Below are 57,671 nucleotides of genomic sequence, written 5' to 3' on the forward strand. Positions count from 1 at the left end.
TCTCCAATAAAGTTAGTTTGTCTAGCATCTAAAAATAAAAATTGACGTTTCACGTTGTTTGTTTCGTTTAGTTTTCAAAGTTCAACATCGCGTTTCAGCGACTTTTATAATATATCATAGTATATTATTTTCGTCAACAAGTTTTTCAAGATAATTTGTATCCCTCATTTGCTGACTCTGCCTATTATATAGAGTTTTCTATTGCTATGCAAGTATTATTATAAAAAAATAAGAGGGGGGAAAATCCCACCTCTTATTCTTCAGAAGAAACCTCTTCATTCGATTCCTCTTCTTCATCTTTTTGCGCTTTTGCTACCGTCGCTACCTCTTGCTCATCCTCTAAACGAATTAGACGAACACCTTGTGTATTACGTCCCATTTGAGAGATTTGATCAACCGGCATACGAATAATAACACCCGCTGCCGTAATTAACATGATGTCTTCTTCACCTGTTACAGATTTAACAGCTACTAACTTACCGTTTTTATCTGTAATATTACAAGTCTTCAGACCTTTACCACCACGGCTTTGTAGACGGTATTCATCGATTGGTGTACGTTTTCCATAACCATTTTTAGTTACAATTAGAACATTTACATCCTCTTCAACGATTTCCATGCCTACAACTTGATCTTCTTCACCTAATGTAATTGCTTTTACACCAGCCGCATTACGTCCCATAGAACGCACATCTTGCTCGTTAAAGCGAATTAGCATACCGTTGCTTGTTCCTACAATAATATCCTTATCACCAGATGTTAAACGTACAGATATTACTTCATCCTCTTCACGAAGAGATATTGCAATTAAACCATTCGTACGTATATTAGCAAATGATGAAAGTGGCGTTCTCTTAGAAATACCTTGTTTTGTTGTGAAGAATAAGAATTCATCGTCACCAAATTCACGAATTGGAATAATGGCGTTAATCCATTCACCCTTATCTACACCTAATAAGTTAATAATCGGTATACCTTTTGCTGTACGACTATACTCTGGAATTTCATATCCTTTCGTACGGTATACTTTCCCTTTATTAGTAAAGAATAAAATGTGATCATGCGTAGAAGTAGTTAATAGATGTTCTACGAAATCATCATCATTTGTTCCCATTCCTTGTACACCACGTCCACCACGGTTCTGTGTTTTGTACGTAGAAGCTGGCAACCTCTTAATATAACCATTATGAGTTAACGTAATAGCGATGTTTTGCTCTGGAATCAAATCTTCATCTTCAATAAATTCCATGCCGCCAATTGTAATTTCTGTTCGTCTCTTATCATTGAAGCGCTCTTTTACTTCTGTTAATTCTTCACGGATAATCTCAAGAACTTTCTCTTCATCTGCTAAAATTGCTTTTAATTCAGCGATTAACTTCATTAAGTCTTGATATTCTTGCTCGATTTTTTCACGTTCTAATCCTGTTAAACGTTGCAGACGCATATCTAAAATTGCTTGCGCTTGTTTCTCACTTAAACCGAAACGTTCCATTAAGCCTTGCTTTGCAATATCTGCTGTTTTCGAACTACGAATTAACGTAATAACTTCATCAAGATGATCTAGAGCGATTCGTAATCCTTCTAAAATATGAGCACGCGCCTCTGCTTTTTCTAATTCATAAGCAGTACGTCGACGAATTACTACCTTCTGATGCTCCAAGTAATGATATAAATTTTGTTTTAAATTCAATACTTGTGGCTCTCCATTTACAAGAGACAACATATTAATACCGAAACTTGTTTGAAGTGCTGTATGTTTATATAGATTATTTAATAGTACATTGGCATTAGCATCACGGCGTACTTCCATAACAATACGCATACCGTTTCGATCTGACTCATCACGTAAATCTGTAATACCTTCAATTTTCTTATCACGAACTAATTCTGCGATTTTTTCAATTAATCGTGCCTTATTAACTTGATAAGGTAGTTCAGTTACAAGAATAGATTGTTTACCATTTGACTTCTCTTCAATTTCAACTTTAGCTCGAAGCATAATAGAGCCTCTACCTGTTTCATACGCTCTTCGAATTCCACTTCGTCCCAGAATTAAACCTGCTGTTGGAAAATCAGGTCCTGGAATAAACTCCATTAATTCCGCAATCGTAATGTCAGGATTATGACTTAGTGCCAATACACCATCAATTACTTCACCAAGTTGATGCGGTGGAATATTTGTTGCCATACCAACCGCAATTCCCGTCGTACCATTCACTAATAAATTAGGAAAACGCGCTGGCAATACAATTGGCTCTCTTTCAGAACCATCATAGTTATCTTGATAATCAATCGTATTTTTTGAAATATCACGTATTAATTCCATAGAAATCTTAGACATTCTTGCTTCTGTATAACGCATTGCTGCTGCTGAATCGCCATCAACAGAACCAAAGTTACCATGCCCATCAACAAGCATATAACGCTGACTAAAATCTTGCGCCATACGTACCATCGTCTCGTAAACAGCTGAGTCACCGTGAGGGTGATACTTACCGATTACTTCACCGACAATACGCGCTGATTTCTTATACGCTTTATCAGCTGTAATTCCTAAATCATTCATCGCATATAAAACCCTACGATGCACAGGTTTTAATCCATCACGAACATCTGGTAATGCACGAGATACGATAACACTCATTGCGTAATCTAAAAACGAGGTACGCATTTCATGACTAATATTAATTTCTCGAATTCGTGCTTGTTGTTGATTGTCTGACATCAACGAGCACCTCCTCTTACATTTCCGTTACACATACATTGATTTATATGTAGAAGACAGGAATACTTAGATTCCTGTCATTATCCATTTAAATATCAAGGTTTTTCACGTATTTTGCATTTTCTTGGATAAAGTTACGACGCGGCTCTACTTTATCTCCCATTAAAATTTCAAATGTTTCATCCGCTTCAATTGCATCTTGAAGAGAAACTTGAAGTAATGAACGTACTTCTGGGTCCATTGTCGTCTCCCATAACTGGGTTGGATTCATTTCCCCCAGACCTTTATAACGCTGAATCCCTGGCTTAGGTTGAGCTGGTAATTCTGCTAATATTTTTTCAAGTTCCTTATCGTTGTAAGCATATTGAATTTTTTTACCTTGTTGTACTTTAAACAACGGCGGCTGCGCAATATAGATATAACCACACTCAATTATTTGACGCATATAACGATAGAAGAACGTTAATAATAGGGTACGAATATGCGCACCATCAACATCGGCATCGGTCATAATAATAACTTTATGATAGCGTGCTTTTTCAATATCGAAGTCTCCGCCGATATTTGTACCGATCGCTGTAATAATTGTACGAACTTCATCATTTGATAAAATCTTATCTAAGCGTGCCTTTTCAACGTTAATAATTTTACCCTTTAACGGTAAAATTGCTTGGAAATGACGATCGCGCCCTTGTTTCGCAGACCCACCCGCAGAGTCACCCTCTACGATATAAATTTCACTAATTGCTGGATCTTTAGAAGAACAATCTGCCAATTTCCCTGGTAAACTTGAAACTTCTAAAGCACTCTTTCGGCGAGTTAACTCACGAGCCTTTTTAGCTGCTACACGCGCACGCGCTGCCATCGTCCCTTTATCTATAATTTTACGTGCAACATTGGGATTTTCCAGTAAGAACTTTTCAAATGCCTCTGAGAATACTGACTCTGTAATTGTTCTTGCTTCACTATTTCCAAGCTTCGTCTTTGTTTGTCCTTCGAATTGCGGATTTGGATGTTTAATTGACACAATTGCTGTTAAACCTTCACGAACATCTTCACCAGTTAAATTACTATCAGCATCTTTTAAAATATTATTTTTACGACCATAATCGTTGATCACACGAGTTAAGGCTGTTTTAAATCCTACCTCATGTGTACCACCTTCATACGTATGAATATTATTTGTAAATGAGTAAATGTGATTTGTATATCCTTCGTTATATTGAAGCGCAACTTCAACCTGAATACCATCTTTTGACCCTTCTACATATACAGGCTCTTCATGAATTGGCTGTTTCGAACGATTTAAATGTTCAACATATGATTTAATTCCACCTTCATAATGGAATTCTTTCTTCTGTTTCTGTTCACGTTTATCTTCAATTGTTAATTTAATATTACGATTTAAAAATGCTAATTCACGCATACGAGTTGCTAGCGTATCAAATTCGTATACTATTGTTTCCTGAAAAATTTCTGGATCTGGTTTAAATCGAGTTATCGTTCCTGTTTGATCTGTGTCACCAATGACTTTTAAATCCGCAACCGGAATACCTCGTTCGTATTTTTGATAATGGATTTTCCCTTCACGATGTACAAATACCTCTAGTTCTGTTGATAGAGCATTTACTACAGATGCCCCAACACCATGCAAACCACCAGAAACTTTATAACCGCCACCGCCAAACTTACCACCAGCATGGAGAACAGTCATTATAACTTCTACAGCAGGACGTCCCATTTTTTCTTGTATACCAACTGGAATACCGCGTCCATTATCCGTTACACGAATACTGTTATCTTCTTCGATACTAACGTTAATTTCATCACAATATCCTGCAAGTGCTTCATCAATACTGTTATCGACGATTTCCCACACAAGATGGTGAAGTCCTTTTCCACTTGTAGATCCAATGTACATACCAGGGCGCTTTCGAACCGCTTCTAATCCTTCAAGTACCTGTATCTGACTTTCATCATATGAGTTTTCTTCCATTTGCTTTTGTTCCATTGACACAAAGATCACCTACTTTTCCATTTAAATAGGGATTACGCCCTATCTATTTCACAATCTACCGTGCCGTTCGTTACATGAATTGTTTTCGCTTCTTTTAATGTTTCGTGTTCAATTCCGTCGACACTCGTCGTTGTCACAAATGTTTGCACTTTTCCTTGAATTGTATTTAACAGATGCGATTGACGATAATCATCTAATTCTGATAATACATCATCCAATAAAAGAATTGGATATTCCTTAACTTCTGAGTAAATCAATTCAATTTCAGCTAATTTTAGGGACAGTGCGGTCGTTCGTTGTTGTCCTTGCGAACCAAAGACCTGAACATTTTTACTATTAACGAAGAATTGTAAATCATCACGATGAGGACCAATTAAAGTCGTACCACGGAAAATCTCACGTTGTTTCACAGATTGAAAATTTTCATAGTATACTTCTTTTATTTTCGACAAATCCATTGATTCTGATACATCTACACTTGGTTTATAGACAATTTCTAATTCTTCTAATCCACGGCTTATACCGCGATGAATTGGAGCTGCCCATTCTTGTAGTAAATGCAAAAATTCAAACCGTTTTTGCAATATTTTTGCACCATGCTCAATAAGTTGAAGTGTAAATACATCCAACATCGTTTCCTCATTCTTGCTACTCCCTTGCATCTTTTTCAGCAAGTGATTTCGTTGCGTGAGCACCTTTTGATATTGACTCAACTCATACAAATAGACTGGAGCTATTTGACCTAATTCCATATCTAAAAAGCGTCTTCTTACTTGAGGGCTTCCTTTTACAAGATTTAAATCTTCTGGGGCAAACATGACAACGTTCATCATGCCAATATATTGACTCAATTTTTGTTGTTCAAGTTGATTTAATTTTGCCTTTTTACCTTTTTTCGAAATATTTAATTCTAAAGACAAAGAACTATTTCTCTTTTGTAATTTCCCTTTAATTTGACCGAAATCTTCATCCCAACGGATAAGCTCGCGATCATTAGAGGTTCTATGAGATTTCGCCATCGCTAAAACGTAAATAGCTTCCATCAAATTCGTTTTCCCTTGCGCGTTTTCACCGATAATCACATTCACTTTATCTTCAAAGGAAAGCTCTAACTTTTCATAATTGCGATAGTTTTTTAACTGTATTTCTGAAATAAACAAAGGGCTCCCCCTTTATGCCTGAACTTGGAAACTTCCGCTTCCTGGAATTTCAATAATATCGTTCGCATATAATTTGCGACCTCTTCTATTTTCAAGTTCTTGATTCACGTACACTTCATATTCTTGTAAAAACCATTTTACAGCGCCACCTGTATCAATTACATCGGCTAACTTTAAAAATTGTCCTAGTGTAATATACTCTGTTGAAATTTTAATACGTTTCATAAAATCGCTCACTTTCTGAAAGTGTTCATTCTTTCATTGTACTAAATAAACTAACATTAGGAAAGTAATACCCAAAAATCAAATAAGGGCTACTAGTATCTGAAAACTAGCAACCCTTACTTCTTACTTAGTAAGTACGAACCGGTAAAATTAATTGAATAATGGACTCATCATTTACTGTGCGAATTAAGAATGGTCTCATTGCGCCAGTAAAGCTAATTTTAATTTCAGTACTATCTAAAGCTTTCAGTGCATCCATCATATATTTTGCACTAAAAGATATTTTTAACTCTTCCCCATCTACTTTTTCACATTGAACTTCTTCTACTACCTTCCCGATTTCTGGTGAATTCGAAGAAATCTCTAGCATTTCCTGCTCTAAAGTTGATAATTTTACAACATTATTACGACCATCCCTTGCTAATAGAGATGCACGATCAATTGCTTGTAAAAATTCTTTTGTATTTACAAAAATGTCTGTTTTACTTTCGGCTGGAATTAAGCGAGTTGTATCAGGATAATTCCCTTCTAACAATCTTGAGAAGAATAATAAATGCTTTGTACGGAATAATACTTGATACTCCGTAATAACGATATCTACCATTTCTTCAGACTCATCTAGAATTTTGCTTAATTCATTTAAGCTTTTACCTGGAATAACAACATTCGCTTGAAATTCATCTGCGATTCCTTCGATTTTTGCTTTTCGAAGAGCTAACCTGTGACTATCTGTAGCAATACAAGTTAGTTCGCTGTTATATACTTTCCAGTTTACACCTGTCAAGATCGGTCTTGTTTCAGAAGTGGAAACTGCAAATACCGTTTGTCTGATCATATGTTTCAGTAAATCTGTTGGAATCTTAAAAACATGATGTTCTTCAATTTGTGGTAACAATGGATATTCAGCAGAATCTAAACCATTTAAATTAAACTCTGATTTTCCAGAAGTTATTTTTGTCATAAAATGATTTTCCACAGAAATTTCGACAGTCTCTTTAGGTAATTTTTTTACAATCTCACTAAAATATTTTGCTTGTAAAATAATACTTCCTGATTGCGCTACTTCTACGATTTCTTTTCCATCGTCTTCAACTGGGATAAAGGATTCAATTGAAATATCAGCATCGCTTCCTGTTAACGTAACGCCTTCTTCCGTAGCGACAATTTTAATTCCTGTAAGGATCGGAATTGTTGTACGAGAAGAAACAGCCTTCATTACATCTTGTACACTTCTTACAAGATAGTCTTTTTGTATTGTAAAACGCATAAAGAAAAACCTCCGGTAAGTATAAGATTTTATTTAATTAATAAAGATAAAAAATAGTAGTAATAGTAATAGGGCTTGTGGATATGTGGATAACCCCGTTAAAGGATGTAAAAACAGTCTATCTACATGTGGATAGACTGTGCGTAAAACAAGGTAAGTTATTCACACTATTCAGCTACTACTTTAAAATATCGTTAATTTCTTCAACTTGCTTTTGTAATTGCGTATCCGTTTTAAGCAGCTTAGAAATTTTTTCATGTGCATGGATAACTGTTGTATGATCACGTCCACCAAATTCTTCACCTATTTTAGGTAAGGAGGAGTCTGTAAGTTCGCGTGATAAATACATTGCAATTTGGCGAGGGAAAGCAACTGATTTTGTTCGCTTTTTCGCCTTGAAATCTTCCAATTTTATTTGATAAACATCCCCAACAGCCTTTTGAATATCATAAATGGAGATAATTTTTGGTTTAGAATTTGGAATAATATCTTTAAGTGCTTCAGCTGCTAAATCAGCATTAATATCTTTGTTAATTAAAGATGAATAGGCTACAACTCGGATAAGTGCACCTTCTAGTTCACGAATATTTGAATCGATTTGATTTGCAATATAAAGCATAACCTCATTTGGTATATCGAGTCCTTCAGCTTTTGCTTTTTTACGTAAAATTGCAATTCGTGTTTCTAAATCTGGTGGCGTAATATCCGTAATGAGTCCCCATTCAAAGCGAGAACGAAGACGGTCTTCTAAAGTTGGAATTTCTTTTGGTGGCCGATCACTTGAAATTACAATTTGTTTACTTTCTTCGTGTAATGCATTGAATGTATGGAAAAACTCTTCTTGAGTTTGTTCTTTTCCTGCTAGAAATTGAATATCATCTATCAATAAAACATCTACATTACGGTATTTATTACGAAAATCGACCGCTTTATTATCACGAATAGAATTAATGAATTCATTTGTAAATTTTTCTGATGATAAATATACAACCTTCGCGTTTGGGTTATGTTCAATTACATAATGACCAATTGCATGCATTAAATGGGTCTTTCCGAGTCCAACTCCCCCGTAAATAAAGAGGGGATTATATGCTTTAGCTGGCGCTTCAGCTACGGCCAATGAAGCAGCGTGAGCAAAACGGTTACCAGAGCCAATAACAAATGTATCAAACGTATATTTTGGATTTAGCATGCTCTGTGGTAAATGATTAGAATCATCTTGTGCTGAATTTGGTTTAGAAGGAGGAAGATCAATCTCCTCTTCAGCTTGACTTTGGGGAATAATAAAGCGAATAGCTAATTTTGCCCCCGTTAAATCGTAAAGTGTTTCCGAAATTAGCTCTGAATAATGAGATTCTAACCAATCACGAGCGAATTCATTTGGAGCCGTAATTGTTAATACGTCTTTCTTTAAATTATGCGCGGTTGTTGACTTTAACCATGTTTCATAACTTGGCTTACTGACCTTTTTTTCTAGTTCTTTTAAGGCACTGTTCCATAAATCAGAGATGTTTTCCAAAGGTGTCCCTCCTTTACTAAGATGGTAAAAGAATAAGGTTGCGCAACAAATGTACAACCTAAATAAATATAAAATGTATATTTATACGAAACGTATTTTAAAACCTAAAAACGTCGTTTGTATATGAGATAGGGTTTTCGACAAAAAAAGCAAATGTGGATAATTATTTACCCACATGTGATTAAAACTGTCCACATGTTATACACAAATTGTGGATAAGATAAAGATGTGGAAAACTTATTCAAAGTGAAAACACAACTATAATATCAAAAAAAAGTAGCTATAGCAATGAATTTCAGAAAGTTATCCACAAAATCAATACCTTGTGGAATAAACTTGTCCACAACACGATATACTGTGTAAAAGTGCGAAAAAGGTTTGTGGATATAAAAAACAAGAAAAAACATTTATCCACAAGGAAATATAGGGTCTGTGAAAAAGTATGTGAATAGGTTCAAAATGAATATTTGATGAAAATTTCGAGAACCATTGACATTTTCCTAGTTGATTAACTATAATTTATAGGACTGTCTTTAACAGATATTCCTCAGGGAGGTGTCATATAATGAAAAGAACTTACCAACCAAATAAACGTAAGCGCAGCAAAGTACATGGTTTCCGCAGCCGTATGAGCACAGCGAACGGACGTAAAGTGCTAGCAGCTCGTCGTCGTAAAGGAAGAAAAGTATTATCTGCGTAGACCACTGATCGTTCAGTGGTCTTTTTTTCTAATAATAGTGAATTTCCACTGATGAACTACAGGAGTGTCAATTGATATGAAGAAAACACATCGTATAAAAAAGAATGATGAATTCCAGACGGTTTTTCAAAAAGGAAAATCGAATGCGAATCGTCAGCTTGTTGTCTATCAACTAGATAAGGCAGAGCAGCCAAATTTTCGTATTGGTCTTTCTGTCAGCAAAAAAATAGGGAATGCAGTAGTGCGTAACCGAATTAAACGTATGATTCGCCAGTCAATCACAGAATTAAAAGATGAGATAGATTCTGGAAAAGATTTTGTTATAATAGCAAGGAAGCCTTGTGCAGAGATGACATATGAAGAATTAAAGAAAAGCTTAATTCATGTCTTTAAACGCTCTGGTATGAAAAGAATAAAAAAGTAGCGTAAGGAAATGAATTACACTATATACATACCGAAACAAGGAGGAGCAGGCTTTGAAAAAGAAAATAGGTTTACTAGCCATGGTTATTGCATTAATGGCAATTGCTACTGGCTGTAGTGAAGTGAATCAGCCGATTACGCCGAAAAGTACTGGAATTTGGAATGAATATTTCGTATATCCGCTTTCTCAGTTAATTACGTATTTTGCCAACTTATTTGGTAGTAATTACGGTTTAGCAATCGTCGTTACAACGCTTATCATTCGTTTTGCATTATTACCATTAATGATTAAACAAACGAAGAGTACGAAAGCAATGCAGGCGTTACAACCAGAAATGGTGAAGTTAAAAGAGAAATATAGTTCTAAAGATCAAGCAACACAGCAAAAACTACAACAAGAAATGATGCAGTTATATCAAAAAAATGGTGTAAATCCATTAGCAGGATGTTTACCAATCTTTGTTCAGATGCCTATTTTATTCGCGTTTTACCATGCGATTATGAGAACAGCAGAAATTAGTAAGCATACATTCTTATGGTTCGACTTAGGGCAGGCAGATCCGTTCTATATCTTACCGGTTGTTGCGGCAATTACGACATTTATTCAGCAAAAACTTGCAATGGCAGGAACAGCTGGTCAAAATCCGCAAATGGCAATGATGATTTGGCTTATGCCAATTATGATTTTAGTCTTTGCAATTAACTTCCCAGCTGCATTATCACTTTACTGGGTTGTTGGTAATATCTTTGGTATCGCTCAAATGTACTTGATCAAGGGGCCAGAAATTAAGGCTAGTAAGGCAGGAGGATCAAGCAAGTGAGTGTAATTACTGCTAAAGGACAAACAGTCGAGCTGGCAGTACAAGATGCTTTAAGACAATTAAATGTTTCAAAAGACCGAGTAGATATAAATATTATCGATGAAGGTAAAAGAGGGTTCCTAGGTTTATTTGGGAATCGACCTGCAGTAGTAGAAGTTGTATTGAAGAAAGATCCGATTCAAGAATGTGAAGAATATTTAAAAAATGTGATTCACGATATGGGTGTGGAAGCTGAGATTAGTAAAATTGTAAAAGGACGCGAAGTTGAATTTACAATTTCTGGCGAAAATATAGGTGTTTTGATTGGAAAAAGAGGAAATACCTTGAATTCTTTGCAGTATTTAACAAAACTTGTGGCGAATCGTAATACGAAGCAGTATATTGGCATCACACTAGATGCCGAAAATTATCGTAGTAAAAGAAAAGGTACATTAGAAGCCCTTTCTTATCGATTAGCAAAACAAGTAGTAAGTACGAAAAAAAGGGTTGTGTTGGAGCCTATGCCATCTTTTGAACGAAAGATTATCCATCAAGCATTATCTAATCATCAAAATATCATTACAACTTCTGAAGGAAAAGAACCACATCGACATGTTGTAATATCTTCCAAGTGACCGGTTACTCAATTGAGTGCCGGTTTTTTTGAGGGGAAAATAGGTGTGGATAACTAAAAAACACTAAACTTATCCACTGTGAATAAGTTTAGTGTTTTTTACATGAGGACATAATAAAATGAGTTATTATTCTTTTGTAGATAGGTTCGTTATGGTATTCTAATAATTTAGTGAAGAAAATAATCATGTTGAAATAGAGATAAATAAGCAAGTGAGGTGAAAGGACATGGAATTTGATACAATTGCCGCGATTTCCACAGCGCTTGGAGAGGGTGCAATTGCCATTGTTCGAGTAAGTGGGGATGATGCGGTTGAAAAAGTTAATCGTATTTTTAAAGGGAAGGATTTAACAGAGGTTCCTTCTCACACAATTCATTATGGTCATATTGTTGATTTAGATACAAATCAAGTTATTGAAGAAGTAATGGTGTCTATTCTACGTGCGCCAAGGACTTTTACACGTGAAAATATAGTAGAAATTAACTGTCACGGTGGACTTGTTTCGGTAAACAAAGTGTTGCAGCTTATTTTAGCGCAAGGAGTACGATTAGCGGAGCCTGGTGAATTTACGAAACGTGCTTTTTTAAATGGCCGTATTGATTTATCACAAGCAGAAGCTGTTATGGACTTAATCCGTGCAAAAACAGATCGTGCAATGAATGTAGCAATTAATCAAATGGAAGGACGATTATCTAAATTGATCGGCCGTCTGCGTCAGGACATATTAGAAACGTTAGCTCATGTTGAGGTAAACATAGATTACCCGGAATATGATGATGTGGAAGAAATGACACATAATATTTTAATTGAGAAAGCTACACATGTTCGTGCCGAAATTGCAAAGATATTAGAAACATCGAAGCAAGGAAAAATTTTACGTGAAGGTATTGCTACTGCGATCATCGGTAGACCTAACGTTGGGAAGTCATCGCTATTAAATAGTCTCGTTCAGGAGAAAAAGGCAATTGTAACGGATATTGCAGGAACAACTCGTGATGTTATTGAAGAGTACGTTAATGTGCGTGGTGTACCACTTAAACTTATAGATACAGCCGGAATTCGTGAAACAGAAGATGTTGTTGAAAGAATTGGTGTAGAGCGTTCAAAAGAAATGATGAGCCAAGCTGATTTAGTGTTAGTTGTCGTGAATTATAGCGAGGCCTTAACGAATGAGGATGAAGATCTATTCCGTGCCGTACAAGGAAAAGATTTCATTGTTATTGTAAATAAGACTGATTTACCGCAAACAATTGATATGGAACGTGTTACAGAATTGTCAGCTGGAAATCGTGTTATTACAACATCGTTAATTGAGGAACAAGGAATAGATGAGCTTGAAAAGGCAATAGCTGATTTATTCTTTGAAGGAGCAATCGATTCTGCAGATGTGACATATGTTTCTAATGCAAGACATATTGGATTATTAACACAAGCAGGAAAAACAATTGGGGATGCGATTGAGGCGATAGAAAATGGTGTTCCAATTGATATGGTGCAAATTGATTTAACAAGAACGTGGGAAATACTTGGTGAAATTACTGGTGATACCGTCCATGAAAGCCTAATTGACCAGCTGTTCTCTCAATTTTGTTTAGGAAAATAATATAGTGACGTTTTAGAAAGATAGAGATTATTAGGAGGAATAAACAATGGGATACAATGCCGGTTCATACGATGTCATAGTAATCGGTGCAGGTCATGCAGGATGTGAAGCTGGTCTTGCGGCAGCACGAATGGGCTCCAACACATTAATGTTAACAATTAATTTAGATATGGTAGCGTTTATGCCATGTAACCCTTCTGTTGGTGGACCAGCAAAAGGGATTGTTGTTCGTGAAATTGATGCATTAGGCGGAGAAATGGGACGCAACATTGATAAAACACATATTCAAATGCGTATGTTAAATACGGGTAAAGGACCAGCTGTACGTGCACTTCGAGCACAAGCAGATAAGTTCTCTTACCAGCATGAATTAAAGAAAACAATTGAAGAAACACCAAATCTAACGTTGTTCCAAGGAATGGTAGAGCGTTTAATCGTTGAAGATGGCGAATGTAAAGGGGTAATTACGCAATCTGGTGCTGAATATACAGCAAAGACAGTAGTAATTACGACTGGAACATTTTTACGTGGTGAGATTATTATGGGGGATTTAAAATATTCGAGCGGTCCGAATAATCAACAACCATCTATTACTTTATCTGAACATTTAGAGGAGCTTGGATTTGATCTTGTTAGATTTAAAACAGGTACACCTCCGCGTGTAAATAGTAATACAATTGATTACAGTAAAACAGAAATTCAGCCAGGTGATGATAAACCAAGAGCTTTCTCTTTTGAAACGACAAAATTTATCATGGATCAAATTCCATGTTGGTTAACGTATACAAGTACGGAAACACATCGTTTAATAGATGAAAACCTACATCGCTCAGCTATGTATTCTGGTATGATTAAGGGAACAGGACCTAGATATTGTCCTTCAATTGAAGACAAGGTAGTAAGGTTTAATGATAAACCACGTCATCAAATTTTCTTAGAGCCAGAGGGACGTAATACACAAGAAGTATATGTACAAGGTTTATCTACAAGCTTACCAGAAGATGTGCAGCGTGATATGCTTAGAACAATCCCTGGTCTAGAAAACGTTGAAATGATGCGTACAGGTTATGCGATTGAATATGATGCGATGGTGCCAACACAACTATGGCCAACACTTGAAACGAAAAAAATTAAAAATTTATATACAGCAGGACAGATTAACGGAACTTCTGGTTATGAAGAGGCAGCGGGACAAGGGCTTATGGCTGGAATTAACGCAGCATGTCGTTCTTTAGGAAAAAAAGAAGTTATTTTAGGTCGCGAGGATGCTTATATTGGTGTCTTAATTGATGATCTTGTAACGAAAGGTACAAATGAACCATATCGTTTATTAACGTCTCGTGCAGAATATCGCCTATTATTACGCCATGATAATGCTGATCTTCGTTTAACTGAAGTTGGTCGTGAAATTGGATTAATTAAAGAAGAGCGCTATGAGCGATTTACAAATAAAAAATTACAAATTGAACAGGAAAAGGAACGTTTAAGCAGCATCATTATTAAGCCACGTCCTGAAGTTCAAGAATTAATTCGTAGCATTGGCGGAAGTGAATTGAAAGATGGAATACGTGCAAGTGACTTATTACGTCGTCCAGAGATGACTTATGAGCACATTCATCTTTTAGTACCAAGTGAAGTAGAATTAAGTGATGAAGTGACAGAACAAGTTGAAATTCAGATTAAGTACGAAGGATATATTGAAAAATCTTTACAGCAAGTAGAGCGTATGAAGAAAATGGAAAACAAAAAAATCCCTGTGGATATCGATTATGATGCGATTTCTAGCATTGCCTCAGAAGCTAGACAGAAATTGAAAGATGTTCGTCCACTTTCAATGGGGCAGGCTTCACGTATTTCTGGCGTAAACCCAGCGGATGTTTCCATTTTACTTGTGTATATTGAACAAGGAAAAATTGCGCGAGTATCGAACCAATAAATAGTAAGGAGATATTGCTAGATGAACATAGAACAATTTCAATCTATGCTAGAAGAGAAGGGGATCACCCTCTCTTCTAGACAGTTAGAGCAGTTCGAAATCTACTTCGAAACATTAGTAGAGTGGAATGAAAAAATGAATTTAACGGCGATTACGGAGAAAGAAGAAGTATATTTAAAACACTTTTTTGATTCCGTTACAGCTGCTTTTTATTATGATTTTTCAAAACCATTCTCAATTTGTGATGTTGGCGCAGGAGCTGGATTCCCAAGTATTCCTTTAAAAATCTGTTTCCCGCACTTAAAAGTGACAATTGTAGACTCATTGCAAAAGCGCATTAATTTCTTAAATCATTTAGCGCAAAAGTTGGAATTAAGTGACGTTGCGTTTTGTCATGATCGTGCTGAAACATTTGGGAAAAAAGAAGGTGTACGTGAATCGTACGATATTGTAATGGCACGTGCAGTTGCACGTCTTTCGGTATTAAGCGAGCTATGTTTACCACTTGTAAAAGTTGGAGGAACATTCATTGCAATGAAAGGTGCTGCAGCAAACGAAGAAATTGAAAATGGCAAGTATGCTTTAGAGGTGCTAGGCGGGGATCTAAAAGAAATGTCTACGTTCCAATTACCGTTTGAAGAAAGTGAACGTAATATTTTATTAATCGAGAAAAAGCGCAAGACACCAAAGAAATATCCACGCAAACCGGGAACACCCAATAAATTACCTATTGAAAAATAAATCTTATTAGACGTAAGATTAAATTATATAAATGAAAACGTAAATGTTTCATAGGAAACATTTTATGGAGAATAGTCAATAGGCCTAAAAGGTGGTGGAATATGTATGAAAAATACGTTTTCTCGTTTATTTGGCTTTGGAGATAAAGAGAGCGAATTCGAATTACAAGACGAAAGCCATGAAGAAATAGATAAAAAGGTATATGAAGAAATACAAGAAATTCCGATAGTAAATATTACCCCTAACCGTTATCAACCACGAACAGTTTTTGATGATGCGCGTATTGAGGAGCTAGCATTAACGATTCGTACACATGGACTTATTCAGCCAATTGTTGTGAGGCAATATGAGGATGATAAGTACGAGATTATTGCTGGGGAAAGACGTTTCCGTGCGGCAACAAAGTTAGGGTGGGAAAAGGTTCCTGCAATTATAAAAAACTTAAATGATACAGAGACAGCTTCTGTAGCTTTAATTGAAAACTTGCAACGTGAGGAACTAACGGCAATCGAGGAAGCTGTGGCATATCAAAAGCTAATTGAGTTACATAATTTAACACAAGAAGCATTGGCACAACGACTTGGAAAAGGACAATCCACAATCGCAAATAAGTTGCGATTGTTAAAGTTGCCTGAAGAAATAAAAAGTGCGTTATTAGAAAAAAGCATTACAGAAAGACATGCTCGCGCGCTCATTCCTTTAAAAAATGAGGAATTACAACTGAAGGTTTTACAGGAAATTGTGGAGAAACAGCTGAATGTAAAGCAAACAGAGGAACGAATTGCGAAATTACTAGAGGAAGCAAAACCGAAGCGTAAGGCAAAGCAAAAAGCAGTAAGTCGAGATACGAGAATTGCCATGAATACAATTAGGCAGTCATTACAAATGGTTGCTGACAGTGGTTTAAATGTTAATTCTGAGGAAGAAGAATTTGATGAGTACTATCAAATTACAATTCAAATTCCGAAGAAAAAATAATAATGGCGTGTAAGAGACCTTATCCTATTGGATAGGTCTCTTTTACTATATTTTCTTGTTAGATGAAGAAGGAGTTTACAAATAAATTTTGAAGTTTAATAAGGACGTAAAAGAAAAACTTTTATTTCATGTTACAATAAACGTAATTGTTACTAGAATAAGATAGAAAGGTTGAAAGTAGGTGACATCATGGGAAAAATCATTGCTATTGCCAATCAAAAAGGTGGCGTTGGGAAAACAACCACATCTGTTAATTTAGGGGCTGGATTGGCACAAGTAGGTAAAAAGGTCCTTCTTGTAGATATTGACGCTCAAGGAAATGCAACGACTGGTGTGGGAATTGAAAAATCCGAATTAGATCAATGTATTTACAATGTTCTTGTGGAAGATGCAGATGTTCAAGGGGTTATACGTAAAACCGCAACTGAAAACTTAGATGTTCTACCCGCTACAATTCAATTGGCAGGTGCTGAAATTGAATTGGTACCGACTATTTCCCGGGAAGTACGTTTACAAAGGGCATTACAGCCAGTTCGTGATGAATATGACTATATTATTATCGACTGTCCCCCGTCCTTAGGGTTATTAACGATTAATGCATTAACCGCAGCAGATTCTGTTATTATTCCTGTTCAATGCGAGTATTACGCACTAGAAGGATTAAGTCAGCTATTAAATACAGTTCGACTTGTGCAAAAGCACTTAAATAAAAATCTAGCAATTCAAGGTGTATTGCTAACAATGTTGGATGCCCGTACGAATTTAGGGATTCAGGTTATAGATGAAGTGAAAAAATACTTTAGGGATAAAGTATACCGCTCGATTATTCCTCGTAATGTTCGTTTAAGTGAGGCACCAAGTCATGGGAAACCAATTATGCAGTATGACGCTAAATCAAGAGGGGCAGAAGTATATATAGATTTAGCAGAGGAAGTGATTGCAGGTGGCTAAAGGATTAGGAAGAGGAATCAATGTGTTTTTTCCTGATTTAGATGTGAAAGAAGAAGAAACAATTCAGGAGATTGCGATAACTGAATTAAGACCGAATCCATATCAACCACGTAAACACTTTAATAAAGAGGCGATTCAAGAATTGTCGGCTTCTATTAAAGAGCATGGCATACTGCAACCATTAATTGCTAGGAAGAGTATTAAAGGATATGAAATCGTTGCAGGTGAAAGAAGATATCGTGCTGCCAAAGAGGCGGGGCTCGAAAAGGTACCTGCTGTTGTAAGACAATTAAATGAGCAGCAAATGATGGAGTTTGCATTGCTTGAAAACTTACAACGAGAAGATTTAAATCCAATGGAAGAAGCAATGGCATATCAAATGTTAATGAATGAGCTAAATATAACGCAAGAACAATTAGCAAAACGTCTTGGCAAGAGCAGACCTTACATTGCAAACTATACACGGTTATTAAGCCTCCCTTCTTTTGTGCAAGATATGATTGCAAATGGGCAACTTTCAATGGCTCATGGGAGAACTTTGCTTACGATAAAAGATGAAGAACAATTAAAATCTTTATTAAAACGAATCGAAAAAGAAGGATTAAATGTTCGTCAATTAGAGAAAATTGTTCAGGAGATTAATCAACGCGTTTCACGTGAAACAAAACAAGTGAAAAAAGAGAGAAATATATTTTTTGTAGAGCGCGAAACGTTCTTAAGAGAAAAGTTTGGCACAGATGTGAAGATTAAAGAAACGAAAAAAGAAAAAGGTAAAATCGAAATTGAATTTTTTAATAAAGAAGATTTAAATCGTATTTTAGAATTATTAGCAAAGAAAAACTAAAAAGCAAACCATCTTATTATTTATAGATGGTTTGCTTTTTTTAATACAGATAATTTTTGGTCTGTTTCTTTTATACTTTGTGCAATTACATCAGCCATTTTCATGACTAAACTTAATCTTGTATTTTGCAGGACGAAAAACTCCATAAAACCATTTAGATTTACGATGCCATGAATATGTAAATCACCAACTGCAGGTAACTTTTTGTTCATCGCAGCTCCAGGTTTACTAGGCCCCATTCCGGTAGTGATGGAACCGATACTTTGAGACTTTCCTAAACAGGCATCAACCGCAATTATAAACGAAGTAGGATTATTTTTCTGTATATTCTGAATTTTTTCTTCTAAATTTAGCGCATGTACCGGCTCATCTAGTGTGCCAAACACTTGGAGGTTTTTAATTCCTACTTGTTCTAGTTTCGTACCGACTAACGGACCAAGTGCATCGCCTGTAGAACGATCTGTTCCAATACAAACGAGAATAATCGGTATATTTGTTTTAATAGGGATATGGGAAAGTAAGAAGTTACTAATGGTCTCGGAGGCTTCTACGTCTTGGTGCATAACATTTTGAGTTTCTTTTTCGAAAAAGGGTAAGCGAAAACTTCCAATATTCATGAAGCATCCATCCTTTTAATAAATTTTCAAAATATGTTATATGGTGAGTAAAATGGAAAACTATAAGTGCGTACTTCTTGTAAAACTTGAGTGAAAACGGAAATAATAGTACTAGTATATATATATTCGTTCCATTTTATACCTGTATGGAAGTTAACAAATATAATTAAAGTCATAAAATTTTTTCAGCAATTAGGAGACTTCTGATACAATAAGAAGGATAACTAAAAAGAAATTTTGGCTGGAGAGGTAGAGGTACATGGATTTATTAACAAAGTGGTTTAATGCCACGAAACAGTATTTATTAAATGCTGATCGTTGGGCTGATATTGGAACAGCGACATTGAAAATATGTATTATTTTAATAATTGGTGCGGTTGTTGTACGAGTTGCGCGTGCAATTGTGCGAAATGCGTTTCGTATGGGAAGCCGTTCGCCAATTCAAATTTCAGAACGTCGTACCGTTACAGTAGCGAAGTTACTTGAAAATATTGTGGCATACGTTGTTATGTTCATTATGTTAATTGCAATTTTAGGTGTGTTTAATATTAATGCATCTGGTCTATTGGCGGGTGCTGGGGTAATTGGTTTAGCGGTCGGATTTGGTGCTCAAAGTTTAGTGAAAGATGTCATTACGGGGTTATTTATCTTGCTAGAAGATCAATTTTCGGTAGGTGACTATGTGAAGATTGGTCAGTTTGAAGGTGTCGTTCTAGAAATTGGACTTCGTACAACAAAAGTAAAGAGTTGGACAGGCGAAATTCATACTTTACCAAACGGAAGTATCATTCAAGTTACGAACTATTCAGTTAGTAATAGTGTAGCATTTGTTGATGTATCCATTTCGTATGAGGCTGACATAGCGAAAGCGGAGCAAGTCATTGAAGATTTATTAGAAGAATTACCTGCACAGTATACGCAAATGGTAGCAAGGCCTCAGTTATTAGGTGTGCAAACATTGGCTGCATCAGAAGTTATATTACGTGTTATTGCGGAAGTAGAGCCGATGCAACATGCGGTTGTTGCAAGAGCCCTTCGTAAAGAAATTAAAAATCGTCTAGATTTACATGGAATTGAAATTCCATATCCACGTATGGTTTTATATAATCGTGAAGAATTGGTGAGTGGAAAAGCAATTTAGTATGGAGAGGGGTTTGGAGAATGGAGCAAAAGCAGTATAACTTGTACGATGTTGTGGAAATGAAGAAAGCCCACCCATGTGGTGAGAATCGCTGGAAGATTATTCGTATGGGAATGGATATCCGCATTAAGTGCGAGGGATGTGACCATTCAGTAATGATTCCTCGAAGAGAATTTGATCGTAAGGTGAAAAAAATACTTGTGAAGCATGAAGAATAGAGAGTAAGTAACAGTTGCAGTGGGTAGCTGTTACTTTTTTCGTTTGGAGGAAACTTGTCATTTTTTTCGTTACTATCTATAATGATGAAAGATTAAGACATAGGAGTGAAAAATATGGGATTAACGGCTGGGATTGTTGGATTACCTAACGTAGGGAAGTCCACTTTATTTAATGCAATTACACAAGCAGGAGCAGAATCTGCAAACTATCCATTCTGTACAATTGATCCAAACGTAGGAATTGTAGAAGTACCAGATGAGCGTTTAAATAAATTAACGGAATTAGTAGAACCGAAAAAAACTGTTCCGACTGTATTTGAGTTTACTGATATCGCGGGTATCGTAAAAGGTGCTAGTAAAGGTGAAGGTTTAGGAAATAAATTCTTATCTCACATTCGCCAAGTAGATGCAATTTGCCAAGTTGTTCGTTGTTTTGAAGACGAAAATATTACACACGTTTCAGGGAAAGTAGATCCGATCGATGACATTGAAACAATCAACTTAGAGCTAATCTTAGCTGATCTAGAATCTGTTGATAAACGTATCGAACGTGTTGCGAAATTAGCAAGACAAAAAGATAAAGAAGCAGTATATGAGCATGAAATTTTAGTTCGCTTAAAAGAAGCTTTTGAAGAGGGCAAACCAGCTCGTACTGTTGAATTCACTGAAGAGCAAATGAAGATTGTTAAAGGCCTTCATTTACTTACAACGAAAGAAATGCTATATGTAGCAAACGTAAGTGAAGATGATATTATCGATCCTTCTGAAAACAAATACGTACAAATGGTAAAAGAATTTGCTGCAAATGAAAATTCTCAAGTAATCGTTGTATGTGCAAAAATCGAAGAAGAAATCGCTGAGCTAGACGAGGAAGAGAAAAAAGTATTCCTTGAAGAACTAGGTATTGAAGAATCTGGTTTAGATCAATTAATTCGTGCTGCGTATGATTTATTAGGACTTGCTACGTACTTTACAGCAGGTGTGCAAGAAGTACGTGCATGGACGTTTAAACAAGGTATGAAAGCACCACAATGTGCTGGCGTAATTCATACAGACTTTGAGCGTGGATTTATTCGTGCGGAAACAGTTTCTTACGAAGATTTAATGACAAACGGTTCTATGACAGCTGCAAAAGAAGCTGGTAAAGTTCGTTTAGAAGGAAAAGAGTATATCGTAAAAGACGGAGACGTTATGCACTTCCGCTTCAACGTTTAATTTAATATTTCCTAGGAAAAATAAAGATATGAGCTTGGCAAATATATTATGTGTTTGCCAAGTTTTTTATGCATGGGTGAGTTGATTCATCTAACTTACTATGATATAATCTAAACTCGTGAGTAATTACTATAAATTAATTGCTCCTTGCCCATTATGGGCCGTTTAGACCAAAAGGAGGTGAAAGTGTAATGAGAAAGTACGAAATTATGTACATCATTCGTCCTGGCGTTGAAGAAGAAGCTCAAAAAGCTTTAGTTGAACGTTTTGCAGGTGTTTTAACAAACAATGGTGCAGAAATCATTAACACGAAAGAGTGGGGTAAGCGTCGTTTAGCTTACGAAATCAACGACTTACGTGAAGGTTTCTACATGATCTTAAACGTGAACTCTAACGCAGAAGCGATTAACGAATTCGACCGTTTAGCTAAGATCAACGAAGACATCCTTCGTCATATCGTTGTTAAAGAAGAAGAAAAATAATTGATATATAAGGGAGAGTGGTTCGATTGATGAATCGTGTTATCCTCGTTGGTCGTTTAACTAAGGACCCTGACTTACGTTACACGCCCAATGGTGTTGCAGTAGCTACTTTTACGTTAGCTGTGAATCGCGCATTTGCGAATCAACAAGGTGAGCGTGAAGCTGACTTTATTAATTGTGTAATATGGCGTAAACAAGCAGAAAACGTAGCAAATTATTTGAAAAAAGGTAGCTTAGCAGGCGTAGATGGGCGTCTTCAAACTCGTAATTACGATGGACAAGATGGCAAACGTGTATATGTAACAGAAGTTCTTGCGGAAAGCGTACAATTTTTAGAGCCGCGTAATGGCGGTGGGGAGCAACGTGGTTCATTTAATCAGCAACCATCAGGAGCTGGTTTCGGTAACCAAAGCTCTAACCCATTTGGTCAATCTAGTAATTCAGGTAACCAAGGTAACCAAGGAAACTCTGGATTTACGAAGAATGACGATCCATTTTCAAATGTAGGTCAACCGATCGACATTTCCGACGACGATTTACCGTTCTAATACAGTAAATTAGTTAGTTTTAACAAAGAATGGAGGGAATAGACATGGCAGGACGCAAAGGTGGACGTGCGAAACGTCGTAAGGTGTGTTTCTTCACATCTAACGGCATCACTCGCATTGACTATAAAGATGTTGATTTATTAAAACGTTTCGTTTCTGAGCGTGGTAAAATTTTACCTCGTCGTGTAACAGGAACAAGCGCAAAATACCAACGCAAACTTACAGTTGCAATTAAACGTGCTCGTCAAATGGCACTTTTACCATATGTTGGTGAATAATAGCGTATGAAATGCACAGTAGAGTCGGACTCTACTGTGCATTTTGCTATGCTTTTCTTTTTTGAAAGAGAGGTTAGATGATGAAAAATACCAAATTTATTACTGAGGGTGCAGCACTGTTAGCGATATATGCAATGTTATTGCTTGTATCTATATACGTCCCGATTTTAGGTACAGTTGTAACGTTTGTGTTGCCGTTGCCGTTTATATTGCTAATGATAAGATATACTTTACCTAATGCTTTTGTAATTTTTACAGCAGCATTTTTAATTGCTGTTATTGTAGGTCAGCCAATAGGTCTAGTAAAGACGGTCGTGTTTGGGTTGATGGGTATTGTTTTAGGATACATGTATAAAAAACAAAGCAAACCGTTGGAAATTTTGATAACAGGGTCACTTGCATACTTAATCGGTATTATGCTCATTTATGTTGCGAGTATAAAGTTTTTTAACATAGATTTAATGAAGCAAATGCAAAATATGTTTAATGAAAGTATGGCGCAAAGTGAAAAGATAGCAAGTGCTGCTGGTATGCCAGTTAGTAAAGAACAAAAAGAGTTACTTGCACAAATGAATGATATATTACAAATGATATTTCCGAGTATACTTGTAATGGTCTCGGTATGTTTTTCTTGGATTACAGTTATGATATCAGGTAGTGTTTTGAAAAAACTAAAGCATGATGTTATACCTTGGTCTAAATTTAAAGATATACAGTTACCAAAGAGCATTGTTTGGTATTACGTTATATTTATTTTGCTATCAACTTTTATAAAAGTAGAACCGACATCATATTTACATATGGTATTTTCTAACCTATATGTCATATTTGCTTTACTACTAGTACTGCAAGGTCTGACATTTATCGCTTTTCTAGCGCATAGAAAAGGTTTTACGAAAGGGATTCCTATTATTAGTTTTATTGTCTGCATGTTTATTCCGATGCTGTTTCCTCTTGTGACAATCTTAGGTATAATTGATTTAGGGATTTCATTGCGTTCTAAAATAGGAGGATAAAGTAATATTCCTTATACTATTTTAATCTGTTTAACTAACTGGAAGATGAGTTAGTTTTACTTTATAGGAGTTGTATACATGCCTGAATTTTATAAGAAACAGTGGTTTTTATATCCTGTTTATGTATTGGCATTTTTTGTGTTTGTGCTCATTTCGATCCTTTGTTATTTTCATTTAATGATGGGGATAGTCTCCTTTTTTATTTTTTGTATCGTCCTTTTTGTTGTTGTACGATTTGAACTTACCTTTCAAAAGAACTTTGAAAAACATACGACAGAGATGATTACAAGAGTAAAGAAAGTGAGTAATGAGGCATTTAACCAAATGCCGATTGGTATTTTGTTATACAATAAGGATTATGGGATTGATTGGGCGAATCCTTATTTATCTTCATGCCTAGGACAGCATGCATTAGCTGGATGGCACCTTTATGATGTATCAGAAACGTTACTTCTTTTTATTAAAGGAGAAACTTCCGATGATATAGTCTCTTTAAATAATCGAAAGTTTCGCGTTTTTGTAAGGAAAGAAGAAAAGTTAATCTATTTCTTTGATGTAACAGAACAAACTGAGATTGAAAAGATGTACGAGGATCAACGCACTGTTTTAGCTGTCATTTATTTAGATAATTATGATGAAGTTACACAAGGGTTAGATGATCAATTACGTACGAATATAACAAGTCTTGTAACGTCACGACTAAATGAATGGGCCGTTAAGTATGGGGCATATTTAAAACGTGCATCTTCAGAAAGATTCTTCGTTGTACTAAATGAGAGTATTTTAGCACAGATGGAGAAAGGGAAATTTAGCATTTTAGATCAGGTGCGTGAAGAAACATCCAAAAGGAATATACCACTCACCTTAAGTGTAGGTGTTGGATCAGGTGATTTACCTTTATCAGAGCTTGGAGCAATGGCTCAGTCCGGTTTAGACCTTGCACTCGGCCGTGGTGGAGATCAAGTAGCTATTAAACAAGCGACAGGTAAAGTTAAGTTTTATGGTGGTAAGACAAATCCGGTTGAAAAACGTACTCGTGTACGTGCCAGAGTTATTTCGCATGCATTAAAGGATTTAGTATTAGAAAGTAGTAATGTCATTATAATGGGGCACAGGGCTCCTGATATGGACGCAATTGGTGCTGCGATTGGTATTTTAAAGGTAGCGCAATTAAATGAGCGCAAAGGATATATTGTGTTAGATGAAAATGATTCTGATAAGGGAATTAAGCGTTTGATGGATAAAGTGAAACAAAACGAAGAGTTATGGTCTCACTTTATTACACCAGGACAAGCGATGGAATTTGCAAATGATGATTCTTTACTTGTTGTTGTTGATACGCATAAACCTTCAATGGTGATGGAAGAAAAGCTGTTACGCAAAATTGAAAATGTAGTTGTTATTGACCATCATCGCCGAGGAGAAGATTTTATTGAAGATCCATTGCTTGTTTACATGGAGCCATATGCTTCTTCCACGGCAGAACTTGTTACAGAATTACTTGAATACCAACCGAAAAATTTAAAAATGACAATGTTAGAAGCGACAGCATTGTTAGCGGGTATTATTGTTGATACGAAAAGTTTTACATTCCGGACAGGTGCTCGTACGTTTGATGCTGCTTCTTATTTACGCTCACATGGTGCAGATACTGTACTTGTACAAGAGCTTTTAAAAGAAGATATGGATCAGTACTTACGGGTTGCAAAAGCTATTAAAAATGCGTACATTTATACAAATGGAATTGCGATTGCAAAAGTGGATAGTGATGATTACTACGATCAAGTACTTATTGCGCAATCGGCGGACACATTATTAACAATGACAGGAATTATTGCATCATTTGTTATTGCAAAACGTGGCGAGAATTTCATTGGAATTAGCGGCAGGTCTTTAGGTGAAGTGAATGTGCAGCTAATTATGGAGAATTTAGGCGGTGGTGGGCATTTAACGAATGCAGCCACACAAATGAAAAATGTTACAGTAGATGAAGCTGAGGAGAAGCTTCGATTTGTTATTGATGACTATTTACAGGGAGGCACACAATCATGAAAGTAATTTTTCTAAAAGACGTAAAAGGTAAAGGGAAAAAAGGAGAAGTAAAAAACGTACCAGATGGCTATGCAAATAACTTCTTACTAAAACAAGGATTAGCTGCTGAGGCGACAAATAGCAGTATGAAAACTTTAGAAGCTCAAAAACGCAAAGAAGAAAAAGATGCAGAGGCAGAGCTTGAAAGTGCAAAAGAGTTAAAAGAAACGTTAGAGAAACTAACTGTAGAAGTAAAGGCTAAATCTGGAGAAGGTGGCCGTCTATTTGGTTCAATCACAAGTAAACAAATCGTAGATGCAATGCAAAAATCACACAAGATTAAACTTGATAAGCGTAAATTTGAAATGGATGATGCAATTCGTGCATTAGGCTATACAAACGTTACTGTGAAATTGCATCCGCAAGTAACAGCAACAGTAAAAGTTCATGTTAGTGAACAATAAAAATAAGTTAAGCAAGGAGGATTGCGTATGAGTGATGTAATGGCTGATCGTACCCCTCCGCATAATATAGAGGCTGAGCAGGCTGTTTTAGGGGCCATATTAATTGATCAAGATGCATTAACGGCAGCATCGGAATTATTGGTACCTGACTCATTTTATCGAACGAAACATCAAAAGATTTTTGAAGTCATGCTTGGGTTATCTGATAAGGGAGAACCGATTGACTTAGTAATAATGACATCAGCAATGGCTGATCAAGGGTTATTAGAAGAAGTTGGTGGGGTTTCTTACTTAGCAGAACTAGCAGAAGTCGTTCCAACTGCTGCTAACGTAGAATATTATGCACGAATCATCGCTGAAAAGGCGCTCTTACGTCGTTTGATTCGAACGGCGACTCATATCGTGTCTGATGGGTATGAGAGAGAAGATGATGTGGATGGCCTTTTAAATGAGGCTGAGAAAAAAATATTAGAAGTATCTCACCAAACGAATGCAAAAGCATTCCAAAACATTAAAGATGTTCTTGTAGATGCTTACGATAAAATTGAACTTTTGCATAATCAAAAAGGTGAAGTTACTGGGATACCAACTGGATTTACTGAATTAGATAAGATGACCGCAGGTTTCCAGCGAAATGATTTAATCATCGTAGCGGCACGTCCATCAGTAGGGAAAACTGCATTTTCATTAAATATCGCACAAAACGTAGCGACGAAAACGGATGAAAATGTAGCGATTTTTAGTCTTGAGATGGGTTCTGATCAGCTTGTTATGCGTATGCTTTGTGCAGAAGGAAATATCGATGCACAAAGACTTCGTACCGGTTCATTAACTTCTGATGATTGGGCGAAATTAACGATGGCGATGGGTAGTCTTTCTAATGCTGGTATCTATATTGATGATACACCAGGGATTAAAGTAAATGAGATTCGAGCGAAATGTCGTAGATTAAAACAAGAACAAGGTCTTGGGATGGTTTTGATTGACTATTTACAGCTTATTCAAGGAAGCGGGAAATCAGGAGAAAACCGTCAGCAGGAAGTATCTGAGATCTCTCGTACATTAAAAGGGATTGCGCGTGAATTGCAAGTGCCTGTTATTGCCTTGTCACAGTTATCTCGTGGTGTAGAATCTCGTCAAGATAAACGTCCGATGATGTCTGATATTCGTGAATCGGGAAGTATCGAGCAGGATGCTGATATTGTAGCCTTCTTATATCGTGAAGATTACTATGATCGAGAAACGGAAAATAAAAATACGATTGAAATTATTATTGCAAAGCAGCGTAACGGTCCTGTAGGCTCAGTAGAGCTTGCATTTGTTAAAGAGTTCAATAAGTTCGTTAACTTAGAACGTCGCTTCGAGGATGGACATGCGCCGCCTGCATAAAGATAGTATAAAAAAGAAACGCATTTCTTATAATAAGATGTGTTTCTTTTTTTTTATAGGAAAGATAAGGCTTTCATAATGTAAAAATATAATTCTTACGAACGAAAATGTTTTTTTATAAAAAAATGTTCGCTTTTTGGTTGACTTCTTTTTCGGTTTTGGTACAATTATATTGTTTGAATAGATCGTTTGAAAATCGCGGAGGTGCTTTAATAATGTCTTCAGTAGTAGTTGTAGGAACACAATGGGGCGACGAAGGAAAAGGTAAAATCACTGATTTTCTTTCTGAGCATGCGGAAGTAGTTGCAAGATATCAAGGTGGAAATAACGCGGGACATACAATTGTTTTCGGCGGAGTTAAATATAAATTACACTTAATTCCATCTGGTATTTTCTATAAAGAGAAAATTTGTGTAATCGGAAATGGCTTAGTAGTAGATCCAAAAGCATTACTTGAAGAGTTAAAATACTTACACGATCGTGGTGTAAGTACTGATAATTTACGTGTAAGTAACCGTGCACACGTTATTTTACCTTATCACTTAAAACAAGATGAGTTAGAAGAAGCAAGTAAAGGTGATAACAAAATCGGTACAACGAAAAAAGGTATCGGTCCTGCATATATGGATAAAGCTGCTCGTATTGGTATTCGTATGGCTGATCTTTTAGACCGTGAAGCATTTAAAGAAAAGCTTGAGCGCAATTTAGTAGAAAAAAATCGTTTATTTGAAAAAATGTACGATACAGAAGGTTTCAGTGTAGAAGAAATCTTCGAAGAGTACTTCGAGTACGGACAACAAATCGCGCAATATGTATGTGATACGTCTGTTGTATTAAATGATGCACTAGATAACAATCACCGTGTATTATTTGAAGGTGCACAAGGTGTTATGCTTGATATCGACCACGGTACGTACCCGTTCGTTACATCTTCTAACCCGATTGCTGGTGGTGTAACAGTTGGAACTGGAGTTGGTCCTGCAAAAGTTACTCGCGTTGTAGGTGTATGTAAAGCATATACAAGCCGCGTAGGTGATGGTCCATTCCCTACTGAGCTTAATGATGAAATTGGTCATCAAATTCGTGAAGTTGGTCGTGAGTATGGAACGACAACTGGTCGTCCACGCCGCGTAGGTTGGTTCGATAGCGTTGTTGTAAGACATGCACGTCGTGTTAGTGGTTTAACAGATCTATCATTAAATTCTATCGACGTTCTAACAGGTATTCCGACTCTTAAAATTTGTGTTGCTTACAAATACAATGGCGAAGTTATCGATGAAGTTCCAGCAAACTTAAACATTTTAGCGAAATGTGAGCCTGTATACGAAGAGCTTTCAGGTTGGACAGAAGATATTACTGGTGTAAAATCATTAGACGAGCTTCCTGAAAATGCACGAAAATACGTAGAACGTGTTTCTGAGTTAACAGGAATTCAATTATCTATGTTCTCAGTTGGACCAGATCGTAACCAAACAAATATCGTTCGTAACGTATACGAAGCTTAATTGATATTTTTGAGAAAAAACTCATGTCTGCATGAGTTTTTTCTTTTCTTTTATAAAAAAATGAAAAAAGGTATTGCAAAAAGCAAAGAGAACATGTTATGATACATCTTGTCGTCACGAAAATATGACGTTGGTGAGTATGAGCCATTAGCTCAGTTGGTAGAGCATCTGACTTTTAATCAGAGGGTCGAAGGTTCGAATCCTTCATGGCTCACCATTTTATTTTTCGTGGCCCGTTGGTCAAGTGGTTAAGACACCGCCCTTTCACGGCGGTAACACGGGTTCGAATCCCGTACGGGTCATGTTTTTTTATGTTTATTTTTGGTCCCGTGGTGTAGTGGTTAACATGCCTGCCTGTCACGCAGGAGATCGCCGGTTCGACCCCGGTCGGGACCGCCACTTTTGTTTATACCACCATTAGTGGTTTTATATATAGTTTTGGCTCGGTAGCTCAGTCGGTAGAGCAGAGGACTGAAAATCCTCGTGTCGGCGGTTCGATTCCGTCCCGAGCCACTCTCAGGATATTAAGTGGGCCCACTTAATATCCTTTTTATTTGTGTAATTTTACAAAATTGAGTAGTTATTTTAAAATAGAATGAGGAGCCTCTAGCAGTTGAAGCTAGAGGTTTTTCTATAGATCGTATAGGATTCCGTGTAAAAGTGGATCATACATGAGTCTGTGAGAATAAAGGAGAAAGTACTTAAGCAAAAGATGCGGTCATATAGGGACATACTATGTAGACATCAATGTGTTTAGGGATATTGACCATATTTTTACCCCGCTATTTAACGGGCAGTAAGCCCTCACCTTAAAATTCAACGAAAGCAAAGAAGTTAGGTGGGGGATCAACTGCCCGTAAAAGCCCGATTGGTGAGGGCTAATAATCAGTGGATGATGAAGAAAACACCCAATGATTAAAGTTTCACTTTATAAGGAGGAAATAGACGATGATGGGAAAGAAAATTTTAGTAGTTGATGATGAAAAGCCGATTGCGGATATTTTGAAGTTCAACCTAGAAAAAGAAGGTTTTGAAATTGTAATGGCGCATGATGGTGATGAAGCGATTGAAAAAGCGAATGAAGAGCAGCCAGATATGGTTTTATTAGATATTATGCTACCAGGTAAGGATGGCTTAGAGGTTTGTCGTGAAATACGTAAAAGCTCAGAAATGCCGATTATTATGCTTACAGCAAAGGACTCTGAAATTGATAAAGTATTAGGGCTTGAGCTTGGGGCAGATGATTATGTAACGAAGCCATTTAGTACGAGGGAATTACTTGCTCGTGTGAAGGCGAATTTACGTCGCCACCAACAAGGTGGTGCTGCAGAGAAAGAAGAAAACACGGAAATGGTTATTGGACCAATTGTTATCAATCCAAATGCGTATAGTGTAACGAAACGTGAGGAAAATATTGAACTTACACATCGTGAATTTGAGCTACTACATTATTTAGCAAAACATTTAGGACAAGTTATGACTCGTGAACATTTATTGCAAACGGTTTGGGGTTATGACTATTTTGGAGATGTACGTACAGTGGATGTAACAGTGCGTCGTTTACGTGAAAAAATTGAAGATAATCCAAGTCACCCCACTTTAATTGTAACTAGACGTGGAGTAGGGTATTACTTGCGTGACCCAGAGCAGGAATAGTATATGAAGAAAGTCGGTTTTTTTCAATCTATTCATTTAAAATTTGTACTCATATATATGCTATTAATATTAATAGCAATGCAAGTTATTGGAGTATATTTCGTAAGGGAGTTAGAAAAGAGTCTTGTACAAGGCTTTAGAGATTCTTTAACGCAGCAAACGAACTTATTAGCGTATAACTTGAAACAAGAGTTTAAAAAAAGTCATACAAAAGCAGAAACAGAATCAACAGATGAAACGATTAAAACTTCAATTCGAAAATTTGCCTCTGATCGAAAGAAAGATATCCAAGAGGTAAGTGTATTTGATTCGAATAGAAAGTTACTTGCTATTTCAGATGAGTCAAAGCAAAACAAGGTAAACAGAACATCAACTGATATTGCTGTTCAACGGGTATTGGTACAAAAAAAGCCAGAAGTGAAAATTGAGAAGGATGGTCGTACAGGCCATCGTGTACAAGTTATGATTACTCCTATTATAGATGATAACGGCAAGGATCCACTTGGTGTTATTTATATTGTTGCATCTATGGAAGATGTTTATAAACAGATGAAGGATATTAATCAAATTTTTGCGACTGGAACCGTTATTGCATTACTCGTAACAGCTGTACTTGGAATTTTGTTAGCACAAACGATTACGAGACCAATTTCAGATATGCGAAGACAAGCGATTGAAATGGCAAAAGGAAACTATTCAAGAAAAGTAAAAGTGCATAGCCATGATGAAATTGGACAATTAGCATTATCTTTCAATAATTTATCAAAAAAATTACAACAAGCTCGTTCTTCAACGGAAAGTGAAAGACGTAAATTATCATCCGTTTTATCACATATGACAGATGGAGTAATTGCTACTGATCGAAAAGGGGACATTATTTTATTAAATGATCCTGCGGAAAAGATGCTAAATGTTTCGCGTGAAACGGCGCTCGATCAATCTGTTTTAGAGGTATTAGGGATACAAGAAGAATTTACGCTCGATCATTTATACGAAGAGCCTGATTCTGTTTTATTAGATTTTAGTACGAGAAATGAGCCATATATTCTACGTGCTAGTTTCTCTGTTATTCAAAAAGAGACAGGGAAAGCAAATGGTTTAATAGCCGTATTATATGACGTAACTGAGCAGGAGCGTATAGAAAGGGAACGCCGTGAGTTTGTGGCAAACGTTTCCCATGAATTAAGAACGCCATTAACAACGATGCGCAGTTACTTAGAGGCGCTTACGGACGGCGCGTGGCAAGATCCGAATATTGCACCACAATTTTTAACAGTTACGCAAGAAGAAACAGAAAGAATGATTAGACTTGTAAATGCATTATTGCAACTTTCTAAACTCGATAGTACAGAACACCGTTTAATGAAAGAATGGGTCGACTTTACTGACTTCTTTAATAACGTTATTGATCGTTTTGAAATGTCTAAGGAGCAAAACGTAAGTTTCAAACGATCTTTCTCTAAGAAATCCCGATTTATTGATATGGATACGGATAAAATTACGCAAGTTTTGTATAACATTATTTCGAATGCATTAAAGTATTCACCAGAAGGTGGAACAGTAACATATCGCTTACGTGATCGCGGGGAATTGTTAGAGATTAGTGTAAGTGACCAAGGAATGGGTATTCCAAAAGAAAACGTCGATAAAATCTTTGAACGTTTTTATCGGGTAGATAAAGCACGTTCAAGACAAATGGGTGGTACAGGACTTGGATTAGCAATTGCGAAAGAAATGATTGAGGCACATGGTGGCTCGATTTGGGCGAAGAGTGAGGAAGGAAAAGGGACAACTATTTACTTCACATTGCCGATGGCAGCGGATGAAGAGGACGATTGGGAATGAGTATGGAAAATGTTAAAACGATAGTTTTAATTAATTTAGTTGTAATTAGCTTATTTCTTACTTTTAACTTATGGACGTATGTGCCAGATTCCACGTCTATGCAAAACGCAAAATTTGTGCAGGGAAATGAAGGAACTACTCAAACTAAAATCGCTGATGTTGTCCGTCCTACTTCTATCATCGTGCATAAAGATAAAAATCATTATGGGAGCAAAAGAGAGGGAGATATAGAATCAATTTATAAACCTTTGGAAGCAGGGGAATTATATGATTTCAAAGAGATATCGATTGCTAAAGCTGATTTCCTTTCTTATGTGCATGGTGAAGGAAAAATTGAACTTGTTTTTCCTACCAATATCCCATTTGATGCAGTTAAATCTATGTTTAATATGAAAGAAAAAAGTATAAATAAACCTAAACATTTTAATCGAATTATTCTTGACCCTTCTAGAAGTAGAGATCAAGAAATTAAAATTAATTTTGTTTCTGATGGTGATAACTCTAGAATATATGAAGCAAAATTAAGTGGTGTATATTTAAAAGATATTGTAAATGCACAAAATCAATTTATAGTATCGGCAAAACCTTATTTTGACTATCAAATTAATGATATGAAAAAGCTATTTTTACCAGATGGAACGACAGAATTAAGTAATATAACATATATTTCATCTAATTTAGCGGTTGATACATTTAAGAATGCTCTTTTTAGTGACCCACGTTATTTAAGCCCTATTACCGAGAAATCAAAAGAAACATTTACAGATGGTATTAGGTCCATGGAGATTGAAAACGATCAGCATATGTTAAAGTATAAAAATTCTTCTGTTTCAAGTGAGAAAACGACAGATAATTTAATGCTTTTACAAAAAAGTTTTGATTTTGTAAATGGTCACAGTGGGAGTCTGGATTCATATCGTTTGGACTATATGAATAAAGGACAGACGGTATTCCGTTTACACGAAGATGGATATTCCGTATTCAATACAGATGGATTAGCTGAATTGAGACAAGTATGGGGATCAGAAGACGTAATGGAATATGAAAGACCATTGTTGTCTTTAAATACGAAAGGCATAGAACAGAAGGTTACTCTTCCATCAGGTCACGTTGTAATAGCATCTTTAGAAAATAATGCCGCGGTAGATAAAAGATTCATTAAAGATGTTGGTATTGGATACAAATTATCACTAGATGGGCAAGTGGCTCGACTACAGCCGATTTGGTATGTAAAGTTTGTTGAAGATGAAGCTGGCAAACAAAAAATATATGAGTGGAGTGAGGGAGGACTAAATGGATTGGGATCGGATTAAAACCATATTTATTGTGACCTTTTTTGTTTTGGACCTCTTTCTCATTTTTCAATTCATTCAAAAGCAAGATAGTAATCAATTGGAGCTTATTGCAGAAACAAAGATAGATCAAGAATTAAAAGCAAACAAAATTACTATGGGTAATTTCCCTAAAGAACCGAAAAAAGAGTCATTTATTAGGGCAGAAAACAAGGCATTTAAAGAAGAAGATGTACAGTCTTTAAAAAATCAAACAGCGCATATACAAAATATGTACAAGATAGAAAGTAAGCTAAAAGAGCCCTTTTTGAATACAAAATCATTATCCAAAGATAAGTATAGTGATTTTTTGAAGAACTATGTATTGGATGGACAAAAGTATGAGTATGGGGCGATGAAAGACTCTAAAATTTACTTCTTCCAAAAGTATAAAGATAAGCCTATTTTCTATAACGATCAGGCAATGATTGTTGTGGAATTAAATGAAAAAAATGAACTTGTGTCGTACACACAGACGATGCTAACTGATTTAAAAGAAATGGGCGAAAGTGAAAAAACGAAACAGCAAGAAATTATTACTGCTCAAACGGCTTTAGAGAATCTGTATTTAAAAAATAAAGTTCATGGGAATACACATGTAAAAGAAGCGCAAATTGGTTATGCCAACCTTACCGCATCTACTTCTAATAACCAAGTACTTGCTCCAACATGGAATTTAAAAACGGAGCAGAAGCAGGACTTCTTTGTAAATGCAATTGAAGGACAAGTTATGGAATTAGGGGAAAGGGAAAATCAAGTGGTTGATGAACATACTGGAGTGAGAAAGAATGGGTTTGCATTTTAGCGTACTTGCAAGTGGAAGTACAGGGAATATGCTATATGTAGGAACAGGTGAAAAAAAATTACTCGTCGATGCAGGTTTAAGTGGTAAAGCAACAGAGGCTTTATTTAAACAGGCAGAATTAAATATAAATGATGTATCAGGTATTCTTGTAACACATGAACATAGTGACCATATTAAAGGGTTAGGCGTATTGGCACGTAAATATGATTTACCTGTTTATGCAAATGAGAAAACATGGAATGCAATGGAACATTTAATTGGAAATATCCCAACTGAGCAAAAGTTTATTTTCTCAGTTGGGGATGTGAAAACATTCGGTGATATTGAGGTCGAGTCATTTGGGGTTTCTCATGATGCGGCAGAGCCAATGTTCTATGCTTTTCATAACAATAATAGAAAGTTAGCCCTTATTACAGATACGGGATACGTGAGTGACCGTATGAAAGGTGTTATTAAGGGTGCTAATGCTTTTGTGTTTGAAAGTAATCATGACGTGGAAATGCTTCGTATGGGACGTTATCCATGGAGTATTAAGCGACGTATTTTAAGTGATGTGGGGCACGTTTGTAATGAGGATGCTGCATTAGCGATGGCGGATGTAATTACAGATGAGACAAAACATATTTATTTAGCCCATTTAAGTTTAGATAATAACATGAAAGAACTAGCACGTATGTCAGTATCACAAGTATTAGAGGAAAAGGGATTTGGAGTAGGAGAAGCTTTCGAAATTCATGATACAGATCCGAAAATGCCTACAAAAATTCAATACGTATAATTCTTCATTTTAGTAAACAATAAAGGTGAATATAGTTGTTTTCAGGAAGATAGGTGAACAAATATGTCCTTTATTGATGAAGAAAATTATCGTATGAAACGTGCAAGAAAAAAGAAGCATAAAGGTATTGTGATTTCTAGCATAGCAGGAACAATTGTAGGAGCTTCGTTATTTGCATTTGGAGCTCCTTTATTTGCAAATGATGCAGGTGCGCTTCCGCAAGCTGAAGCAAGTGGAAGTAATATGGCCGAAGCTCAAGGAATTAAACAGATTAGTTTTGTTGATGCTGTTGATCGTGCGTCTGAAGCTGTTGTTGGCGTTATTAATATTCAACGAGATAATTTTTCAGAGGCAGATTCAGAAGCTGGTACAGGATCGGGTGTAATTTATAAAAAAGCAGATGGCCAAGCTTATATTGTAACGAATAATCATGTTGTTGCTGGAGCAAATCGCATTGAAGTAAGTTTAAGTGATGGTAAGAAGGTTCCGGGAAAAGTATTAGGAACGGATGTAGTCACAGATTTAGCTGTACTAGAAATAGATGCAAAGCATGTGAAAAAAGTAATTGAGATTGGCGATTCTAATACTGTTCGTAGAGGAGAACCGGTCATTGCGATTGGAAACCCACTAGGGCTGCAATTTTCTGGAACCGTCACACAAGGCATTATTTCGGCTAAGGAACGTATTGTTCCTGTAGATTTGGATCAAGATGGACATTACGATTGGCAAGTAGAAGTATTGCAAACAGACGCAGCAATTAATCCAGGTAATAGTGGTGGTGCGCTTGTAAATGCGGCAGGCCAATTAATTGGCATTAACTCAATGAAAATTGCAGCAAAAGAAGTAGAAGGAATTGGACTAGCTATTCCAGTTACTAGAGCTGTTCCAATTATGAATGAATTAGAGAAGTACGGAAAAGTAAGGAGACCGTATGTTGGAATTGAACTTAGATCGTTAAATGAGATTCCAAATTACCATTGGTCAAAAACATTGCATTTACCAGGCAATGTAACAGAGGGAGTTTGCATTTTAGATGTGAAAAGTCCTTCGCCAGGTGTAGATGCTGGTTTACGAGAACACGATGTGATTGTAGCAGTAGATGGAAAACCGGTTCGCGATATTATCGGATTCCGTACGGCCTTATATGATAAAAAAATTAATGATAAAATGACTCTTACGTTTTATCGTGGTACAAAACGAGCAACAACAACGGTTAAACTAGGCGTTCAAAAGTATTAAAAACAGGAGGGCCTACCTCCTGTTTTCTATTGTAGAAAAGTGAGGTGAAGAATATGAATTTACCTTGTTGTTTAGAACATGTGGAATTAGCTTTAGATATTATTGTGGATGAGTGTGAAGTTGCACCGGTTATCAACAATGTGGATAACTCAAAAAAAGAGAAAAAAACATGTGAATTTTGTCAAAACGAGGCGACATATGTTGTATCGAACACAGATTCTCACACAATATGTGGGTAACATTTGTGGATATGTGGATAAGTTATGTGGATAACATGTTTGTAAGGTGGGGAATACGTGTGAATATCTCGATTATTTCAATTGGGAAATTAAAAGAAAAATATTTAAAACAAGGTATAGCAGAATACTTAAAACGATTATCTGCATACGCAAAAGTAGAAGTAATTGAATTGCCAGATGAAAAGGCACCAGAAAATTTAAGTGAAGCAGAAATGTTAATTGTAAAAGAAAAAGAAGGTATACGTATACTGGATAAAATTTCTGACGATACGCATGTCATTGCGTTAGCGATAGAAGGAAAGCAAAAATCATCAGAAGAATTTGCAGTAAGCTTAGATCGTCTTGCTACATATGGAAAGAGTAAGGTTGCCTTTGTAATTGGTGGATCACTTGGACTAAGTTCAGAAGTAATGAAGCGTTCAAATGAATCTCTTTCTTTTTCAAAGATGACATTACCACACCAATTAATGCGATTAGTATTGCTTGAGCAAGTGTATAGAGCGTTTCGTATTAATCGTGGGGAACCGTATCATAAGTAATTGAGGTTTTATTACTTAAATATCATAAACTATGTTTAGGTTATCATGCCAAAATGTGTTTGTATTTGGCATAATAAGATTAAATAAAAATATTCCAAGTATTAAGGGGGGAAATCAAAAGTTAGAGGGGATATGCATCTAAAACAGATAATATTTTAGGAAATAAAGTTGAGCGCGAAATTACATTTATAGGATGGAATACCTATCTAAAATATGCTGGAGAAGATACTGTAGCCATACTCTTAAAATGAATTAGTGGGATATAAAACCTCATTTAGATATAAAAAGCAAGAAATGTTGTATTAATAACAATTCTTGCTTCTAGGTTTTATTAGTGTATTGTCTAACTTGTAATGAGTCCTTTTTGATAATTTATTTTTCTCCAGTATTCTGCTCTTTTATGCTTTTCTATAAGAATTTTTTCGTTTTCCTTATATTTCCCTTTTGTATATCTAGGAGGGATCGTAGTTATTTTTGAATATAAATTGTCAAAATCCCTATCAAATGATGTTGGAGACATAGCAATTTTTTGAATCATCTCAATTATCACTTTTACAGTCTCTAATCTTTCTCTTGATTTAAAATAATTATTACTGTGAATTAATTGCTGAACATCTGGTTCTAAACGTGTTACCTTATTATCAAAAGTGAAGTGCCACTGACCATGAGCTATCTTATTTCTCATTCTTACTACTTGATTAATATCTTCATTAACAAAGTTTAAGATATCTTGATAGCGATGCTGCTGTGTTCTCTTTAGCAGCTTCTTAATATAGGTGGATTTAAAATTAGAATCATCTATTTCTATAGAAAAGGCTCTAGCAAAAGCAAGATTTAAAACATTTATCCATTTATTTTCTAAAGATGTATCCTTAGAATCCTCAGATGATTTAGTTTTGGTCCTCAATATAAAATTACGATCATTATCATCAAATTTTTGTTCATGAATGAGTTTATATAGACTTACTTCAATCCAAGCACCAATTAAAAAGGTATGAATGTTTGTATGTAAGATAATAGCTTGAGTATTTTGTGTTTTAATAGAATATTTTATCGTATCTTCTACTTCTTGAATCGAAGTATTAATTTTTTGTAAGTTTTTACAGTGTTCTTTATACATTAAACGAATCCCCCCTAAATAAAAAAGATTCCTGACCGCCAAAAGATATAAATTTTTATATCCTTTGGCGATCGGGAATCGAACCCGGACTAGAGATTTACACCTATCCTCTCTAGCAGATTATTAAGTTTTGAAAGGTGGTATACTTAATAACTGTGCTAACCATTTGCACTATTCGCCTCGTTATTATTATACTAACTTCTTTAAAAGTTGTAAATATTAAAATGATTTCATTTAATCTCATTTAGGATTGTCGCGGTGAACCGTATCACAAATAGTAATAGTACATTCAAACGGCTACAGATGTGGCCGTTTTCTATATTTCATAATATGTAATTAGGAGAACTGTATGAAGCCAAAACAACTACTAAGTTTATATATAGAAAATTTTTTGGTCGATAAACTACAAAGATTGGGCTTCCGTTATGCAAAGAGTGTACTTAAATTTTCTCGTAAATAAGGTGATTTTGAACTAACCTTTAGCTTTTCGCTCAGTACATGGAACTCTGAAAATTATTGTGAGTTTTGGACTATGTGGGGTGTTACGTCAAAAAAGTATTCAAAATGGTATAAAGACCAATGGGGGGATAAACCAGTCAATGATGCAATAGCCGGAGATGCAGAGTGGAATATTCCAGGATGGGAAAGAAAGGTGCAGCATTGGAAGCTTACGAATTCGGAATATGATAAGGCGGAATTTAGTGAGTTTGTAGGGGATGTAATGAATATTGGGATTCCCTATTATTCGCAAATTGATGATTGGAATACTGCGGCAGAGTATGCTACAAGAGGTCCGATTATTTTTTATGAAAAAGTATGTGATTTTTATATGATGTCAGGGCAAGAAGAGAAAGCAAAAGAAATCCTTGAGAGAGGTATTCAAGAGATTAAAGATAGAAAACATGATAGTTATATGCAACTTCCGGAAATTAAAAAGAGGTTAAAGAAGTATTTTATGTAGTAAACTTTTATTTCCTGAAATAAGTATGTTTCTATTTCTAAAAAAGTGTGATGTAATATGAAGAGGAAAAAAGTATAAGTAGTCATAGAAGTGAGGAATTAAAGGTGAAGAAGTTTAAAAAGTTTTACTTGGAGATTACGAGTGTATGTAATCTTGCGTGCAGCTTTTGTCCGCCGACGGAAAGGCAGAAGCAGTTCATTTCTGTGGAGGATTTTGCGAAAAGATTAGACCAAATTAAACCTCACACAGACTACATTTATTTGCACGTGAAGGGTGAGCCATTGCTCCATCCAAAAATAGATCAATTGTTAGATTTAAGCCATGAAAAAGGGTTTAAAGTTAATATTACAACGAATGGAACGTTAATTAATAAGAGAAGGCATAGACTGTTAAATAAACCTGCGTTAAGACAAATGAATTTTTCATTACACAGTTTTGATGGACACCCAGGTTCGCAAGATAAAGAAGGTTATGTAAGAAGTATACTTTCCTTTATTAGAGAAGCGACAAGTCAATCGGATTTAATTGTTTCACTACGATTATGGAATTTAACTCAGGATAATAAAACGAATGCTGAAATTCAGAAAAATAGAGATTTATTATCCATTATTGAAAATGAGTTTGGCCTATCTTATCAAATCGAAGAGAAGCTTACACCAGGAAAAGGTATAAAAATTGCGGAACGTGTCTTTATTAATCAAGACTATGAATTCCAGTGGCCGGCATTACATGAAGAAGAGGATGACGGAAAAGGATTCTGTCATGGACTTCGAAATCAAGCTGGTATTTTAGCGAACGGAACGGTTATTCCTTGTTGTTTAGATGGTGAGGGGATTATTAACCTTGGGAATATTAATACTGACTCATTTTCTAACATTATAGAAGGTGAAAGAGCAACAAACATTGTCGATGGATTTTCGAAAAGGATTGCAGTCGAAGAGCTATGCAGGAAATGTGGATACCGTAAAAGATTTGGAAAATAAATATGAAACAAGCCCTCATCAAGCGAGGGCTTATTTTTTATTCTTGATAAGAGCGTTCTAATTCATCAATTAAGGAGCCGACGTAAGAAACGGCTTTACGGATTGCGTCTGGTTTTGACATATCGACTCCGGCATGTTTCATTAATTCAAGTGGTTTCATCGTACCACCAGCGCGAAGTACATCTAACCAGCGATCAACGGCAGGTTGTCCTTCCTCTTTAATCATTTGAGCTACCGCAGTAGATGCAGTGAGGCCTGCAGAATACGTGTAAGAATATAAGCCCATATAATAATGAGGTTGACGCATCCAAGTTAAGCCAGCACCTTCGTCAATTTCTACAGAATTTCCCCAGAATGTCGAAAGTACATTTGTTTTTATTTCAGTTAAGGTTGTAGCTGTAAGTGCTCCTCCTTCTTCTGCTAGCGTGTATACTCTTCTTTGATATTCTCCCTCAAGTAAGTGAGTAACAAAGTTATGATAATATGTGCCGAGTAGTTGCAGAATCACCCATCTGCGCATTCTCTTATCTTCAGTCGTCGCTAATAAATGCTGGGCTAATAGTAATTCGTTCATCGTAGATGGTGCTTCGACAAAGTACATAGATGGACGTACATTCATAATACGCTGGTTTTTATTTGCTAAATAAAAATGACCAGCATGCCCAAATTCATGGGCTAATGTGAAGCATCCACGCATCGTATTTTGCCATGTAATTAAAATGTATGGATGAGAACCATAGGGACTTGAACAAAATGCCCCTGTTGATTTCCCTACATTATCTGCAAGATCGACCCATCTCTCTTTAAATCCTTTTTCGATAATGGAACCATATTCATCGCCCAATACTTGTAAAGAGTCTTGAATGAGTTTTCCAGCTTCTTCGTATGTGATGCTTGGATTAAATTCGGGATCTAAAGGTGCATGTAAGTCGCAGAACAGCATTTGATCGAGTCCTAGTACTTTCTTTTTTAAATCTGCAAAACGGCGCATATGAGGTGCTAATTCCTTGTATATAATATCAAGTTGATTGTCATACATTTCAAGTGGAACTTTCTGAGGTTCCAAAAGCATATGAGTAACAGATTCAAATTTGCGTAAACGAGAGAGTGTTACTTGTTTTTTTACTTCAGTCGCATATGTTGTTGCCACTGTATTTTTATATCGTTTCAAGGTGGAAACAAATGATGAGTACGCTTTTCTACGTATGTCTACGCTTGGAGAAAACTCATATTTACTTTCAAATAATGCAAATGATACAGGGAGTTCGTTTCCTTGTTCGTCTTGTATGGAGGTAAAATCCATATCGGCTAATTTAGTCATACCGTAAATTTTGTATGGAGAACTATGTACTTCGCCAAGTGCGGCAAGAGCTTCTTCTGTTTCAGGAGAGAGCGTGTGCGGCCTTTTTTGTAGGATGTCTAGTAATGATTTACGGAAAGGTTCAAGTTTTGTTTCTTCAGCTAAATATTTCTCAATTGTGCCTTCGTCGAATGAGAGGATTTCATTATGGATAAAGGATAATGCAGTATGTACTTTCGTCCATAAAGCAGCAATTTTGGAAGAGTTCGCTTGAACAACTGGATTTGTACGGTCAGTAGATTCTTTTAAATTTGCGTAGGAGTATAGTTTTGTTAACTTCATTAAAAGCTCTTCTTCTAAAAGTAGACCATGTAATAAGGTAGTGGAGCTAGTGTGTAATTGTCCTTTAAACGCATCAAGTTTTTTTATATCATCTGTTAATACACGTAATGCAGTTTCCCACTCTTTATCAGATTCGTATAAATCAGAGAGGTCCCATGTTAGTTCAGTAGGGACTTCCGCGCGAATATGGCGTTTCTCAATTATATTTTTCATTTATTGTATCCCCCTTATTATAAGTATCTAAAAACATGATACTAGAAAATTCAGTGAAATAAAAATATTTCGCATTTCTATATATATAAAAGAAGGACAAGCATAAAAATGCTTGTCCTTCGAGTTAAATTTAAAAATTAATATACTTTATCGCCGTTGAAAATAGAGTTTTTCACGACTACATAATCTACAGTACGAATTGAGTCTAATTTTGTTCCACCAGCGTAAGAGATAGAAGATTGAAGATCTTGTTCCATTTCGACTAAAGTGTCTTCTAAAGAACCTTTATGCTCAACGAACATTTTCTTACCTTCAACGTTTTTCTTCTCGCCTTTTTGGAATTCAGAAGCTGAACCGAAATACTCTTTATAAAGTTTGCCGTCTTTTTCGATTGTTTCCCCTGGAGACTCTTCATGACCAGCGAATAGAGAACCAACCATAACCATAGTCGCCCCAAATCGAATAGATTTAGCTACGTCGCCGTGTGTACGAATACCACCGTCAGCGATAATTGGCTTACTTGCAGCTTTTGCACACCAGCGAAGTGCAGCTAGTTGCCAACCGCCAGTTCCAAAGCCTGTTTTAATTTTAGTAATACAAACTTTACCAGGTCCAATACCAACTTTTGTTGCGTCAGCACCGGCATTTTCTAATTCTCTTACCGCTTCTGGAGTTCCAACGTTTCCAGCGATAACGAAGCTTTCTGGTAAATGCTTTTTAATATGTTGAATCATGTTGATTACAGCATTAGAATGTCCGTGTGCGATATCAATCGTGATGTATTCAGGTGTAAGTTGTTCAGCAGCTAATTGCTGTACGAATTCATACTCGTCCTCTTTTACACCAACGCTAATAGAAGCGATTAATCCACGTGATTGCATATCTCTAATAAATGAGATACGTTTCTCTGGCTGGAAACGATGCATGATATAGAAGTAATTGTTTTCAGCTAAATAAGTTGCGATTCTTTCATCAATAATCGTTTGCATATTAGCAGGTACGACAGGTAATTTAAATTTATGTTTACCTAAAGTGACAGTTGTATCACATTCAGAGCGGCTGTTCACAATACATTTTGCAGGAATTAATTGAATATCTTCATAGTCGAATACGTTTTCCATCATCTACACCCCTAAAATACGAATATTTTATTCATTTTATTTAAAAATGTTCGTCCAAAGGATAATTTACATTATTTTCACTCATAAGTCAAAGGTTTTCATGTTTATATTTAAAATTGAGTCTATTTAAGTTAATTATAGGTTTGTATTGTCAAAAAATGTTTTAATATGGCATTTTCTGATATAAAATTATGTGTGGCAAAGAAAAAATTAAATATACAAATTTGGGAGAGATTTTAATGAAGCGATTAATGTATATGGACTGGTTGCGGGTATTAGCGACAATCGCGGTTGTTACAATTCACGTTTCTGCTGGTTATGTTTCTGTTTTAGATGCAAATCATGTTTCACGCTGGATGGCTGGTAATCTATTTGAATCGATTTCGCGTGCGAGTGTTCCGATTTTTGTAATGATTAGTGGAGCTTTATTGTTAAAGGGGACAAAAGATATTTCATTTGGGGAATTTTTACAGAAGCGTGCAAGTAAAGTGATTATACCTTTTGTAGCTTGGAGTGCTATATTCTATGCATATGGGGCATATGCAGGATATTTCCCGGCGTCTTTAAAGCAAGGGATAAAGCACTTTTTAACGGATACTATAGGGGGACATTTATGGTTCTTATACATGATTGTAGGGATATATTTAATTACACCGCTACTGAAAATCTTTGTGAAGAACGCTAAAAAAAGAGAGATAGAATACTTTTTAATTTTATGGTTATATGCATCTGTTATAGTCAATTTAGTTAAATATTATTATCCTATCAACTTTAATATTGAATTATTTTACGTTACAAATTATGTAGGGTATTTCCTACTTGGTTATTATTTATCTAATTTCGATATTTCAAAAAAATGGAGAAGTATTTCTTACTTTGGCGGATTTGTAGGATTTATTAGTACATTCTTGATTACTTATTACTATACAGTGAAAGCAAATGGACAGTTAGAGCAGTTTTGGTATGGATATTTTGCACCAGGTGTTGTACTGATGGCGATTGGATTGTTTATATTTTTCAAATATGCATTCCAAAAGTCAGAACGAGAATTACCATTGTTATTCCGTTTTATAAATCAAGCAAGCCTTGGAATCTATATTCTTCACTTCTTCTTATTAAATAACTTGTTGTACATGGTTTTCCCTAAGGTAAATGAGCGTGTACATGCAATAGTAGCAATACCTATTAATGTAACGATTACAATTGCTCTTAGTCTAATAATCACGTTAGTATTGCAAAGAATACCAGTTGTGAAAAAATTGGTTCCGTAAAAAATGAATATAGTATAGAAAGGGCAGACTTATTATTAAGGCTGCCCTTTCCTATTTTAAAATTATACTTAGATAAATTTATGTTTAAACGAATTGAAAACAGTGGATTAATATAGTATCTTACTATAGTCTAAAGTGAGGTATGAAGAACATAATAGGTTAAATATAAAATCAAATGAGGTTAATATATGAGTAAAAAAAGCTTTAGTAATTATGCATTAAGTAAAGAAGTAAGACGAGCACTTACTGGTTTAGGATATGAGCATCCAACAGAAGTGCAAGGAGAGGTTATTCCAGTTGCATTGCAAAAGAAGGATCTTGTTGTAAAGTCGCAAACGGGAAGTGGAAAAACGGCTTCATTCGGAATACCACTTTGTGAAATGATAGAGTGGGAAGAGAATAAGCCACAAGCATTAGTTTTAACACCAACGAGGGAACTTGCTGTTCAAGTGAAGGAAGATATTACAAATATAGGACGATTCAAAAGAATTAAAGCTGCTGCAATTTATGGTAAATCTCCGTTTGCACGTCAAAAATTAGAGTTAAAGCAAAAGACGCATATTGTAGTGGGAACTCCAGGACGTGTGTTGGATCATATTGAAAAAGGGACCCTTTCTTTAGATCGATTGAAATATTTAGTGATTGATGAAGCAGATGAAATGCTAAATATGGGCTTTATCGATCAAGTAGAGGCAATTATTGATGAATTACCTACAAAAAGAATGACAATGCTATTTTCAGCAACCTTACCGGAAGATGTTGAAAAGTTATCCCGTACATATATGAATGCACCAACTCATATTGAAATTAAAGCAGCTGGGATTACAACAGATAAAATTGAACACACTCTTTTTGAAGTAAGGGAAGAAGAGAAACTTTCACTTCTTAAGGATGTAACCATGATTGAAAATCCAGACAGTTGCATTATTTTTTGTCGTACACAAGAAAACGTAGACCATGTGTATAGACAGCTAAAACGAGTTAATTATCCTTGTGACAAAATACATGGTGGCCTGGTACAGGAAGATCGTTTTGAAGTTATGGATGATTTTAGAAAAGGAAAGTTCCGTTATTTAGTAGCAACTGATGTAGCTGCGAGAGGAATTGATATTGATAATATTACACATGTTATTAATTACGATATTCCATTAGAAAAAGAAAGCTATGTACACCGTACTGGAAGAACAGGAAGAGCTGGTAATAATGGAAAAGCTATTACATTTATAACGCCTTATGAAAATAGGTTTTTAGAAGAGATTGAGGAATATATCGGGTTTGAAATTCCAAAGGAACTGGCACCTTCAAAAGAAGAAGTTATAAAAAAGAAAGCAGTATTTGAAGAAAAAATATATGCTAAACCAATTATAAAGAAAGATAAAAGTGCAGACCTAAACAAAGGAATTATGAAATTGTACTTTAATGGCGGAAAGAAAAAGAAAATTAGGGCGGTAGATTTCGTTGGTACAATTGCTAAAATTCAAGGTGTTTCTGCAGATGATATAGGTATTATTACAATACAAGATAATGTTTCTTATGTTGAAATATTAAACGGAAAAGGACCACTTGTTTTAAAGGTTATGAGAAATACAACGATAAAAGGTAAACAATTAAAAGTTCATGAGGCAATTAAGTAAACAAAAAACTATCCACTATAACAGGTGGATAGTTTTTTGTTTAAGATTCTTTTAAATCATCAATCAACTTTTCAGCTAAGCGCCTATACATATTACTCATCGACACAAATGATGTTAATAATAAAAACTTCTCTAGGTTAGGGTCTTCTAAAGAAGAAATCTCACTTACTTCTGAAACGCGGTTATTTACGTCCTGTGTAAAGCTTTCGACGTTGTTTTCGGTAAGAGAAAGATAATCTTTATATAGCGTATTTAATTCGAGTGAATCATCGGTTAATAAGGATTCATTTATATTTTCTAAGGAGCTTTTTATGTCACTAATGGAAAGGGCCCCTTTTAATTGATAAATTAAGCTAATTAAAATCATATGCTCTTTTGAATATTTTTTATTTTTGATTGGAATAAACAGTTTACCTTTTGCATAATTGTTAATCATTGTTTTTGTTAATACTTTTTCATCATCGGTTCTTGTTGTATCCGCATAAGTATTTTCAAATAGTTGGACAACCTGGTCTACATACAAGTCGACATTTGGAATATCCTCAAGCGTAATATTTTTTTCTAAATGTAATGCTTCAAGCAATTTATTTATATTTTCCACGTAGAACCCCTCGCTTTTATAACTTAGTGGAGCATAATGTTTAGTTTATCTCTAAATATGGTATTACGAAACAAATGAATTGTAAATGTTGACCTATAAGATTAATGTGTATATAATTACATGTAGTTATGAAAACTACATGTAATTATATGAGGGGTGTTTATATGAATGCGTATATAAGAGAACCGGTTAATGCTTTTACCCATTTGGGAGGAGCTGTATTATCATTTGTTGCATTATTAGCTATGCTTGTAAAAGTTTCTGTTAAAATGCCATCTTTTGCGTCAATTACAGCTGTTATTTTGTTTGGTATCGGAATGATGGTTCTGTATACAGCATCAGCTGTATATCATAGTGTTGTAGCCAGTGAACGCGTTATTTATTTCTTCCGAAAGCTTGATCACTCTATGATTTTCATATTGATTGCAGGTACATATGCACCATTTTGTTTAATTACATTACATTCCGCAAACGGTTTATTATTATTTTGTTTAGTTTATGCAACGGCCATTTGTGGTATTGTTTTTAAAATGTTTTGGTTTAGTTGCCCGAGATGGTTATCAACAACAATTTATATTACAATGGGTTGGTTAATTGTTCTGTTCTTTGCACCGTTAGCTGCTAACTTAAGTGCAGGAGGTATTGTGTTTCTAGTGCTTGGGGGCATTTTTTATACGATTGGTGGATTTATTTATGGAACAAAGCCAAAATGGTTAGAGTTTAAACATATGGGGCATCATGAAATCTTTCACGTGTTCGTGTTATTGGGAAGCCTTGCCCACTTTTTAAGTGTATATTGCTACGTAATTTAATAAGATGGAATTTTCGAGTGGTTTTTATTTTTCTTGATTAATAAATAAAGATATAGACACATATGTATGTTAAAGAGCTGCATAACGTAAAAGTTATGCGGCTCTTTTTCATATAAATAATAACTAAAAATATTTTTAGAATTATCAGTATTTTCATGGTAGGATAGATATGTATTGAGGTTATAAAATTTTATAATTAGTGGGGGACTCTATATATGGCGATACTTATAACGGGTGGAGCAGGATATATTGGTAGTCATACGTGTATAGAATTATTAAATAGTAATTATAAAATTATAGTCGTAGATAATCTTTCAAATAGTTCAATCGAGTCTTTAAACCGAGTAAAAGAGATAACAGGAAAACAATTCGAATTTTATAAAGAAAGTGTTTTAAATCGTGAAAAAATGAATGAGATTTTTTTGAGAAATAACATTGAAGCGGTTATACATTTTGCTGGGTTTAAAGCGGTGGGGGAATCAACTACAATTCCTCTTACATATTATTATAATAATATAATAAGTACAATCATACTATGTGATGTGATGCAGAAACATAATGTTAAAAAATTTATTTTTAGTTCATCTGCAACTGTATATGGAATTCCAAAAACATCACCAATTACAGAAGAATTTCCGCTAAGTGTGACAAATCCATATGGACAAACAAAATTAATGATTGAGCAAATTATGCGTGATGTAGCAAAAGCTGATGATGAATGGAGTATTGCGTTACTTCGTTATTTCAATCCATTTGGAGCACATAAAAGTGGCCGTATTGGAGAAGATCCAAATGGAGTTCCGAATAATTTAATGCCATATGTAACGCAGGTGGCGGTAGGTAAGTTAAAAGAGCTAAATATATTCGGCAATGATTATCCAACGAAAGATGGGACCGGTGTCCGTGATTATATTCACGTTGTTGATCTTGCAAAAGGACATGTAAAGGCACTTGAGAAAGTACTTGAGACGAAAGGAATCGAGGCATACAATCTTGGCACAGGTAAAGGATATAGTGTATTGGAGATGGTAAAGGCTTTCGAGAAGGTTTCAGGTAAAAAAATACCTTATAAAGTAATAGGGCGTCGTCCTGGTGATGTAGCAATATGTTTTGCTGATGTATCTAAAGCGAAACGAGAATTAGGATGGGAAGCGGAATATGGGTTAGAAGAGATGTGTTTAGATTCTTGGAGATGGCAGGTAAATAATAAAAATGGTTATCAAATGATTTAGGGTAGTTAGTAAAGCATTCTCTTATTTTATTGCTTGAGATCAGTAATATGTTCAATTTAGGAAAGAGAACATATTACTGACCATAGCGTTTGAATAGCAACTGGTTCTATAGAGGAAAGAACTCTTAATGAATGCGAACAAGTTGTTTATGATACACTGTATTACCTTCTTGGCTTGTATAAGGCGGTAAGCTTCTTCCGAAACAATTTGCAATAATATTGGAGTGGGGAGGATAAGAAATACGAATTTCATACAAATTAATAGCTTCATCTAAATTAGCATAAAATACTGCTAGGTTGTTACCTTGTAAAGGGTATGGGAATTCTACCACTGTATCTTCACCGATGAATACAGGTAATTTTACAGGATTAGAATAGTTAGACCAATCCCACACTTCTATATTTACATAGTGTGCGTAATATGCATCTAAATTTACAATATTTATTACTGCTGAAACTGTTGCAGGCTCTCTTGTTAATACACCTGTTGAATGAATAACAGATTGATTTGGATAATGAAGAGGCATAAATATCAGACCTTTCTAATTTAATATGATTGTACAATATTCTATGCAGATCATTGATAGAAGGAGATAGGGAAAATGCATTATTATATCAACTTTTCATAGAAATAAAAAATGTAATATGGAAGAGTATTCTAATACTTGTATCATTGTTAAAGTGCGTTTATAATCAAATAATCTTATTAGCTTTTTGATTGGATTACCTATTATTGAAAGCGTTTTTATTATGTGATACATTTCGATTGATATCATTACTGTATGACATGTATGAAAAGGTTTTTTTTATTGTTTTTTAAGGTAGGAAGTCTGACTTATTTCTAAAAAACTTTGTATGTAGTTGTAAGTAAGAAAGAGAATAAGGAATAATATAATTTTTACAAGATAAGGAGGGGACAGTGTGAAAATGTAAGGTTTTCACATGAGGATATATGGGTTACGTAGGATTATTACTTTCGGGTGCAGCTTTATTTTTGAATAGTCTTGTTATATTAGGAAAAGCAGAGGTGAAAAGCGCGGGTGTTTTTAATTTATTTGTAGGTGCACTACAAATTATTATTCCGTTCTATTTGATCATGATTTCTGACCAAAGCAATTGGACAGTGTATTCATATGCAGCTACTTTCTTATTTGGATTAACATATTTATATGTAGGTGTTACTTTTATAAAAGGAATGGATAGTAGCGGTCTAGGCTGGTTTTGTATTTGGGTAGCAATTATTGCTTTATTCTATATGGTTGTTTCATTTGTTCAATTCCATGATGTTGTGAATGCGTTAACGTGGTTTATGTGGGCATTACTTTGGTATTTATTCTTTGTATTAAATACACAAAAAAAGAATATCAATCAATATCTTGGAAGAATCGCCTTCGTACAATCATGGGTAACATTGACGTTACCTTCACTCTTTTATTTTATGGGAGTATGGGGAGAGGGATTTGTATATGATCTATGGGTTTATGTATCCGTAATTTCTATTTTATACTTCTGTTATTGTATTTATAAATATCGAGTACGTTAATATATTTTCTGTAGAAAAGCATGGAATCGTTAAACGAATTCCATGCTTTTTATATATGAGCAGTTATAATAGAGAGGTATTATTTTACATTTTATCAAAATGGGGATGATGAAGTTGAAAAAAGTATTGGTACTAGGGGGAACAAGATTTTTTGGTAAACATTTAGTAGAAGCACTTTTACAAGATGGACACGATGTGACGATTGCGACGAGAGGAATTACGGAAGATTCCTTTGGAAGTAGAGTAAAAAGACTGATTGTAGATAGAGAAGATGAAAAACAACTTGCAGAGCATCTAGAAGATAAAAGTTATGATATCGTATACGATAATTTATGCTATTGCTCGAATGCAGCGAAGGTAATATGTAAGGTGTTACGAGGAAAAACGAAGAAATACGTTATGACATCTTCAATGGCTGTTTACGAGCCGTCATTAGAATTGTTAGAAGAGAACTTTAATCCGTATGAGTATGCTATTACGTATGGGGATAGGAAGGATTTTAATTATGGTGAAGGCAAGCGATTAGCTGAAGCTGCTGTATTTCAACAAGCAACATTTCCAGTTGTTGCAGTACGTTTTCCAGTTGTTATTGGAGAAAACGATTATACGAAAAGGTTACAATTTTACGTTGAACATATTGTGAAGGAAGAGCCTGTCGCGGTGAAGCATTTAGATGGAGAGTTGTCATTTATACATGAGAAAGAGGCAGGAGAATTTTTAGCTTGGTGTGGGATGAAAGACATAGAAGGGCCAATTAATGCTTGTAGCAACGGGGTAGTTTCTACTAGCGAAGTTATTCATTTCATAGAAGAAAATACGGGAATAAAAGCACTTGTTCAAGAAGAAGGAGATAATGTAGGGCCTTATAATGAAGTGATTAATTGTACATTACATAATGGAAAAGCTAGTGAATTAGGATTCCCGTTCCGAGAGTTGAAAATAGACATAGAACAAGTATTACGTTATTACATACATGCAATGGAGTAATCATAAATCCCCCGGTGGCAATCCGGGGGATTCTGGAGGATTTCGACAATACTAATTTTACATTACCAAACTTACCTTATACGCACGACTAATGCTTTTGTGATTGAATTGCTTGTAAATACTTTTCATTTACCTGGTCCCAGTTCACTGTATGCCACCAATTGGTAACAAATTCTGGACGCCGATTTTGATACTTTAAATAATAGGCGTGTTCCCATACATCGATGACGAGTAATGGAATTTTACCTTCTTGCAAAGGTGTATCTTGATTTGGTGTACTCATAACGGAAAGTTCTTCACCATCCAGGACAAGCCATCCATAGCCACTTCCAAAACGACTAATAGCTGCTTTGGAAAGTTGATCTTTTAAGTTGTCAAAGGTATTGAAATAATAATCAATTACTTTTGCAACGTCTCCATTAGGTTCACCGCCACCTCGTGGGCTCATTACTTCCCAAAAAAGACTATGACAATAGTGACCACCGCCGTTATTTCTTACAGCTGTAACAATTTCCCTTGGTAAAACGTCTAAATTACATAGTAACTCTTCTAAAGATTTATTATGTAATTCCGTATAGTTTTCTAAAGCGGCATTCAAGTTATTTACGTATGTCGCATGGTGCTTTCCATGATGAATGGAAAGCGTATTGCTATCGATATATGGCTCTAGTTCATCATAGTCATATGAAAGCTTTGGCAATTGAAATGAAGACATAACATTACCTCCTTTCTTTTTAAAAGTTGGTCTAGGTAAAAAAACTTTACCTGAGTCAAAAATACACCTATTTTTTATGTAAGTCAATAGTAATGTCTTTAATTTTCTGAAAAATATTACAATAAAAGTAACACTTCGACTTTCATTTGTGACTCGTATTCTTTTTGCTTATACTGTAAAGTAGAACGTTTTGTTGAAATAGAAGGAGATTGTTTATGAGTAAAACGAAACAATTAATAGAGGAAGCGAGTCAGTTTATTACGATTTGCTATAAAGAGCTTAATAAAGAGCAATTCATAGAAGAGCGTGTGAAAGAAATTCAAGTTGAGATAGAGAAGACGGGGACGTATGAGCATACATTCGAAGAACTTGTTCATGGATCGCGAATGGCATGGCGCAATAGTAATCGATGTATTGGAAGACTATTTTGGAGTAAGATGCACATATTAGATGCACGTGAAGTAAATGATGAAGAAGGTGTATATAATGCATTAATTCATCATATTAAATATGCAACGAACGATGGAAAAGTGAAACCGACAATTACAATTTTTAAGCAATATCAAGGTGAGGAAAATAATATACGAATTTATAATCACCAATTGATTCGATATGCAGGATATAAAACAGAAATGGGAGTGATTGGTGACTCTCATTCCACTGCGTTTACGGATTTTTGTCAGGAACTTGGCTGGCAAGGAGAAGGTACGAATTTCGATGTATTGCCACTTGTGTTTTCTGTTGATGGAAAAGAACCTGTATATAAAGAAATTCCTAAAAAAGAAGTGAAAGAGGTACCGATTGAACATCCAGAGTACCCAATCTCATCTTTAGGAGCAAAATGGTATGGGGTTCCAATGATTTCAGATATGCGCTTAGAAATTGGCGGTATTTCTTATACGGCAGCTCCGTTCAATGGATGGTATATGGGAACGGAGATTGGGGCTCGTAACTTAGCGGATTATGATCGCTATAATTTACTTCCGGCTGTTGCGGAGATGATGGAATTAGATACATCGAGAAACGGTACGTTATGGAAAGACAAGGCGCTAATTGAGTTGAATATTGCTGTATTACATTCCTTCAAAAAACAAGGAGTTAGTATTGTGGATCACCATACAGCTGCACAACAATTTCAACAATTTGAGAAGCAAGAAGCAGCATGTGGACGGGTTGTAACAGGCAATTGGGTGTGGCTCATTCCACCGTTATCTCCAGCTACCACTCATATTTATCATAAACCGTATCCGAATGAAATTTTGAAGCCAAATTTCTTTCATAAATGATATTTAGTATAGTCTTTTTATGCAAAATATAATTTTTTTTAATTACTGTTACGTAGCAAATGGAAGCCTTTACGCTCGGTTATTTTTGGAAGGAGCTTTTTGAACCAAGATGTTCCTTATGTTATAATCAAATTTCTGTTTCGAAGACCTTATAGAAATATAAGGTCTTTTGTTTTGCTTTTTTATGTAATAGGAATAGAAATTTTCTTTTAAATAAGGGATTTAGCATATTTTTAGGGACAACATAAGTGTGTGGAAAATCGGTGAATTATTATGCTTATATAATCATTATGTTTTGGGTGTAAACAATAAAACATAATAAAGTTGTTTTTTTAGATTGCTGAGGAAGGAGGAAGTGTAAATGAGAATGAAGAGTCGAAAAACAGATTGGCCTGTATTTCTTATTAGTGGTGGCTCACTTTTATTATTTGTAATTGCAGTTATTTTAAATAAAAGTTACGTAGAGGGAGCCATTAATAGCAGTTTTGCAGCTTCAATTAAATATTTTGGTGCCTTTTGGCAGGTTTTATTAATTGGTACATTTATTGTGGCAATGTGTATGGCGTTTTCGAAATATGGGAGAGTTAAACTTGGGGGGCTAGAAAAACCTGAGATTAGTACGACAAAATGGCTAGCTATTATTATGTCTACATTACTTGCCGGAGGTGGCGTTTTTTGGGCAGCTGCAGAGCCGATGTACCATTTGATGACGGTGCCACCAATACATGAAGGTATAACTGCTGGGACGAAAGAAGCGGTAATGCCTGCTTTAGCACAAAGTTATATGCACTGGGGTTTCCTCGCTTGGACGATTTTAGGTACAATTAGTGCGGTAGTTATGATGTACGGACATTATCATAAAGGTATGCCATTAAAACCTCGAACGCTTTTATATCCTATTTTTGGAGAGAAATTGCGAAAGAGTTGGCTTGGAACAATAATCGATGTATTTGCCATTATTGCGGTAGCAGCAGGGACGATTGGTCCAATCGGATTTTTAGGACTACAAGCAAGTTATGGGTTACAAGCATTGTTTGACATTCCTGATGTGTTTACTACTCAATTAGCCATTATTGTTTGTGTAGTAGCTGTTTCTACTATATCTGCGGTAACGGGAATTGATAAAGGGATTCAAATTATAAGTAATTTAAATGTTAGGTTAGCAGTTTTATTAATGGTATTCGTATTATTGTTTGGACCAGGTGGATTTATTATTGATTCATTTGTTTCTTCGTTTGGATTTTATATAAATGAATTTATTCCAATGAGCACATATCGTGGTGATACAGGTTGGTTAGGCTCATGGACAATCTTTTTCTGGGGATGGTTTATTGGATATGGACCAATGATGGCAATTTTAGTGAGCCGTATTTCAAGAGGAAGAACAATCCGAGAAATCATCGTTGCAATTGGAATTATTGCACCTATTATTACAACGTTTTGGTTTACGATTTTGGGAGGATCAGGTATATTTTATGAGTTAATGAAGCCTGGTTCTATTTCGAACGCATTAAGTGAATCTGGTATGCCAGCGGCTATGATTGCAATTACAGAGCAACTGCCACTATCTAATATTATTGGACCTGCATTTCTTTTATTAACAATTTTATTTGTAGTGACAACGGGAGATTCAATGGCTTATTCGATTTCAATGGCAGTGACTGGAGATGGAGATCCTAGAATTAGTTTGCGAGTGTTTTGGTCGCTTATTATGGGAACAGTTGCAGCGATTCTTTTATACATGGGTGAGGGAAGTATTAATGCATTGCAATCATTCATCGTAGTAACAGCTGTCCCGGTATCCATTCTGTTATTCCCAATGCTATGGCTAGCGCCTAAAGTTGCAGGAGAATTAGCCTTAAAACAAGGTATTGTAAAAGAAGAAGAGAAAACCTCTTTCTTGTTCCAAAAAGCTAGTAAATCAAAATAAATAATTGTATTTATATAAAAAGAGGAAGCATTTCATTTGAGATGCTTCCTCTTTACTATTTATTTAACTACTTTTCCCGAAGGAGGATCATACTCTGTACAGTTTCAATCTATTCTAATACTTTATCTTTCGTCTCTGGGACACATAGTAGCATCGTAACTAAACCAATTGGGTAGATAATGAAGATGAGAGATAGTGCCCCCATTAAATTTCCACCTGCAGCAAGTAATCCGATAATAACAGGCCCAAATCCAGCTAAACCGCGTCCTGTGCCGAAAATAAAGTTCTCTGCTGTCGAGCGAGCTTCAGCGGGATAGTTTTCAGCTAAAACTGCTCCGAATCCTCCCATCATGCCATTTGCAAAGAATCCAAGCAATGCACTTCCCCATAACAATAATGTTGAGTCTGTGAATAAGAAGAAGTAAATGAGGCAGTATATAGTACCACCGACATAATAGATTGTAAAAGTTTTACGGCGACCAATTTTATCGGCTAGAATACCGAACGTTGCAATTCCAATTAGCATGCCGATCGTAGAGATGAACATCCAACCGCTCGCTTTTGCTAACGTGTAGTTATATTTATTTGCCAAAATAGTTGGCATCCATGTGAAAATTCCATAATATCCGAAGTTTTGGATGAATGACATAATAATAAGACCGATTGTTGTTATCGTTACTTTTTTATTGGCAAATAACTTTCGAAGTGGGAACTTTTTCATTTGCTTTAGTTGTTCTGCCTCGGTAGTTGTTAAATTACCTTCAGCTTCTTTTTGTAACAACTCTTTTTTGTATCTTTGTTTTTGTTCCCATATTTTCGGTTCACTTAAACTTTTTCGTACATAGACAGCTAGTAGAGCGGGAATGAGCCCAAATAAGAAAACAGCTCTCCATCCGAAATGCGGGACGATAAATGCTGGAAGGAGTGAAGCGACTAGTACGCCAAATTGCCATCCAAGTGCAACAACGGATGTCGCCTTAGCGCGCATTTCTTTAGACCATGTTTCAGTTACGATGGCCATCCCGATCCCGAATTCACCACCAACTCCCATTCCAACTAAAAAGCGAAGAATTAATAATTGCCAATAATCTGTTGCGAAATAAATAAGTGCTGTTGCTAGTGAGAATAGTAAGATTGTGAAGGCCATCGTACGGATACGCCCAAATAAATCAGCAATAAATCCAAATAAATAAGACCCAATTAGCATTCCTATTGTGGTAGCTAAAGTTAAGTTTCCACCTTCAACAGGGCTTAAATGAAATTCTTTTAAAATGTAGACGAGTACGAAAGATAAGAGCAACATATCTAAACCTTCTGCTGCATATCCTAGCGCAGAACCAAACAATGTTTTATATCTTTTCTCTTTCGTCTCCTCTGTTGTTGATTGTACATCAGTAGTAACGTTCATCATTACTCCTCCTTATTTTCTTCTACAGTCGCTATGGAAGAATAACAAAAGGCCTTCTCACCTGATATGATGAGAAGGCCAAAAAAGCATACGTATCCCTAAAAAAGACCATACGTATAGTATATTCCGACTTCCTTCTCAACCTCACGGGGTTGGGTTAAAGGACTGTATTATATTACCTTATTTTTAGCACTCTTCTATTAGATTGTCAAATAAAGAGTGAAGTGTTATGTGTAAAATATTTCAAAAGATACTTCATTCTCCTTGACGCCCACTTCATTATTTTCCCATAATAAAACTAACTCATATAAAAAGGAATGAATCACAGATGCTAAATTTAGTACTTATGATGA

At 35.5% G+C, this 57,671-nt stretch carries 54 protein-coding genes and 4 tRNA genes (1 of these 58 running past the window's edge); 44 read left to right on the forward strand and 14 right to left on the reverse strand.

All coding sequences use genetic code 11. The features are described 5' to 3' along the window. Positions 1-253 precede the first annotated feature (253 nt). From gyrA to dnaA, 6 genes are all read right to left on the reverse strand, one after another. Positions 254-2,725: a DNA gyrase subunit A gene (gyrA, locus tag MR113_RS08555; protein WP_242253492.1), complete on the reverse strand. Its 2,472-nt coding sequence runs from the start codon at positions 2,723-2,725 to the stop codon at positions 254-256. Positions 2,726-2,813: 88 nt separating this feature from the next. Further along, a complete protein-coding gene (gyrB, locus tag MR113_RS08560; protein WP_242253494.1) occupies positions 2,814-4,736 on the reverse strand; it encodes a DNA topoisomerase (ATP-hydrolyzing) subunit B in 1,923 nt (640 codons plus the stop codon). Positions 4,737-4,774: 38 nt separating this feature from the next. Continuing rightward, a complete protein-coding gene (recF, locus tag MR113_RS08565; RefSeq protein WP_242253497.1) occupies positions 4,775-5,902 on the reverse strand; it encodes a DNA replication/repair protein RecF in 1,128 nt (375 codons plus the stop codon). Positions 5,903-5,914: 12 nt separating this feature from the next. Beyond that, the gene (yaaA, locus tag MR113_RS08570; protein WP_000821366.1) at positions 5,915-6,127 is read right to left on the reverse strand and encodes a S4 domain-containing protein YaaA; all 213 of its coding nucleotides are present in this window, start codon (positions 6,125-6,127) and stop codon (positions 5,915-5,917) included. Between the two features lie 127 nt (positions 6,128-6,254). After that, positions 6,255-7,394, reverse strand: coding sequence for a DNA polymerase III subunit beta (dnaN, locus tag MR113_RS08575; RefSeq protein ID WP_001212888.1), 1,140 nt, complete (start codon positions 7,392-7,394; stop codon positions 6,255-6,257). A 178-nt stretch (positions 7,395-7,572) separates the two neighbouring features. Next, a complete protein-coding gene (gene dnaA, locus MR113_RS08580) occupies positions 7,573-8,913 on the reverse strand; it encodes a chromosomal replication initiator protein DnaA (protein ID WP_016085337.1) in 1,341 nt (446 codons plus the stop codon). 565 nt (positions 8,914-9,478) lie between these two features. Here dnaA and rpmH point away from each other — a divergent pair. The 10 genes from rpmH to spo0J all read left to right on the forward strand — a co-directional run bounded on the left by rpmH (position 9,479) and on the right by spo0J (position 18,524). Then, positions 9,479-9,613: a 50S ribosomal protein L34 gene (gene rpmH / locus MR113_RS08585; RefSeq protein WP_000831901.1), complete on the forward strand. Its 135-nt coding sequence runs from the start codon at positions 9,479-9,481 to the stop codon at positions 9,611-9,613. A 76-nt stretch (positions 9,614-9,689) separates the two neighbouring features. Beyond that, positions 9,690-10,037, forward strand: a complete 348-nt coding sequence (gene rnpA / locus MR113_RS08590; protein WP_000750813.1) for a ribonuclease P protein component — start codon at positions 9,690-9,692, stop codon at positions 10,035-10,037. 52 nt (positions 10,038-10,089) lie between these two features. Continuing rightward, positions 10,090-10,857, forward strand: a complete 768-nt coding sequence (spoIIIJ, locus tag MR113_RS08595; RefSeq protein ID WP_061679591.1) for a YidC family membrane integrase SpoIIIJ — start codon at positions 10,090-10,092, stop codon at positions 10,855-10,857. Continuing rightward, positions 10,854-11,471: an RNA-binding cell elongation regulator Jag/EloR gene (gene jag, locus MR113_RS08600; RefSeq protein ID WP_242253499.1), complete on the forward strand. Its 618-nt coding sequence runs from the start codon at positions 10,854-10,856 to the stop codon at positions 11,469-11,471. The genes spoIIIJ and jag overlap by 4 nt, the downstream gene beginning before the upstream one ends. A gap of 226 nt (positions 11,472-11,697) precedes the next feature. Further along, positions 11,698-13,074: a tRNA uridine-5-carboxymethylaminomethyl(34) synthesis GTPase MnmE gene (gene mnmE / locus MR113_RS08605; RefSeq protein ID WP_242253502.1), complete on the forward strand. Its 1,377-nt coding sequence runs from the start codon at positions 11,698-11,700 to the stop codon at positions 13,072-13,074. Between the two features lie 46 nt (positions 13,075-13,120). Next, positions 13,121-15,010, forward strand: a complete 1,890-nt coding sequence (gene mnmG / locus MR113_RS08610; RefSeq protein WP_097817173.1) for a tRNA uridine-5-carboxymethylaminomethyl(34) synthesis enzyme MnmG — start codon at positions 13,121-13,123, stop codon at positions 15,008-15,010. 21 nt (positions 15,011-15,031) lie between these two features. Then, positions 15,032-15,751: a 16S rRNA (guanine(527)-N(7))-methyltransferase RsmG gene (gene rsmG, locus MR113_RS08615; protein WP_242253508.1), complete on the forward strand. Its 720-nt coding sequence runs from the start codon at positions 15,032-15,034 to the stop codon at positions 15,749-15,751. Positions 15,752-15,856: 105 nt separating this feature from the next. Next, entirely contained in the window at positions 15,857-16,729 is an 873-nt protein-coding gene (noc, locus tag MR113_RS08620) for a nucleoid occlusion protein (RefSeq protein WP_000799027.1), read from the forward strand. Between the two features lie 189 nt (positions 16,730-16,918). Continuing rightward, complete coding sequence (gene soj / locus MR113_RS08625; protein ID WP_000516117.1) at positions 16,919-17,680, forward strand: sporulation initiation inhibitor protein Soj; 762 nt, start codon at positions 16,919-16,921, stop codon at positions 17,678-17,680. Beyond that, positions 17,673-18,524, forward strand: coding sequence for a stage 0 sporulation protein Spo0J (spo0J, locus tag MR113_RS08630; protein ID WP_242253510.1), 852 nt, complete (start codon positions 17,673-17,675; stop codon positions 18,522-18,524). Before soj ends, spo0J begins: the two co-directional genes overlap by 8 nt. Before the next feature lie 20 nt (positions 18,525-18,544). Here spo0J and yyaC read toward each other — a convergent pair whose 3' ends face one another. Then, positions 18,545-19,141: a spore protease YyaC gene (gene yyaC / locus MR113_RS08635; protein WP_242253524.1), complete on the reverse strand. Its 597-nt coding sequence runs from the start codon at positions 19,139-19,141 to the stop codon at positions 18,545-18,547. Positions 19,142-19,400: 259 nt separating this feature from the next. Here yyaC and MR113_RS08640 point away from each other — a divergent pair, with 259 nt between their 5' ends. The 23 genes from MR113_RS08640 to rlmH all read left to right on the forward strand — a co-directional run bounded on the left by MR113_RS08640 (position 19,401) and on the right by rlmH (position 37,860). After that, positions 19,401-20,282, forward strand: a complete 882-nt coding sequence (locus MR113_RS08640; RefSeq protein WP_242253526.1) for a mechanosensitive ion channel family protein — start codon at positions 19,401-19,403, stop codon at positions 20,280-20,282. Positions 20,283-20,302: 20 nt separating this feature from the next. Next, on the forward strand, positions 20,303-20,500 hold the full coding sequence (locus MR113_RS08645; protein WP_000436051.1) for a DUF951 domain-containing protein: 198 nt from the start codon (positions 20,303-20,305) through the stop codon (positions 20,498-20,500). A 114-nt stretch (positions 20,501-20,614) separates the two neighbouring features. After that, positions 20,615-21,715: a redox-regulated ATPase YchF gene (ychF, locus tag MR113_RS08650; RefSeq protein ID WP_000524656.1), complete on the forward strand. Its 1,101-nt coding sequence runs from the start codon at positions 20,615-20,617 to the stop codon at positions 21,713-21,715. Positions 21,716-21,906: 191 nt separating this feature from the next. Further along, positions 21,907-22,197: a 30S ribosomal protein S6 gene (gene rpsF, locus MR113_RS08655; RefSeq protein ID WP_001233781.1), complete on the forward strand. Its 291-nt coding sequence runs from the start codon at positions 21,907-21,909 to the stop codon at positions 22,195-22,197. 26 nt (positions 22,198-22,223) lie between these two features. Beyond that, positions 22,224-22,745 (forward strand): single-stranded DNA-binding protein, encoded by a 522-nt coding sequence (gene ssb, locus MR113_RS08660; RefSeq protein ID WP_000981963.1) that lies wholly within the window; start codon positions 22,224-22,226, stop codon positions 22,743-22,745. Positions 22,746-22,789: 44 nt separating this feature from the next. Beyond that, entirely contained in the window at positions 22,790-23,023 is a 234-nt protein-coding gene (gene rpsR, locus MR113_RS08665; RefSeq protein ID WP_000918874.1) for a 30S ribosomal protein S18, read from the forward strand. 80 nt (positions 23,024-23,103) lie between these two features. Next, the gene (locus tag MR113_RS08670) at positions 23,104-24,039 is read left to right on the forward strand and encodes a YybS family protein (protein WP_242253531.1); all 936 of its coding nucleotides are present in this window, start codon (positions 23,104-23,106) and stop codon (positions 24,037-24,039) included. A gap of 78 nt (positions 24,040-24,117) precedes the next feature. Further along, positions 24,118-26,091, forward strand: a complete 1,974-nt coding sequence (locus MR113_RS08675; protein WP_001113902.1) for a DHH family phosphoesterase — start codon at positions 24,118-24,120, stop codon at positions 26,089-26,091. Further along, a complete protein-coding gene (gene rplI / locus MR113_RS08680) occupies positions 26,088-26,534 on the forward strand; it encodes a 50S ribosomal protein L9 (protein WP_061679600.1) in 447 nt (148 codons plus the stop codon). The genes MR113_RS08675 and rplI overlap by 4 nt, the downstream gene beginning before the upstream one ends. A 27-nt stretch (positions 26,535-26,561) precedes the next feature. Continuing rightward, on the forward strand, positions 26,562-27,923 hold the full coding sequence (gene dnaB, locus MR113_RS08685) for a replicative DNA helicase (protein ID WP_061679601.1): 1,362 nt from the start codon (positions 26,562-26,564) through the stop codon (positions 27,921-27,923). Between the two features lie 215 nt (positions 27,924-28,138). After that, entirely contained in the window at positions 28,139-29,428 is a 1,290-nt protein-coding gene (locus MR113_RS08690; RefSeq protein ID WP_000100234.1) for an adenylosuccinate synthase, read from the forward strand. Positions 29,429-29,569: 141 nt separating this feature from the next. Then, positions 29,570-29,645 (forward strand) — tRNA-Lys (locus tag MR113_RS08695). Between the two features lie 13 nt (positions 29,646-29,658). Beyond that, positions 29,659-29,730 (forward strand) — tRNA-Glu (locus MR113_RS08700). Between the two features lie 21 nt (positions 29,731-29,751). After that, positions 29,752-29,827: transfer RNA gene (locus MR113_RS08705), tRNA-Asp, on the forward strand. Positions 29,828-29,868: 41 nt separating this feature from the next. Beyond that, positions 29,869-29,941 (forward strand) — tRNA-Phe (locus tag MR113_RS08710). Positions 29,942-30,376: 435 nt separating this feature from the next. Further along, positions 30,377-31,084 carry a cell wall metabolism DNA-binding response regulator WalR gene (gene walR / locus MR113_RS08715; protein ID WP_000971865.1) on the forward strand — a complete coding sequence of 236 codons (708 nt, stop codon included), beginning with the start codon at positions 30,377-30,379 and terminating at the stop codon, positions 31,082-31,084. Positions 31,085-31,087: 3 nt separating this feature from the next. Next, positions 31,088-32,929, forward strand: coding sequence for a cell wall metabolism sensor histidine kinase WalK (walK, locus tag MR113_RS08720; protein ID WP_242253535.1), 1,842 nt, complete (start codon positions 31,088-31,090; stop codon positions 32,927-32,929). After that, positions 32,926-34,242, forward strand: a complete 1,317-nt coding sequence (locus MR113_RS08725) for a YycH family regulatory protein (protein ID WP_242253551.1) — start codon at positions 32,926-32,928, stop codon at positions 34,240-34,242. Before walK ends, MR113_RS08725 begins: the two co-directional genes overlap by 4 nt. After that, positions 34,223-35,065, forward strand: coding sequence for a two-component system regulatory protein YycI (locus MR113_RS08730; protein WP_242253564.1), 843 nt, complete (start codon positions 34,223-34,225; stop codon positions 35,063-35,065). Before MR113_RS08725 ends, MR113_RS08730 begins: the two co-directional genes overlap by 20 nt. Next, entirely contained in the window at positions 35,049-35,843 is a 795-nt protein-coding gene (locus MR113_RS08735) for an MBL fold metallo-hydrolase (protein ID WP_242253565.1), read from the forward strand. Before MR113_RS08730 ends, MR113_RS08735 begins: the two co-directional genes overlap by 17 nt. Positions 35,844-35,906: 63 nt before the next feature. Beyond that, entirely contained in the window at positions 35,907-37,082 is a 1,176-nt protein-coding gene (locus MR113_RS08740; RefSeq protein WP_063262413.1) for a S1C family serine protease, read from the forward strand. 53 nt (positions 37,083-37,135) lie between these two features. After that, positions 37,136-37,321, forward strand: coding sequence for a CxxH/CxxC protein (locus tag MR113_RS08745; protein ID WP_002183021.1), 186 nt, complete (start codon positions 37,136-37,138; stop codon positions 37,319-37,321). 59 nt (positions 37,322-37,380) lie between these two features. Continuing rightward, complete coding sequence (rlmH, locus tag MR113_RS08750) at positions 37,381-37,860, forward strand: 23S rRNA (pseudouridine(1915)-N(3))-methyltransferase RlmH (protein ID WP_001027003.1); 480 nt, start codon at positions 37,381-37,383, stop codon at positions 37,858-37,860. A 343-nt stretch (positions 37,861-38,203) separates the two neighbouring features. Here rlmH and MR113_RS08755 read toward each other — a convergent pair whose 3' ends face one another. Further along, positions 38,204-38,980: a hypothetical protein gene (locus MR113_RS08755; protein WP_242253566.1), complete on the reverse strand. Its 777-nt coding sequence runs from the start codon at positions 38,978-38,980 to the stop codon at positions 38,204-38,206. 532 nt (positions 38,981-39,512) lie between these two features. On the opposite strand from MR113_RS08755, the gene MR113_RS08760 reads away from it, so the two are divergent. Further along, positions 39,513-39,941, forward strand: a complete 429-nt coding sequence (locus MR113_RS08760; RefSeq protein WP_242253567.1) for a hypothetical protein — start codon at positions 39,513-39,515, stop codon at positions 39,939-39,941. A gap of 104 nt (positions 39,942-40,045) precedes the next feature. Next, complete coding sequence (locus MR113_RS08765; RefSeq protein WP_242253573.1) at positions 40,046-40,924, forward strand: radical SAM/SPASM domain-containing protein; 879 nt, start codon at positions 40,046-40,048, stop codon at positions 40,922-40,924. A gap of 37 nt (positions 40,925-40,961) precedes the next feature. Here the strand turns inward: MR113_RS08765 and pepF are convergent, their stop codons facing one another. Together pepF and guaC are read right to left on the reverse strand one after the other, a co-directional pair. Further along, a complete protein-coding gene (gene pepF, locus MR113_RS08770) occupies positions 40,962-42,779 on the reverse strand; it encodes an oligoendopeptidase F (protein WP_242253578.1) in 1,818 nt (605 codons plus the stop codon). A gap of 137 nt (positions 42,780-42,916) precedes the next feature. Further along, positions 42,917-43,900, reverse strand: a complete 984-nt coding sequence (guaC, locus tag MR113_RS08775) for a GMP reductase (RefSeq protein WP_242253580.1) — start codon at positions 43,898-43,900, stop codon at positions 42,917-42,919. Between the two features lie 239 nt (positions 43,901-44,139). On the opposite strand from guaC, the gene MR113_RS08780 reads away from it, so the two are divergent. Together MR113_RS08780 and dbpA are read left to right on the forward strand one after the other, a co-directional pair. Further along, complete coding sequence (locus MR113_RS08780; protein WP_242253582.1) at positions 44,140-45,171, forward strand: acyltransferase; 1,032 nt, start codon at positions 44,140-44,142, stop codon at positions 45,169-45,171. 188 nt (positions 45,172-45,359) lie between these two features. Then, positions 45,360-46,805: an ATP-dependent RNA helicase DbpA gene (gene dbpA, locus MR113_RS08785; protein ID WP_242253594.1), complete on the forward strand. Its 1,446-nt coding sequence runs from the start codon at positions 45,360-45,362 to the stop codon at positions 46,803-46,805. A 40-nt stretch (positions 46,806-46,845) separates the two neighbouring features. Here the strand turns inward: dbpA and MR113_RS08790 are convergent, their stop codons facing one another. Further along, positions 46,846-47,406, reverse strand: a complete 561-nt coding sequence (locus MR113_RS08790) for a DUF1836 domain-containing protein (protein ID WP_242253597.1) — start codon at positions 47,404-47,406, stop codon at positions 46,846-46,848. A 164-nt stretch (positions 47,407-47,570) separates the two neighbouring features. Between MR113_RS08790 and trhA the strand changes: the two genes are divergently transcribed. Beyond that, a complete protein-coding gene (gene trhA / locus MR113_RS08795) occupies positions 47,571-48,218 on the forward strand; it encodes a PAQR family membrane homeostasis protein TrhA (protein WP_242253607.1) in 648 nt (215 codons plus the stop codon). A gap of 215 nt (positions 48,219-48,433) precedes the next feature. After that, a complete protein-coding gene (galE, locus tag MR113_RS08800; RefSeq protein ID WP_242253610.1) occupies positions 48,434-49,450 on the forward strand; it encodes a UDP-glucose 4-epimerase GalE in 1,017 nt (338 codons plus the stop codon). 124 nt (positions 49,451-49,574) lie between these two features. On the opposite strand, the gene MR113_RS08805 is transcribed toward galE, so the two are convergent. Further along, entirely contained in the window at positions 49,575-49,976 is a 402-nt protein-coding gene (locus MR113_RS08805) for a hypothetical protein (protein ID WP_242253611.1), read from the reverse strand. A gap of 425 nt (positions 49,977-50,401) precedes the next feature. On the opposite strand from MR113_RS08805, the gene MR113_RS08810 reads away from it, so the two are divergent. Further along, positions 50,402-50,992, forward strand: a complete 591-nt coding sequence (locus tag MR113_RS08810) for an AmiS/UreI family transporter (protein WP_242253613.1) — start codon at positions 50,402-50,404, stop codon at positions 50,990-50,992. A 105-nt stretch (positions 50,993-51,097) separates the two neighbouring features. Continuing rightward, positions 51,098-51,979 carry an NAD-dependent epimerase/dehydratase family protein gene (locus MR113_RS08815; RefSeq protein WP_242253615.1) on the forward strand — a complete coding sequence of 294 codons (882 nt, stop codon included), beginning with the start codon at positions 51,098-51,100 and terminating at the stop codon, positions 51,977-51,979. Between the two features lie 88 nt (positions 51,980-52,067). On the opposite strand, the gene sodA is transcribed toward MR113_RS08815, so the two are convergent. Further along, positions 52,068-52,694, reverse strand: coding sequence for a superoxide dismutase (sodA, locus tag MR113_RS08820; RefSeq protein ID WP_242253616.1), 627 nt, complete (start codon positions 52,692-52,694; stop codon positions 52,068-52,070). 215 nt (positions 52,695-52,909) lie between these two features. Here sodA and MR113_RS08825 point away from each other — a divergent pair, with 215 nt between their 5' ends. Next, the gene (locus tag MR113_RS08825; RefSeq protein WP_242253618.1) at positions 52,910-53,980 is read left to right on the forward strand and encodes a nitric oxide synthase oxygenase; all 1,071 of its coding nucleotides are present in this window, start codon (positions 52,910-52,912) and stop codon (positions 53,978-53,980) included. 361 nt (positions 53,981-54,341) lie between these two features. Then, complete coding sequence (locus MR113_RS08830) at positions 54,342-55,910, forward strand: BCCT family transporter (protein WP_242253620.1); 1,569 nt, start codon at positions 54,342-54,344, stop codon at positions 55,908-55,910. 109 nt (positions 55,911-56,019) lie between these two features. Here MR113_RS08830 and MR113_RS08835 read toward each other — a convergent pair whose 3' ends face one another. Next, on the reverse strand, positions 56,020-57,318 hold the full coding sequence (locus MR113_RS08835; protein WP_001103428.1) for an MFS transporter: 1,299 nt from the start codon (positions 57,316-57,318) through the stop codon (positions 56,020-56,022). 328 nt (positions 57,319-57,646) lie between these two features. Here MR113_RS08835 and lytS point away from each other — a divergent pair, with 328 nt between their 5' ends. Next, on the forward strand, positions 57,647-57,671 hold the 5' end (the start) of the coding sequence (gene lytS / locus MR113_RS08840; RefSeq protein WP_242253622.1) for a two-component system sensor histidine kinase LytS. The gene runs 1,745 nt beyond the window's last position; the window shows 25 of its 1,770 coding nt (coding positions 1-25); the start codon lies at positions 57,647-57,649; its stop codon lies off the right edge, out of view.

It is taken from the genome of Bacillus cereus group sp. BfR-BA-01379 (assembly GCF_022663605.1).
Classification (GTDB): domain Bacteria; phylum Bacillota; class Bacilli; order Bacillales; family Bacillaceae_G; genus Bacillus_A; species Bacillus_A mobilis.

Coding starts and splice junctions, on each gene's coding strand:
- gyrA (WP_242253492.1), bottom strand. CDS start 2,725: ATGTCAGACAATCAACAACAAGCACGAATTCGAGAAATTAATATTAGT.
- gyrB (WP_242253494.1), bottom strand. CDS start 4,736: ATGGAACAAAAGCAAATGGAAGAAAACTCATATGATGAAAGTCAGATA.
- yaaA (WP_000821366.1), bottom strand. CDS start 6,127: ATGAAACGTATTAAAATTTCAACAGAGTATATTACACTAGGACAATTT.
- dnaN (WP_001212888.1), bottom strand. CDS start 7,394: ATGCGTTTTACAATACAAAAAGACTATCTTGTAAGAAGTGTACAAGAT.
- rpmH (WP_000831901.1), top strand. CDS start 9,479: ATGAAAAGAACTTACCAACCAAATAAACGTAAGCGCAGCAAAGTACAT.
- rnpA (WP_000750813.1), top strand. CDS start 9,690: ATGAAGAAAACACATCGTATAAAAAAGAATGATGAATTCCAGACGGTT.
- mnmE (WP_242253502.1), top strand. CDS start 11,698: ATGGAATTTGATACAATTGCCGCGATTTCCACAGCGCTTGGAGAGGGT.
- mnmG (WP_097817173.1), top strand. CDS start 13,121: ATGGGATACAATGCCGGTTCATACGATGTCATAGTAATCGGTGCAGGT.
- rsmG (WP_242253508.1), top strand. CDS start 15,032: ATGAACATAGAACAATTTCAATCTATGCTAGAAGAGAAGGGGATCACC.
- noc (WP_000799027.1), top strand. CDS start 15,857: ATGAAAAATACGTTTTCTCGTTTATTTGGCTTTGGAGATAAAGAGAGC.
- soj (WP_000516117.1), top strand. CDS start 16,919: ATGGGAAAAATCATTGCTATTGCCAATCAAAAAGGTGGCGTTGGGAAA.
- yyaC (WP_242253524.1), bottom strand. CDS start 19,141: ATGAATATTGGAAGTTTTCGCTTACCCTTTTTCGAAAAAGAAACTCAA.
- MR113_RS08640 (WP_242253526.1), top strand. CDS start 19,401: ATGGATTTATTAACAAAGTGGTTTAATGCCACGAAACAGTATTTATTA.
- MR113_RS08645 (WP_000436051.1), top strand. CDS start 20,303: ATGGAGCAAAAGCAGTATAACTTGTACGATGTTGTGGAAATGAAGAAA.
- ychF (WP_000524656.1), top strand. CDS start 20,615: ATGGGATTAACGGCTGGGATTGTTGGATTACCTAACGTAGGGAAGTCC.
- rpsF (WP_001233781.1), top strand. CDS start 21,907: ATGAGAAAGTACGAAATTATGTACATCATTCGTCCTGGCGTTGAAGAA.
- rpsR (WP_000918874.1), top strand. CDS start 22,790: ATGGCAGGACGCAAAGGTGGACGTGCGAAACGTCGTAAGGTGTGTTTC.
- MR113_RS08670 (WP_242253531.1), top strand. CDS start 23,104: ATGAAAAATACCAAATTTATTACTGAGGGTGCAGCACTGTTAGCGATA.
- MR113_RS08675 (WP_001113902.1), top strand. CDS start 24,118: ATGCCTGAATTTTATAAGAAACAGTGGTTTTTATATCCTGTTTATGTA.
- rplI (WP_061679600.1), top strand. CDS start 26,088: ATGAAAGTAATTTTTCTAAAAGACGTAAAAGGTAAAGGGAAAAAAGGA.
- dnaB (WP_061679601.1), top strand. CDS start 26,562: ATGAGTGATGTAATGGCTGATCGTACCCCTCCGCATAATATAGAGGCT.
- MR113_RS08690 (WP_000100234.1), top strand. CDS start 28,139: ATGTCTTCAGTAGTAGTTGTAGGAACACAATGGGGCGACGAAGGAAAA.
- walR (WP_000971865.1), top strand. CDS start 30,377: ATGATGGGAAAGAAAATTTTAGTAGTTGATGATGAAAAGCCGATTGCG.
- walK (WP_242253535.1), top strand. CDS start 31,088: ATGAAGAAAGTCGGTTTTTTTCAATCTATTCATTTAAAATTTGTACTC.
- MR113_RS08725 (WP_242253551.1), top strand. CDS start 32,926: ATGAGTATGGAAAATGTTAAAACGATAGTTTTAATTAATTTAGTTGTA.
- MR113_RS08730 (WP_242253564.1), top strand. CDS start 34,223: ATGGATTGGGATCGGATTAAAACCATATTTATTGTGACCTTTTTTGTT.
- MR113_RS08735 (WP_242253565.1), top strand. CDS start 35,049: ATGGGTTTGCATTTTAGCGTACTTGCAAGTGGAAGTACAGGGAATATG.
- MR113_RS08740 (WP_063262413.1), top strand. CDS start 35,907: ATGTCCTTTATTGATGAAGAAAATTATCGTATGAAACGTGCAAGAAAA.
- MR113_RS08745 (WP_002183021.1), top strand. CDS start 37,136: ATGAATTTACCTTGTTGTTTAGAACATGTGGAATTAGCTTTAGATATT.
- MR113_RS08755 (WP_242253566.1), bottom strand. CDS start 38,980: ATGTATAAAGAACACTGTAAAAACTTACAAAAAATTAATACTTCGATT.
- MR113_RS08760 (WP_242253567.1), top strand. CDS start 39,513: ATGTGGGGTGTTACGTCAAAAAAGTATTCAAAATGGTATAAAGACCAA.
- pepF (WP_242253578.1), bottom strand. CDS start 42,779: ATGAAAAATATAATTGAGAAACGCCATATTCGCGCGGAAGTCCCTACT.
- guaC (WP_242253580.1), bottom strand. CDS start 43,900: ATGGAAAACGTATTCGACTATGAAGATATTCAATTAATTCCTGCAAAA.
- MR113_RS08780 (WP_242253582.1), top strand. CDS start 44,140: ATGAAGCGATTAATGTATATGGACTGGTTGCGGGTATTAGCGACAATC.
- dbpA (WP_242253594.1), top strand. CDS start 45,360: ATGAGTAAAAAAAGCTTTAGTAATTATGCATTAAGTAAAGAAGTAAGA.
- trhA (WP_242253607.1), top strand. CDS start 47,571: ATGAATGCGTATATAAGAGAACCGGTTAATGCTTTTACCCATTTGGGA.
- galE (WP_242253610.1), top strand. CDS start 48,434: ATGGCGATACTTATAACGGGTGGAGCAGGATATATTGGTAGTCATACG.
- MR113_RS08805 (WP_242253611.1), bottom strand. CDS start 49,976: ATGCCTCTTCATTATCCAAATCAATCTGTTATTCATTCAACAGGTGTA.
- MR113_RS08810 (WP_242253613.1), top strand. CDS start 50,402: ATGGGTTACGTAGGATTATTACTTTCGGGTGCAGCTTTATTTTTGAAT.
- MR113_RS08815 (WP_242253615.1), top strand. CDS start 51,098: ATGATGAAGTTGAAAAAAGTATTGGTACTAGGGGGAACAAGATTTTTT.
- sodA (WP_242253616.1), bottom strand. CDS start 52,694: ATGTCTTCATTTCAATTGCCAAAGCTTTCATATGACTATGATGAACTA.
- MR113_RS08825 (WP_242253618.1), top strand. CDS start 52,910: ATGAGTAAAACGAAACAATTAATAGAGGAAGCGAGTCAGTTTATTACG.
- MR113_RS08830 (WP_242253620.1), top strand. CDS start 54,342: ATGAGAATGAAGAGTCGAAAAACAGATTGGCCTGTATTTCTTATTAGT.
- MR113_RS08835 (WP_001103428.1), bottom strand. CDS start 57,318: ATGAACGTTACTACTGATGTACAATCAACAACAGAGGAGACGAAAGAG.